Genomic DNA, 57671 nt, shown 5'->3' with positions numbered 1-57671 from the left:
TTTGTGATAAACTATCTTGATGTATGAATTCCTTTGAGAGGAGACCTTTTTAATGATCACAATGGATGATATTATTCGGGAAGGACACCCCACCTTACGCGAAGTTGCAAAAGAAGTTCCGATTCCGTTAGCGGAAGAAGACGTGAAGCTGGGAGAAGAAATGATGGAATTTCTTAAAAATAGCCAAGACCCAGTAAAAGCTGAAGAAATGCATTTACGTGGAGGCGTCGGTTTAGCCGCTCCCCAATTAGATATCTCAAAACGAATTATTGCCGTTCATGTGCCTAGTCTTGACCCTGAGAAACCAGATTCCGGTATCAGCACCGTGATGTATAATCCGAAAATTTTGAGCCACTCTGTACAACAAGCCTGCCTTGGAGAAGGCGAAGGCTGTCTATCTGTGGACAGAGAAGTTCCTGGCTACGTTGTACGTGCTGCTCGAATCACTGTTTCTTACTACGATGCAGAAGGCACCAAGCAAAAAGTTCGCTTGAAAAATTACAACGCAATTGTCGTGCAACATGAAATTGACCATATTAATGGCATAATGTTCTACGACCACATTGATGAAAGCACACCGTTCACTTTGGATGACGGCGTGTTAGTGATTGAATAAGAATTTCTAACTAAAAAAGGATTTCTCAAGGTTTTAAACACTTTGAGAGATCCTTTTTTGTAACTCCTTTATTATCTTGGTACTTGCAGCTGCACATTGTAGCGATAGCGATCGCCACGATAATAAATTTCGGCATACTCGATCAAGCGGTCTCGCTGATCGCGGGTTACTCGCTGAACGTACAGCAGCGGTTTATTTTCCTCTACCTTTAGATCTTTTGCTAACTGCTTATCTGCAACAATCGATTCAATTGTTTCTTTAGCATTCGTCACCACAAACCCTTTTTCACGCAACAGCTTGTACAGCGAAGCATCTGGATCGTCCAGTTCCTCTGCCGCAAGTGTGATAAAGGATGGACAGTACACACGCTGAAAGCCTATTGGTGTATCGCCAATCCAACGCAGCCTTTCGTGACAGCTGACGGTTGCCCCCTTTGGCAGCTCCAATTGAGAGCAGACCATAGGATCAGCTGCAACTGTCTCCTTAAAAGAATGCAAGGTGGAATGTACGCCACGATCCCCATTTTCTTCAGAGAAGCTAAGCAGCGTCTGTAATTGCAGCGATTCTTTTCTGCTTAAAACAATCGTCCCTACTCCATGAATACGTTGGACATAGCCTTCATCTACTAAAAGTTTCACTGCATTTCTAACTGTAATCCGGCTTACATTAAAACGCTTTTGCAAGTCAGGTTCAGCTGGAAATGGATCACCTACCGGATAGTTGCCATGGATGATCTCCTGCTTTAATTCCTCATAAATTGCTAAATATTTAACACTGTTTCCTTTCATGAAACCTCACCACATCTGCTAATGAATTTGATAATTCTACAATATTAAAATCATTGGCCTTTTGAACAGTTTCAAATAAGGAAAGGAATTCTGGATCAGATAAATCAATAAATGCCCCCACCATTGAACCAACAATAGTTGCGATTGTATCTGTATCGTATCCAATATTTACAGCATCAATGACTGCCTGTAAAGCATTCCCTTTATTTAAGGACACGATTCCAAAAGCACTAGGTACGGCTTCTGAAATATGCAGTCCGCTACCAACGATTTGTGAAAGTCGACGTAGTTTTTCTTCCTTCGTACCTACACCGTCTACAATATTATACGCTAGTTGTATGCGCTCTACAACACTAGGTCCGGCCACTTCTCGAGAAACTTCCTTCGCTAGTGCTTCTCCACGAACCGCACCATAATAACCAGCAGCTAATACAGCTTCAACAGTCGCATGCTCAGCTAACGAAGCACTTGTTGCAGCTGCAACAGCACAGGCTCCTGAAATTGCCAAGGAATTATCATGAGTCACCTGAGTAATGGTGATGGCTGTATCAATTGCACCAGCTAAATCATCTGGATTTAAAATGCCCGCTGGAGCAATTTTCATCGCTGCACCATTCGTTGCTTTGGACGCATAGTCTACAGTAGCTGCTCCTGGTAAAGGCTTCATCTTTAATGAAGGATCTTTGTACATTGCCACTGCACTTCTAGTAGTCGGTCCAGCGAATCGATCAAAGTACCATGAAACATCTGACCATTTTAAGATGGCTTTAATCACCGTTTCTTTGTCCAGCGTTCCGCCGTTTTCTAAAACTGCTTGGCACAGAAAATAGATTTGAGAAAAGTCGTCGGTAACCTGTCCCGCTTCATTTCCTAAAGCAAAAGCCGTTTCACCAGGTTTTTGCAAATCAGTTACAGGTCCTCCGAAGTGTTGACGAATCTGATCAAAGGATAAGTTCTCTGTTGCCGCCCCCATAGCATCACCAATTGCTGCTAAACCTAAAATTCCTTGAATCTTTGTCTGTACTGTCATAATTATTTTCCTCCCTTATTATCAATAGCTGACATTTCTGCTTCTGGATCCTTAACGCCTAAAACGAATGTTAGAAGTAGTCCACCCAGAAATGAAATGGTTAAACCTACGATATATGCCCATAGTGTTGGTCCCGCAAAGGCCGGAATAGTGGTTAGCCCTCCAAACACAAAGGCATTACCAATTACATTAAAAGCACCCATAAATGCTCCACCTAAAGCAGCCCCTACACAACCAGCAATCAACGGCGTTTTAAATTTCACACCTAAGCCATAAATAGCTGGTTCAACAATTCCTGACAGAAATACTGAGGTAATTGCTGTTAAAGAAAAGTTTCTCAGCTTTTGGTTACGTGACCGCAGGAAAATAGCAAAAGCGGCACCTGCCATGCCAAAGTTCGCATTAGCTCCATAGGCGATAAATGGCGAAGAGCCTGTTCGAGCGATTTCTGGGATGATTACCATTGTATTCGGGGCCCAATGAACGCCAAACATAATGAGAATGTTCCAAATCCCTCCAATTACTGCTCCAGTAACAATCTGATTAATACTTGCTAACCAGCCCACAACATTGGCAATCCCAATACTCAAATAGTTACCAACCGGCCCAAAAATGCCCGCAGCAACTGGTACTAAAACCAACAATAAAACGGTTGGAATGATGATCATGTGTAAACTATTAGGCAATTTCGCCTTCATAAAATGCTCCATTTTGGACTGAAGCCAAATCGTTAAAATAGCTGGAATAACTTGACTCGTATAGTTAAATACTGGAATAGAAATACCTAAAAATGACACCATGTTTCCTCCATCGCCTTGGATCAACTCTATAAAACCGGGCATAATTAAAGCGCCCATAACAGCCATTGCAATGAAGGGACTTGTTTTAAATCGATTGGCAGAGGTTACTGCAACCAGCAAAGGTAAAAAATAAAATACAGAAGTAGCAGCTAAGGTGAGAACTAAATTAGTCGTACTTTCCGTCGATAACCAACCTAATTCATTTGCCAAAATAGTAAAGCCGCGAAGTAATCCTGAGCCAGCAAGCAACGGCAGCAAAGGTGAAAATATACTAACTACCAAGGCAACAAAATCATTTAATAAATGACGTTCGTTTTTAGTCTCTTCAACAGAATAATCCTCTGCCTCTTTTTCAGTTCCCATCTCCTTCAAAAACGAATCATACACATCCCCTACCGTAGTTCCGATGACAATTTGAATTCCTGACTCTTTATCTACAACACCTGTGACACCTTCTAATGTTTCAATCTGCTTTACATCGACCAAGGCCCGATTCCTAAGTTGTGGGCGTAACCTTGTAGCACAATGAGTAACCGAAACAATATTGTCAGCACCTCCCATAAAATCAAGCAATTGTTTAGACAAAGCCTCTGTCTTCCCCATCTTCATTGACTCCCTTCCATTTATAAAACAGAAACACGACGCACCACTCGATAAGACGTTATAACGTCTTATCCTCAATACGAGTATACCTCAGTTATTTTAGAATGTAAACGCAAACATAGAAATTTTTCACAAAAAAAAATGCTCTCATTGAGAAAGCATTTTTCCTAAAATCTCTATTTGATTAATTTGTTGTGCTGCTACGACCCTTATTCTTTATACAAAATTCCTTTATCTGCCAAAGCTTCAGTAATCCGTTCAAAGTCTTCTTGGGTGTCATAAGCAATGGTATGCAGATGAATACCATCCGTTAATTCTGATAAGAAGCTAGCATTGGATGTCTGATAGTTTTCCAGAAAGTCATTCACATCTTCTTGAGTCGTAATATGCAATCCACCAACCAATTCTCCATATAATGGATGTTCGACAATTACATCGACAACCTCTCCACCTGCTTCTACAATCGTGCGCAATTCTTCTTCCGCTTGACTTTTATCATGCTGAACTGCAATTTTACTGAAGAGTTGGCTAGACCTGCGCTCTAATAAATAGCCACGGGAGGTTGCGATAATATTTTCACCAGCAGCTCTTAACAAGGCGACATCGCCTACTATAATTTGGCGGCTTACCTCATATTTTTTGGCGAAGCTGCTGGCACTTAGTGGGTTTTCTGTTTCTCCCAGTTCTTTTAGAATTGCTTTTCTACGTTTGATTCCATCTTTCATCTCATTCACCTAACTCTTTAGATTGAAAATTTCTAGATTGCTTCATAATATCTTGAAAAGTTGCTACCATTGTTTCTTCAAACAGAGGATTTTCTACTCGTTTGGCAACTTTTTCTAGGACTGCATCTTCTCTACCTTGGTCTAGAATATCTTTTTGTGTTTCCTTTTTATACGCCGTGACTTCGGTAACTGCCTGTAGTCGTTTTTCCAGCAATGCTACCAACTGTTCATCAATGGCATCAATTTTTCTACGAGCGGCTTCTAGCTTATTGCCGTTAGCACCTTCATCAATGGTGCGGATTATACGCGCTGGATTCCCACCAAGCACCACATTATTCGGAAATGATTTGGTTACTACTGAACCAGCTGCGACTACAACGTTGTTCCCAAGGGCAACTCCCGGTGCAATGACAACTGAACCACCTAGCCAGACATTATCACCAATTGTAATTGGTTTTCCAAATTCCATCCCACTATTTCGTTTGCCAGCCTCAATTGGATGAGTTGCTGCATACAGCTGACAATTAGGGCCAAACATACAATTATCTCCGATCGTAATTGGACAAATATCTAAAAAGATATTGTTGAAATTACAATAGAAGTTCTCACCGACTAAAATATTGTATCCATAGTCAAAAGAAACGGATGGCTCCACATGAACTTGTTCCCCAGTTTTACCGAATGTATTTTTAACTAACAGCGCTCTTTTCGCTGAGTCAGTTTCCGCATTAATTGCTCGTAACTTTACTCGGGCATCTTTACGATCAGCTGATAACTCAGGATCCCCAGCAAAATATAAGTCTCCCGCAATCATTTTCTCTTTTTCTGTACGTTCCATCAAAATCCTCCTATAGCTGTTCGAAAACAGTGCTGCCATCGACTTCTACAAACTCATGCAACGTCGGAATGTGGATCGGGGTCCGATTAATTGCCAGCACTGCTGTTTTTTCGTTCTTTTCATAAATTAAATCACAAAACGGATGGACTTGAAAGCTTGTTCCAACGATTACTAACAAATCTGAAACATTTACCGCTTGAATAGCTTGACGAATGGTGTCATCGGTAAAACCCTCACCATACAAAACAATACCTGGTCGAATCTGCCCACCGCAATTTTCGTGCCGATCACTCTTCAAATACTCTTGCCAAGGTACCGTTTGCTCACACTTTCGGCAATGGCAGTTATACAGTGAACCATGGAAATTCACCAAGTGTTGGCTGCCTGCTGCTTGATGCAGACCATCAATATTTTGCGAAACAATCCAGACCGGTTTACGCCTCTCCAAGGCTGCCATTTTTTGATGAATTACATTTGGTTCAGCAGTCGGATGGTACAACGTTTTAACAAAGGTATAGAATTTCTCCGGTTCTTGGTTTAAGCAATCAATACTCAATAAATACTCCGGTGCTTCTATGCCATGATAAATACCTTTCAAGGATCGATAATCTGGCACTCCCGATGGCGTTGAAACACCTGCTCCAGTTAAAAAAGTAATGCTTTTCGCTTCTTGTATTTTCTGTACTGCTGCTTGAATTGTTATCTCCACCTTTATCACCTCATATCCATTATACTGCAATGCAAAACAAAAATACCTCCCTTAATGAGGAGGCATAGATACATTCACCAATAAAGAGGCCCTTCGAATTTTCTTACAGAAGAATTTGCAGCAGGTTCTATTAGACACCTAAACTCTCCTGTACGAGGGTGCAAATACTAGTCAACTCGCTCTTATGTAGGCAATCCTACTTTAGCAGCTTCTGATGCTTTAGCATATACGATATTTCTGTTTCCTTATTCTAATTGTCGTTCCAGTTCTTTTACTTGTTCAATAGATAAGTCGGTTCCCTGAGCTACTTGTTCTGGGGATAGACCCATTTTCAAAAAATTAATGGCCGTTTCAACTTTATTTTCGGACTTGCCTTCTTGTTTACCTTCTTTTCTACCTTCCTCCAAGCCTTCTCTTCTAGCAGTAGAAAGTTCAGCATTCCGGATTGCTCGACCTTTGTCGACTCGCATAATCATTTGCTTCTCCTCCTCGTTTAATGAGTAATAATTAACCTTATTCTGGGCGTCCTTCAAATACTGAGGGGCTTGCTCTGCCACTTGGCCGGTTTTGAAAAATTGTTGCCAGTGGTAAGCAGGGCTGTCTTGTTCAATGTTTTTATTTTTCAGACTAAGAAAACAGATGCGATGGATTTTTTGACCTTGGCTGCCTAAAAAAGGTTTACGGGTTTTGTCATTGTGGTAGCTAATATTTTGCAAAGCATCTTCATCTTTAGGAAACATGTGGAAATCAATGATATTTATCCCATACGCAGCGTGTAGAGTAGAAAATTGGTTGTCATCTTCGTAGGCTTCAGCATCTTCGTCACCATAGGGAGAAGCATAGGCAGCGGACAAATAAAAGACCGCCCGTTCCCTGAAGAAATCATGGCTGCGGACCTGCATCTCGATGGTTACCTGAGTGCCATCATTGCTAGCAGCCAGCACATCCACTTCCGTATATTTCAGCTTGTTCTCATCTTCCAAAGATTGTTTGTAGCTGTCAATGTGATACGTGTCTCTGGGCGTCAGGGTCTCAAATTCTTCACCAAGGACATCTCTGACAAAGGCTTTTAGAATGTGATTGGTGTCTTTTGAAGTAAATAATTTTCGAAAAAGTAGATCGTTAGTTGGTAAATAATTAGGCATTTTTTTACGTCCTCTCTGGCTAGAGAAGGATTCACCTTAAGTATAGCACGGGTTTCCTTGCTCTAACAAAAAATGGTTATTCATTCTATAAAGTACGCAAAAAAGAGCCCTTTTGATTGAATTTCAAACAAATAGTACTGTTTTTAGATATTCGCATCAATCCAACATAGGATTCGTTCATTGGTTTCGTTAGAACCTATTTCACGAGATTCATTTAAAAACTTCCGCACAAAAACACCTCCCAATTCGAGAGGTGCTCCACTATTGATTTGCTGCTTTCAAGTCTTGATTTTCCAAAAAGGCGATAACCACGCTGAAAGAATCAAAAAGTCCATCAGCCTGTTCTTGTGAGAAGGGGAATCGTTCTTCCCGTTTGGCTAAGGTGTACATCCCTGCTCGAGTTGCGGATTCAATGCCATAATTCGAATCCTCAATTACCAAACACTCCTCTGGCGCAAGACGCATTTTTTGTGCAACTGTTTGATAAATCTCTGGATGTGGCTTAGATGCTTTAAACATGTCGCCACTCAAGATCAGTTCAAAATAGTCTTTAATCTTGCATTGTGTCAGCGCAGCTTCAATCTTCTCAGGTGCGCCTGAAGATGCCAAGGCTAAACGATAGCCTTGAGCCTTCAACCACTCTAAGGTTTCGATGACCCCTTCATTCAGAATCTCAGTAAAGTCAATTGGACGATCAGCATAGTAAGCGGCAAATCGTTTATAGTACTCTTTGAATGAGATTTCTTCCTTATAATAGTTAGAAATAATCTGAAAGGTCATTTTCTTGTTTCCACCAACCATCTCCATCAGTGTCTCTTCAGGAATAGCTACACCCAAATGCTGCAAATATTCTTTTTGTCTAGCAAACTGCAAGGGTTCAGTATCAACAATGACCCCATCCATATCAAAAATTATGGCCTTAAAAGTCATTTAGTTTTTTCCTCTTGCAGCTTTTGATACGCATCAACGATCTTATCAACAACTTCATCATCAGAAGCTCGGTCAACATATTTCGCAACAGTAGCTCTTACGCCATCTTTAGCAATATCCTTTTGAATGGTTCCTGCACTTTCATCCGCTGGTTCATTATAAGCAAAAGCACAAGCTAATGCTTTAGCGATACCGTCATAATTAATACCATACTTTTGACACAGACGAATGACGCCCATGAATCGATCTTGTGGACCTACTTTTCTGATTGGATCATAGGCTACGCGATAAATCGCATCGGGCATTTCATTTTTAGCCTTTGGTAAGTATTCCAGTTCACGAATTTCTTCACGGGTAACGGGATATTCAAATAGAACTGCATGGACCGTTGCATCGTGTACCGCTTTGATTAAGGCAGCTACCGCTGGATCTGCTTGAGCGGTAACAATATCGTCATATCCTTTCAGATAACCATAGTAGGCTGTAGCAGCATGCGGACCGTTAATCGTAAAGACCTTAATATCCTTCAGCATCTCTACATTTTCCCGTACATCAAGCCACTTAACATCGCTGAAATCTGAATAAACGGGTCCTTGAATAATCAACGCTGCCACTGCTGTTGTTACTAGATCAGTAGAATACGTAGTTTCAGCATCCGTCGAGCGGCGAACGATCGAATCACGGACAACCACATTTTTGTCAAACCAGTTTTTAGCTTCTTCAGATCCTAAGTTATCTCTGAAATATGCTGTAATTTGATCAATAATATGATTTTTATTGGTTAAGCAAATCAAGGTTTTTTGGCCTTCAGGATCTACTTCGTACTGCTTGTCAAAACACTTAGCCAAATATTTAGCCGACTCTTCAAAATCTTCTGGATACAATGGAAGCATCAGTAAATCAGCCGCAAGAAAACTGTCCATTACTGAGTAGTCCGCATCGGTTACAAAAGCTTTGTACCCATCAATCTTATTCATAAATACATCATCGGTTGTATGAACCCGTACGTCAAAATGACCCTCTTTATTTAATTCATCAATCACTTGAGGATCATTATCTAAAAAGGTGATGTTCCAGCCTGCATTAAAAAATGTTTCCCCTACAAATCCTTTACCCAATCTTCCAGCACCAACAATAAGTACATTCTTCATCCTGCATTCTCCCATCCTACTGTCTATTTTGCAAAAACATCCATAATTTCCTTGGCGGTTGTTGCCCTACGAATACGCTGTACATTTTCTTCATCAATCAGCGAGCTAGTAATCACACTTAAAATCTCTAAATGACTATTATTTTTACCAGCAATTCCGATAAAGACATAGGCAATTTCACCATCTGGAAAAGCCACGCCTTCAGGCACTTGTACCACAGAAACCCCAGATTCCTTAATGGCCCCTCGCGATTCTTCTAAACCATGGGGAATAGCCACATGATTGCCTACATAAACTGGTAAGCGCTGATTCCGCTCAATCATTTGATCGATATAATCCTTTGTCACATAGCCCTTATCGACTAAAATCTGACCAGATACTACAATTGCTTCTTCAACATTGGCGAAGCTCTGATTAAGCAAGATATTCTCTTCATTCAAAATCTTTCCATCAATAATTGCAGCAGCTTCTGGAGCCTCACTTATTTTCTCCACCTGAGCATGCTGGTTTCGCTCTTTGACAAAAGCAATAGCCTCATCATAGTCACTTTCTTTTAAGAAATTATTGATTGGAATGTACGCTATTTGATCATTCGCTCCACTGATTTTGGCTCGTTCAATCAATGAATCCAACGTGATGACTAAGTCCGCATCCGAATCAATCTTGTTGGCTGAAGAATTCAAAACAGTAATACCTGCAAGGTTTTCCTTTTTCAGTAAATTCTTTAAGACAGAAGCCCCCATCGCACTGGAGCCCATGCCAGAATCACATGCAACAACAATCTTTTGTACTGCTGCATCCATTTCCTTCAACAAAGATGTTTGTTTAGCTGACCGCTTAGCAAAATCCGCCACACTTTTCACCTTGCGATTGCCAACTGAATACTCTTTTGCCTCTTCACCAGAACCGAAAGTCTTTAATAGGAACATTCCAATCAGAGTCGACACAATGAATCCAGCCAGAATCGAGACAAAGTTGGCAAATATTGCGTCCTTTGGTGTCATTAACGCTATATTTATCAAGCTCCCCGGAGAAGCAACACCAATCAATCCACCCCCTAGCAATACCTGGAGGTACAAGGAGACTGACAGACCGCCCATTGTAGCGAAAACCATGATTGGATTTCCTAATACAAATGGGAAGTATACTTCGCCAATACCGGCAATTCCTGCAATAAACATCGCCATCGGCGCAGTGTTTTTGGATTTTCCCTTGCCGAACAAAGCAATTGAAAACAACGTTCCTAATAGAGGACCATTATTCGTATCCACTAAGAACATAATGGATTTGCCTAACTCAGCTGCTTGCGCATAGCCAATAGGAGCCAAAATTCCATGATTTACTACATTGTTCAAAAATAATACCTGAGCTGGTGCCATGAAAATAGACAAGGCAGGAATCATCCGATTATCGGTCGCCCACTGAACTCCAGCTGTTAAAATAGCCACAAGACCGCGGATCGTTGGCCCTACTGTTAAAAAGGCAATGATCGTAAAAATTGCCCCAATAATTCCTAAACTAAAATTATTCACAAACATTTCAAAACCAGGTTTGATCTTACCATCAATAGCCTGATCAAACTTTTTCAAAACCCATGCTGCTAACGGCCCCATAATCATGGCACCACTAATCATTGTAATATCCGAACCGACAACCACGCCCATACTGGCAAACAAACCAATGACTCCACCCCGTTGACCATGGATATTGTAGCCAGCAGTATAGCCAATCAACAACGGAAAAACATAATTAAGGATTGGTCCTACAAGTTCATTTAATTGTTCATTTGGCAGCCAGCCATTCGGGATAAACAAGGCTGCCATGATTCCCCACCCAACAAAAGCCCCTAAGTTAGGCATTACCATCCCACTCATGAATCCGCCAAAACGTCGAATTTTTGCTAAAACACCTGAGCTGCTTGAGCCTTCACCGATATTCATCTCCATCACTTTAATCCCCCTTAACGAGTTGATTTTGCCCCAGTAATATTAATTGTTGTTCCTGAAATATAGGAAGCATGATCTGAAGACAAATACGAAATCAAATCAGCAATCTCTGTCATTTTCCCAGGTCTTCCTAGTGGAATCGTTGCTGCATAATTTCCGGTATAATCATCATTTGCAGCTTCTGGATCGACTCCTCTGGTGTAATTCAAAGCCTTAAAGTTCTCTTCACTGTTCATAGGTGTCCGTTCATTTATCCCAGGAGCTACCCCGATCACTCGAATGTTAAACGCTCCCAACTCTTTTGCCCACGCTTTGGTAAAGGCATGCACTGCTGCTTTGTTGCCTGAGTAGCAGCTTTGTCCTTTCGAACCTTCTAGCCCTGCTTCAGAAGACATATTAATGATCACACCTGATTTTTGTTTAACCATTACACGTGCAACGGCTTGCGAGCAAAGAAAGACACCTTTTTGATTCACATTTGTCATAAAGTCAAAATCCTCTTCACTTAGTTCGTATTCAGGCTTTTTCCCGTAATAATCGACTAACATACGAGGACGACTTACCCCAGCATTATTGACCAGTACATCGACATGTCCATATTTTGCAACCACTTGCTGAACCATTGCTTCAACCGACTTTTTATTCGCTACATCACATACCATTGAGTCGACATTGGCTTTTCCGTCATGATTGCTTGTTTCAGTGACATCTGCTGAAATAACTTGTGCACCATTCCCTGCTAACCCATCCACCATCTTTTCGCCTAATCCCATACTTCCGCCTGTGACAATCGCAACCTTGCCCGTCAAATCTAACCATTTTTCTGACACTTTCGACACCTCACCATTTTTATTTGATAACTCAGGAGCTCTACTAAGCTATCTCGACATCCTGAAAACGTTCCCCATGTCTTTGACATCATTGTAAACGGTTGATGTGCAAAAATCAACATATTTTTTGCACATTCGTTCATATTTTTTGCACGAATTGCATATAGCGATGTATTGACCATCGATTTTGTGGTAGAATAGACAGGAAAATTAGTAGTTGGAGGGGCTTATGTTAAAAAGAGAAAGACAACGCCTAATATTGGAAGAATTGAATGTTAAAAAGAAAGTTCTTGCTTCAGATTTAAGCGAACAGTTCCATTGTTCCGAGGACACCATTCGAAGAGACTTTAGAGAATTGGATCAGCAAGGATTACTGAGAAGAATTCATAGTGGAGCCATCAGTCTAGGTCCAGCAGTAACAACCTTTGAACAACGTTTGGGAGTGAACACAGACCAAAAGCAAGCCTTAGTTCAGCGGACACTGCCTTTATTAACCGAGGATAGTATCTTAATGATTGATGGGGGGACTACCAATTTAGAATTGGTTAAAGCTCTGCCAGAAGATTTTTCGGCTACGATTATCACCAATTCACCGTATATCACCATTGAAGCAATTAAAAGAAAAAATATCGAAACCATTGTTCTAGGTGGAATTATGGCCAAGCGTGCGGCAGTTAGTCTTGGAGTAGAAGCGTTGGAGGTCTTGGATACACTTAGAATAGATACTTACGTGATGGGCATTTATAACCTCGATCCAGAAAAAGGAATGACTGTTCACAGCCAGCAGGAAGCACAGGTGAAAAGAAAGATGACTGAGGTGTCTGATGAAGTGATCGGGATGGCCTCTGCTGATAAGCTAGGTGTGTACAGCAACTATATCTGCTGCAAACCAGAAGCAGTCAATATCCTAGTTACCGATTCAAAGGATGAAGTGCTGTTGAAAAACCTAGAAAAGAAACATCTATCCATAGAAAGAGTGCAAAGATAAGAAAAAAATAAAACCAAGTGTATTCTTTCAAAAAAGAATACGCTTGGTTTTATATGTACGTTCATTCTAGTTGCTAGAACAAAACTCTTTATTATTTAGCTTTATCTACCGTACATTCGTTTCTGGGTCCTCTTTTTAGCCAATTGTTTCACCGGCCGAGTATCGTGAATCAGTTTTCCTTTTTCCAGATGGACCACCCGATGAGGAAAACGCCGAATCAACCCATGATTATGAGTAGTCATTACCACCGTAACACCCTTGCGATTAATTCGCTCCAACAACTGGACAATTTGCATCGCGTTGGCTGCATCCAAGTTCCCAGTGGGTTCATCTGCCAATAAAATTCGCGGCTGGTTGACAATCGCTCGTGCAATAGCTGCCCGCTGTGCTTCCCCTCCCGAAAGCTTCATCGCATGTCGCTTATGCGTTAAGCCTACTAAACGAAGGATTTGATTCACCTTCTTAGGAATCTGTTCTGGAGGCGTATTAACAATATCCAGTGCATAGACTAAATTTTCCTCTACCGTCATTTGCGGCAGCAATCGAAAATCTTGGAAGACTACGCCAATGTCCCGTCTTAAATAAGGGACCTCTTTGCGTTTTAATGTACTCAGCTTATGGTGATTAACAAAAACTTCTCCTCGCTCAGGGACCAAATCTTTGTATAAAAGCCTTAGCAAGGTCGATTTACCTGCTCCAGAGGCTCCAGTAATATAAACAAATTCACCAGAAGGGATCATCAGGTTCACTCGTCTTAAAATGGGGATCTGCTGCTTCTTTATTTTGACCGCTCCATCGATTTTTACTCGACGCGGCTCAGTGATGAATTTGCTCACATTTCGCATTTCAATCATGTTTTCACCTCATTACTTGGGATGTTTTAAACTCTTTTCAGCTAGGTGAAGAGACACTCCCCATTTGCTGATCGTCGAAAACTACTAATAAAAGTATAACATATCCCGTTAGTTGGTTAAACGTCATCCTAGAAAAGCAGCACTACTCCATCTTCTAAATCAAAAAAGTTATACCGTTTTAATGCTTTCTAAACAGTCTGTTCACAATTCCATCATATCTTTCATTTACTATATATGTATACCAACAAACAACCCTAACACTTTTTCATTTTTAACTCCTTTGCTAGTCGGCCACCCACCGACTAGCTTATTTTGTCTTCTCTCGATTATTGTGGAATACGTTCTGATTTAACATCCTTCTGTACTTTTAAAAGAAGTACTTCATAGTGAAATATTTTTTTTGATGAGACTCATTTTTTTGTTTAAAAAAAATACCCAATCATAATTGATTGAGCATCTTGTTTGGCTAGTTTATCGCTGAATAGTACTTTAATTCTTCCAGCTGCTGTGAACCTTCCAACCAATATTCATAAAAAGCACTACTTAACTTGTATCCTCTCCCCCATAGTGTCGTGATGGTTTCACCAGTGATGCCATGAGTCTCAAATTTATGCTTCAATTTATTTATCAAACAAGATAATTGGCTCATATTCGAAGATGTGCTGCCGTCTTGCCATAAATAGTTGCACAATTCCTGGCGGGATAATACGCCGCTCGTGGAATAGGATTGAATCAAACATTCAAAGACACGTTTTTCCGTTTTGGAAAGACTTTTGATTAATAATTTCAGACTATTTGGAGTTGTATCTTCTCCTTGTGTAGTAGGAAAAGTCAGAATTTGATTACCAGTTACCACGTCTTGCTTCACCTGTTGCTGAAGCTCGTTCATTTTTTCCCGCAGAAGTTCATAGCTCGTTTCTTTCGCTACCCAGTCTACTAGACCTCGTTCTTGCCAGTAGCTTTGTTCTTCCTCATTAGGAATGTTTTCCACCACTCGCAAAACTAATAGAGGATGATTTTTTAACATTTGCAAGATCTGTTCCACTTCGGAGTTACACAAACTTTCACTTAGTACAATCCATTGAAAGTAGGAAAGAAAAGGACTAACAGTGCCTGTTTTCAGACGTTTGAACAAATCTGTCGAACATAAAATTTCACAATTCATCCGCTGTAATTTGCGAACTAGCGGCTCTTCGGCCAAGGAGTTTTTCGTTAAAATAAGTACATGTTGCATGGGGACTCACCTTCTCTTCAAATTTTTGGTGTTTTTTTCTCTTTTATAAGTGGCTTAGTCTCGGTTTCTTCCGTATCGATTAATACGTTCCACAGGATAACCAGTGTTACAATTACACAAATGGCGACTTGAATCCACAATTGATCAAAATATGATTCAGCTAGTTTGATACTAAAAATTGCCAACAGGAAACAAATCACTAAAATGATTGCTAGTTGAACCTGCTTTAGTTCTTGTTGCACACGATAGGCTGTTTCAATTGGTACTCGCTTGTGTTGGGCGACTTGGCGAACGGAATTCTTTTCTACCAAGAGCCAGATCATTTCGCGATAGAGTTTTCGTGCCTCCGGCTCTTTACTAAATAAAGAATAAGCATCTTTACTGCGGTCTCTTTCTTTCCCTGCTTTAACCAACACTGGATGAAGCAGGCGATCATTACGTAGCGACCAGCGAAAAACTTGGCGCCATTCTTCGATGGTTAGTTGAGGCAAATTCAATACATCTAAGGTTAATTCATGTATTTCTAATTGATCTAAACAAGCTAACAGCTGGCGATAATCACGGGATACGATTTCCCAAGAAGCAATCACCAAATGGTCCCCAGGTTGGGCAAAATTCATTAAAGCCTGAAATTCACTTGTTGGTGAATGCAAGGCTTCAACCTCCTGAGCACCATCAGAAAAGAGTTCATCCACTGGGTAATCTTCCAGCATATCCAATTGTTGGGTCAGTTGATAACCGCGTGCATAGCCAAGATTCATCGTGTCCTTCCTCTTTCTGTTGGAGTTTTTCGTCTGGCAGTGCCCGATTGTTTCTTATTTCGTAACAACCGGGTAATCTGTGTCTGCAAGTCCTGTTGTCTTTGCATCAGTGAGAACAGTAAATAGCTTTGGACTAGTACAATCAGGCCTAGTATCAGTAATAATAAATAGACCATATTCTGCCTCGCCTCTTTCGTTTATTTGGTTTTTATTTTTCCTAGATCATTCTTTTTGTAATCCCAACTGTATGGTTGGGGCCCGTTTTGTGAAAGCTTCGGTTTCAAATAAATAGTAATGAAATATTCTTCATCGTCATCCAAATCTGCTCGATTTAGTACCAGTTCATTAGGAGTAATATCAGCCTCTGTTTTTCCTTGATGACCAGTTCCATTATTATCAGATTGAGCAAGAGTCAAATAGTACCCAAGTTGTTCATAATACTCTGGTAAAATCAGTGCCAAGTTTAATTCATCCAAGTCATTTACCATAAGTTTAGTATCTACAACAAACGTTTCGAAGGGTGGATTATCCGTGTTTGTTCCTGACGGAATAGTTACTTGACGCAATTGATCGGTGTTTTCTGTTGTTGTTCCTGTTAACTGATCGAAATCATTTGTCTTAATTCTCAAATACCCTTCTGTTGGTACAACAAGTTCCTCTGATTCACTTAATATTACTTGCCGTATATGGAAAAGTACTGAACAGATTTCGGTTTCAACCTCATTACTAGTCAAAGTCTGTTCGGTGTTGTTAACATCCTCACGCCATTGATAACTTAAATCTGCAGAATTAGTGATAATATCGCTGATACATGTAGCTTTTACTTTAAACGACAATGTCATAGTTTCGGTAGCATTCAGTCTGGCAATTTCAAATCGGACTGAATTACTCAGGGCTATAAAACTAGCTCCATCAGCATCTTGTCCATCTGTTTTTACACTACCGTCTATCATCAATGATCCAGGAACATATTCCGTACCAACTGGGATAACATCCTCAATTACAATATCTTCGGCCTCTCCAGTATGTTCATTTTTATTCTCTAGTGTCATTGAGTAAGTAAGTTCTTCACCGTATATGCCTACCTGCTTATCTACATTTTTTTCTAAATCAAGTTCGTCAACAATTCGGATTCCATCGTTGCTAGAGTCGACTGGACTGACACCTCGGTTACCATAACTTGCATTTTCATAGTCTAAAACATTAATTTCAGCTACAGCATTATCATCAGATTGAACATTGGCATTATCGGCGCTAACAGCTTCAACTTTTACTGAAAAGTCAATGCATTCCAAACTTCTTACCTCATCAACATCAAATGTTAGTGTATGAGTAGCAGAATTATAGGAAATATTACTAACCGTACAATTATTCGCTATCGAAGTGCCATTTTCATTGTAGCTGCCCAGTATGCTTACGCCCTCATTCGAATAGTCCATTGACAGGGGCAATTGCACTTCCATTTGAACATTGTTGGCTGACATTCCTCCAGAGTTAGCAACTACTATTCGATGGCTGGTTTTTTTACCTACTACTGTCACATCATTCTCATATTTATTGAATAGTCTTACTTTAGCTCCTGAAGCAAATTGAATATCATCCAAAAAATTTCCCGCAGCAGGAGCATATTCCACAACGCTTAAAAATTGGAATCTTGTATTCGTTTGTCCAGCAGGTATCACATAGGTTCCTTCATATCGATACCAATCTGAAGGGAATTTATTACCTTCGTTTGCTATACCATCACCTAAATACCGATGAGGTGAGTTATCTATAATGACATCTTGTCGATATAAATTTTCATTCAAGATATTGTCACTATTGATTCCTGTTGTTGGCACAGGACCAAAAAGAACACTTGCTCGTTCGTCTGTTCCCACTCTTTTAGCATAATATAATGACCAGTAAACTGTAACGCCTGGTACAGTGGCAACGTCTTGAGATAAACCAATAGCTAAATCAGGATTTAACTCTGCATACCACGCTCCATGCTGTGGGGTTCTCATTGAGTTTTGAACTTCCATCTGATGGGCTGCTCCAGTATCTACCCTGTACCCTTCCCAAAAAAATTTCCCATTGCTATCTTCCTGGCCATTTTGCAGGTATTTCCACGATTGCCCTGGTTTTACATTGCTGTGCCCATCTTCAAAACTTCCATTCTGTAATTGTATAAACGAACCATTTGCCACGTCTTGTCGCATTTGACTCGCAGCAAGTTGAACCAAATTCTCATTTGCTGCCAGGGCTTCAACTTTTTTAGGATCATCAGATTTATCCCATTCAAAAACACAACTAAGAACTATAATTAGCAACACAAACATACTACTTAATAGTGCTTTTTTATTTATAAGCTTAGACATTTTCGTAAGTCTCCTTTCTCAAAACTCATGAAATCAATGCTTTTCTTTAGTAAAACACTCATCTCATGAGTGTTGCTTATTACTTAATAAAGGGATGCAGGTTATAAAACTGCATCCTTATTTTGTAGTTTTTACAGTAAGCCTAATAAAGTGTTATCAATCGTCTTAAGAGGCTCTTCTAAGGGTATTTCTCCCTGCCACCAAGCATTACGAAAAGCCGATTCCTCACAATTGATTGTTTCAACCTTTAAGTAAATAGAAAAATCTGATTCATGATACTGCTCTGATAAACTACTAGAAAGTTTTATTGACTCAAACAGTCGATTAGTAGATTCATCAGGAGCAACCTCTGAGCCAATGTAGTAGTAGTACCCATCTGCTCCATCTAACCAATTGGCATCCATATTTTCTAATTCCAGGTCTTTACCTATTATCAGAGGTAATATTTGCACATAGCTATCATCCTCATTAATAAAGGATCGAACCTCAGGGAGAACCATCACTCGTACAAATTGATTTATTGTTCCAGTGTTTTTAATGGAGACATCCTTCTCAATGCTGTTATCCAAATTAACTTCTTGAATATTCTCGTTAAAAACTTCTTCAATCTTCGTTTCCACCTGTCCAACCTGAAAATCATTGGCTTTTTGATCCTGCGCTGTCATTGCCGCATAGACAAAATACCCGCCGCCAATCATAAGGAGGACAAGAGCCATGATGAATCCTACATAAATGAATCGCAACTTCTTTTTCCGATTTCTCATCTCTTCCCTCCTCGATTAGTGCAGCTTATTTTGATACATGTTGTAGGCAAAGTCGGTAGAACTAATTCCCCAATCAGAAATCAAACTTCTTGTAATATCGTGAGCATCCATCAAAGGAACCAGCTTATACAAAGCGCCTTTATACTGGTTGGCATAAGATGGATTCAGTGTAACGCTTTCCAACAAATTCTCGGTACTTTCGCTTGGTTGAAGAATTTCTGAATAATAGAAATACCCTTTTTCGTAATACCAATAACCTGTGTCTCCCACAGTTGGTTGTTTTACTTGGTCAAACAGCTTAGTTGTTTGAAAATTTAACTCCATCGCTTTTAAAGGCCTGGTTCGACCAGCGTCGTTATACACATAGGCCAAGGAATGATCATCCAGCGAATTACAGATTGCTTGATTGGCTTTGTAGTACTTGTTTGCATACACACTGTAATAGTTGTTGGTTTTCCACGTATCTGTGTCTTTGATCTTGATTGTGTTGTTTGGCAAAACACTGGTAGCTGGATAGACGACTAAATTACCATTTCCTTCTTCAATAGCTGGATTTTCCCGATGATTGTCAGCTACACTGATTTCAAAGCTGACAAAAAATTCATGCAACGAAAGTCGAACAATAGCTGGCACTTCACCATTATTGGTCACCCTAATTTCTTTTTTCTTCGTTGTTCCAGGCGACCAGTGAAAGACTTGGTTAAAATCTTCTTCCACAATTGCCGACAATCTTCGTTGATTGGCATCCGTTCGATTGACTCGTTCATCTGCGGATGTAATCCAAGCATACGTACTGCCTACAATCAAAAGTAGACTCAAAGCAAGCGAGAAGCAGGCAAAAAGCAGCTTGCTTTTGAGAAATACACGAAAAAGATGTTGCCGTTTTTCTTTTTGGTTCATTCCTGCTCCTCCTCTTGCCGTTTTTTCCATAAGAACAACGCGATCATTACCAGTAATAACCCACTCAAGAACATATAAACTATTTGCTCACCGGTTTGCGGCAACAGCTTCCGATTAGAAGGTCTTCCTTGACCAGTGGATGGTAACTTGCCTGATCCGCTGGGCGAACTTGGGATTGTCGGTTCAGACGGTTGCGTTGGTGTTGTGGGTTCTGTTGGCTTCGTTGGTTCTTTCGGTTGATCCTTAGTTCCAACAAAGGTCCAATAAAACTCCAGCTTGCTTTGTTCTCGCAAGTCTTCATTGGTTAAATGTGCATCCATCGTGAAGCGTGCCAACAATAGTTTATCTGTTCCGTACTTGCATACGCCCAGCTCCAACGGCGTCTTTGACCAATCAAAACTGCCATCGCCCAAAATAGGGCCTTGATAGATTTCTTTTTCATCCAAAATGAGGGTTAAGGTGATATGCTCTTTCCAAAAAATAGATCCGTTAGAGCCCACTTCCTCCACTAACAGGCCTAGAGAAAAGGGGTCTTCCAGGTCTAAGCCGCGGATGGTAATTTCCTTTTCATACACCTCTCCTGGGAGAATACCCATTAAATCAATGTAATAGTCTCCCTCAGAAGTAGCATACATGCCTTCAGAATCACCAATCACCAAGCCAGGAGGAAGTGTTTTGGCTGCCTCAGCAGCTAGAGAACCGCTGAACAGAATGAAGAGACTGAGTATTCCAATAAGTATTCTGCGCATGTTCATTCACTCCCTCCTTGCTTAAAAGCTCATCAAGTTAAATACCAGCAACTAGTTTAGTCACGATTGCTGCGGTGTCACCTGTTGGTGCAGCACCATTACCTAAGTTCCAGCCGGCACTGTCTGTTAAGGCATCTTTAGTTGCCTGTACAGCTTCCATTTTCACAACTAAATCGAAGGAAGCATTCGTGTATTCAACACCTAATGCACTTTCGAAGACCAATTTCTTCAATAGGTCTGGAGTTGTTTCACCAGATTTCAACGGAACAGTGTAGTAGAACCAGCCATCTTCTTCGTTGTATACCCATTTGCTGTTTGCTAAAGTCCCAACATCCGTGATGTCTGCACCATAGCCTACACGGATATGGTTTTTACCTAAACCAGTCGTATCTGCTTGTAAGCCGTAATTAGTAGTTGAAGCAATTGGTTTTTGGTCGGCAACGGTTGCTGGAGTTGGTCCAGGAATCGTAAATCCAGCACCCAAACCAGCTGCTGTATTCGTGTAGTTGTAGTCTACGCTGTAACGTACACCGTTAGTTCCTAGCAAAGCATTCCCAGAAGCAGCTCCTGCTTCATCTGGTAAAGTAGATTTTGCCCAGTTCGCTACGGTATGTTTGTAGCCATTTTCGTAGTAGCCGTATTTCACGTTTGATACTGTGAAATCCCAATCCATTCCATCATTACTGCCGTTTTCATTGGTTACATTAATATCGCAAGTCATTGCTTGGTATTTATTTTTTGTTGCATCAAATCCTACATCTCCAGGATTCAAACCAGCGTTGGAAGGATCGGAGTAGTACTCATGAACTATTTTTGTTTCTAAGTTATTGCTGATAGATCCCGTCAATGGATCCGTTACTTTTCCACCTTTAGCTAAGAATTTCACATTAGTGTCTTGTGCAGTCAAACCAGTCACTTGTGCGGTTGGAACAATTTCATACCCATCATTAAACATTGATGCTGCGTTGGCGTTCACTGGCATGTGTTTGCCTAAACCAGGATCATTAGTCACATGGGTATATTTTGCATTAGCTACAGTTACTGCATCATACTTAACATCCCCTTTTTCAGTTAAATGCTTCAGTACTTCTTCATAAGAAATCCGTACAAATACACTGGCATTCCCAGTATTAGAAACGGATACTTCTTTCTTCGCTTCCGTCCCTGCAACTAATGGCATTGGTTCCCATTGTTCCTTCAATACCACGCTGTCATCATTGACCGCTGCTGATTCTGCTCGGTTGATCCGTTGGTCCTGTGCAGTAATCCAGGCAAACGTCCCTGAGATGGCTGCGATTAACGCCAAAGCTGCCGCTGCAGCCATCAGCTTTTTCTTTTTGCTGTTCTTCTTCATTCCTTTTTCCTCCTATACATCCTTTTATTCTTTTTTATATAAACACTCAAACTTACGAGCGGTTATACCCAGTTGGATACCCATTTCTTTTCATTGGTCGTTTAGCTGGTTCTGGTTGCAGAAAATAAGCTTTCAGCACTAGAAAGAAGCCAAAGGTCGACAACACACACACAATACATAGCCAGAGATTCTCTTGAATGAAGTTCAAGAAACTACCCATTTTAGGGACAACGAACATCACTTTTCCTCGCACACGTTCAGCAAGAATCGGCGGATCATTGCTTTTATTGGCATCTCCTTTGGTGACAATATAATCCCCTGCTTGTCCATTCAATTGATCCAACCGTTCCACCATTCTATGGGTAAGGTAACGATCGCCTTCACCAACTTGGAAAGTAACGATATCCCCAGGTTTTGCCTGTGAGCCATCGATCATTTTTACCAATACAATGTCCCCCGCATAAAATCCGCCCGAAGGAGAATCCGGCTGCGGTGCCATGGAATCGGTTAAAACCTGATAAAAACGATGCCCCATTATCGCGGCATCAGATTTCTCACTGAAAGCAAACATCAAGGAGCTAAGCAAGATCCCAATCGTTAACGTGTAGAAAAACAAGTTATAGACAAATAGAAAGATTTTTCGATTGGTCGACTGCTTCGCTTGCTGTAATGGTTGTGTTCCATAACCGGACACTGGCCGAGGGGGACGTTGTCGTGGTGGTGGCATCCACTCCCGATTCTCACCACCATATGATGCTTCCGGCCTTGCCATTCTTTGATTATTAGGTAATGGCCTCTGATAGTGCCCCTCTCTTGAATCACGCGAACGCTGTGGCGGGTGATCGTAGTGCGGATCGTACCCTCGTTGTTGTGGTGGACGATTAGATTCTCGGTACCGAACAGATCGTTCCTCCTCCCAATCGTCGTATCTCTGCGGTGGTCGCCGGTTTGAGGGGGCACGCCCACGATAAGGTGGTTGCTGATCGAAATCATCATTTCGTTGCCGATATTCCCGCGATCTCGTCATGATTCCCCTCCTTTCATTGTGTGGTTCGATTGCCAGCTAACTGCTTGGCAGGTCGTTGTGCTGCTTCAGGAATTTTTTGCACACTTTGCTTTGTTTTATTTATCTTCACTTGTTTTTCGAGTGCTTCAGAATTGAAAGTAGTTGATTGCCTATCTTCACCGAAATCGGTAGTTGAATCGACAGTAGCGGCTTGACCTTCAACAGAGGGTTCAATAGTTTCCTTCTTCGGTTCTTGATCCCAAGCATCCAAGCCATAAGTTTCGATCAATGCATTCAGCTTTTTGTCATAGGAAGTGTCTGTGGCATATTTTCCTGTTAATGCTTTAGCTGCTGCTTGATAGGTTGGGGCATTTTCTTTCCAAGTTGCTTGATAAAAACCAGCATGACTCGAAATACCTTTCTTCAACAAAGCTGCATAATCTTCTAAGGATTCTCTGTAGCCAGGATACTGCCGGAAAGCGGATTGGATCATATACAACTGACCGTTTCCTTTGTCTTCTTGGGTATTGAATGACACATTTTTTCCTTGATAGCTCCCTTTAATACCAAACAAATTATGATGCGGTGGTTGTGCTAACTGACTGTTGCCCGACCCCGTTTCCAGAATTGCTTGAGCGATCATTACCGAGGCATAGAGTCCTTCACTCCAGGCAATCGTCTGAGCATCGGCTCCGATTGTTTGTATGAATGCTTCGGTGGTTTGATTTTTTACTACCGAAAACTGATAATTTTCTTCTACTTTCGCAGCCGGCACAGGGGTTTGGACCTGAGAAACTACTTCCGGCACGGTTGCTTCAGAAACAATGGCTTTTTCTGCGGAACCTTCTGTTGATTCGTCTGTTGCTTTTATCGGTTCAACGAATTCAGTCACCGACGAAGCCGAGTGTCCTGTTTCATTACTCGTGATTTCTTCTAGGAAAGAAGATTCTGAAGGTATAGTTGACTCTTCACTTGCCATACTGCTACCAGTAGAACTAGCTGCTATATTTGAAGTCATTTCCTGTTGAGAAACTATTGACTCCTTCGTTTCAGCTAAAACAGATGGTTTCACTTGTACTTGATAACTAGTAATTAGACCTCCACCTAGAACCAGACAGCCCAGCAAGAATTTACTTAACATCTTGCTTCCGCCTTTCCTGAGGGCGTCCTCTTGGCCTTTTTGATCGAGCTGCCGCTTGCTTCAACTTCATAAGAACATTGTGATAGTGCAAAGCAGTCATTTTCAGATATATCGCTAATACCATCAGCAACATCAAAAGAAACAATTGGCTCACTGTCACAACCTCTTGAAAATCAGTAAAATAGAAAAAAATGCCCAGTATCAGTACTCCCAGTAGTACGACCAAAGAGAAGAGCCAATAAACCCAATACCAAAAGGTGTACCATTCGATTTTTTCTTGCAGTGTCTTCATTTCTTTGTGTTCCCCTCTTTGACGATGCCTAAAATTTGTTTTTCTGAGACTAATCCGAAGATTCGGCTGTCTTTAGAGATGGAGCGATTGTCACCCAAAACAAAATAGTAACCTTCTGGAATTACTTGTTTATATGAATCATTCCAGCTAAAGTCCTCTGTTTGCTCCGCAAATTTATCGAAAATGACCGCACCGTTTACTAATAATTGGCCATTCTGATAATCAATCTGCTCACTTGGCAAACCAATCACTCGTTTCAAATATAATTCTGTGGGTGCATCAGGAGGATGCAATACGACTACATCAAAACGCTCCGGCTTATGATGAGCTTTCACCTGGACAATCTCGTGTTCCCAATAGGTTGGAATCATGGATTCCCCACTAACAAAGTATTTCGGATACAACCAGTAGTAGACTCGGAAAGTACCAAGAAAAATGAAATAACAAATCATAAATGCTACTGCCAGTTTCGGAGCAAAAGACCATCGAGGAAATCCTAAATGTCTCCGACCTCAACCAACCTCCTGAGCTTCTTTGACTGGTGCATCTTGTTGCTCGCGAACCATCCGTTCCATCAATGAATTTTCTCCTTGTAAAAGGTCAAAGTAGGCAGCCTTGCTTAACAAATTGTCGTAATCCATTTTCATTAGCTTCACGAAAGGTTTTCTAAACCAAGGTCGCGCATGAACTTTTGCACGTGATTCGATTACTTGACATTCGTACAGAACGAAATGAATATCTCGTGCCGAAAGGTTGGCTTTGATCTGCTTCACCTGATCTCGTTCATAGACCAATTTATTGCCGGTCACTGTCATTTTTTCGGATTTATTTACCAGCTCTCCATTTAAATGCCACATTTGTTCTAAAAAGCGAGCTTTTTGCAATAAGTAGGTATACTCGCGCAAACTGATTTTGATTCGCCTGTCCCAATCACTTTCTTCCGTACTCTTTTGATCAAAGTATTGAATACCACTGTAGAGCATCGATAACTCTAACTTTTCAATCACTAGTTCTAACTTTTGATTGACTGCCCGAAGACGAGCCTTGCTTTGACTTTCCTGGCGTACTTCTTCTTTTTGGATTCTTACCGCTGATTCTTGAGGTTGCTTAGTTATTTCTTTATTTGGAACGGGCTCTTCAGGCTGGGAATTTGGGACAATCCCTTCAGAAAAGTGCTGCTCTGCCAACTCCAATAGCAGCTGTTCTGCTCGTTCTAAAGTATTTTCAGTCGCTGTTGGAAACTGCTGATTTAGGCTATCCTCTAAATGAATCGCAAAGGGAAAGCCTTCTTCCCTGAAAACCAATGGAATAAAATCAAAGCGATAAACTTGTCGACCATATTTTGGTTCTTCCGTTTGAGCCTTCAGCCAAGCAAACTGTGGAAAGAACTGGTGCAGGGCTTGCCAAAAAGCTTGCCAATTCAAAGTACCGGGCACCAGCAATAACTCAAGATGGTAGCTGCTATTCATTAATCGAAATAATTGCTCAAAATGTTGGTAAATCTTTTCTCTTTGCTCGTCATCCAACGTGCCATGCGGAGCATACAAATATTCACAGGCTCGTTCGATTTCTTCTAATAATGATTGTTCGATCAGCTCCTCCTGCATGACCGGAGCAGGTGTTGGATAAAAGGTGAGTTGATTCTGCGATTGCTTCATCGAAAAGCCTCCCCTCTTCTATTCGTCTTCCAATAATGCATCGCTATTGGCTAACAGACGCACAAAGAATTGAGTGGTTTCTTCTTGCACTGAGCGAAGACGTTTACGATAATTTTTGATTTCCTGCTTCATGACTCTCAACTCCAACGAAGCATCATGGATGACTTGATGCGCTTCCTGCTCCGCTTGGCTGCGGATTCCTTTGGCTTCATACTCTGCCCGTTCCAAAATTGCTCGTTCTTGTTTCTTGGTTTCAATCAGGATTGTGGCCAGTTCAGCCTTCATTTCTTCATTTTCTTTTTGAGTCTGTCTAAGCTCTTCGACTTGCCGTCTTGCTTGGATCAGAACTTCTGTTTGATTAGTCTGGCTGTCTTTTAAATCAACTCTCAGTTGTTCGACTTGATTTGACAGCTCTTGCATCTCACGATCTTTTTCAGCTTGTAGCTTTTCAAGCGCTTGTTGTTTTTCTTCTTGTAACTGTGCTGACTGTTCTTTTTGCTGGTGAAGAGCTTGATCCTTCTCCGACAAGGTCGTTGCCATAGAGCTCATTTCGGATTGTTTGACCTCCAGTTGGTGCTTCAACTGAGCCACCGTTTCTTCTAATCTCTCAATCTCTTGATATAGCGATGACTCCTGTCGTTGGGGCGGCTCTTCCTCATGAGCTGGTGCTCGCATTGACTCCGATTCTCCACCCTGACGGCCGGTATAACGCTCATCATCTATCGGCGATTCTGTTCTCCTTCGTGAGCGACGTTCTCCACGGTCATACTCGCGATAATTTTCTGCTGGACGTTCATATTCTTCCTCGGGATACGATTCATACCCATAATCGTCCTCGTATCCTTCATCATATTCATCGTAAAAATAATCATCTTGTGTTGATTCTTCATAGGCATCCTTCTTTTGTTTGCCGAAACCAAACATACCGTTCCCTCCTCTATCCACTAGTCCCTAAACACTGATTTTTGATAATTTTCTTTGTTTCATCTATACTTTTGGAGAGCATAAAAAAGGCGCTCTTCTTTCGTAGTCTTAGTTAGACGAAGAAATCCTCCATCTCTCCTATCGCAACAACGAAAAAAAGCCGCCAATTGACGGCAGCTGACGGTATATAAAAAGATAGTCGTGAATTTACTCATCTAAATAAGAAAATTCCATCGTGAATTAAGTAGAATTAGAAATGAAAGCTTTAATTATTTCTGTTTCGTTGAACGCCCCTGGAGAAAGCGCTTACTAAGAAAAATATAAAAAAAACCTCCCGAAAAAGAGTTATCCTTTTTTTGAAAACGTTTTATTTGATAGCCATTTCCATTTGGTTGACTACCTGGAACCGTTGCTCCATTAGGGCTCCGGCATATGTATCTAGTGTCATTTGTGTTGAGCTATGTCCCATTAGGGCACTGACACTCATGATGTCTCCTCGGCTCTCTAGACAACGAGTCGCAAAGGTATGTCTCAACTGATGGAAATGGATAGATGTCAATTTAGCTTTCTCACGGATCCGATGAAAATGATAGGTCAAAAGTCGCGGTTCGACTGGCCTTTCATTATTAGTGAGAACAAATTTCCTATTTGACCGTTGCTTCTGTTGCAACAAAACTTTCTTCAATGTTTGGCTCATGGGAATCAACCGAGTAGAGGAAGCCGTCTTGGAACTGGTATAAATAAGACCTGTTTTCCTGCCATCAAACACCCCAACAATCCGTTGTACCGTTGAATGGACATGAATTAAATTGTTCTCAAAATCAACATCTTGCCAAGTTAATGCCGAAATCTCCCCAATTCTCAAACCAGCATGAAGAGCCAGTAAGGTTGGGAGTCCTTGCCCATTTTTGGACGATGAAGCCGCCGTTTCTAATCGTTTTTGTTCTTGCTTCGTAAGGGCCTGATTCCTATTCTTCACTAATTTTGGTAATTGTACCAAAGCAAATGGATTCTCTTTAATCATCTTTTTTCGAATAGCTAAATTGATACATTGCTTGGTAATGCGGAAAACAGCATGGATTGTGGAAGTCTTAAGCTTCCGTTTCTCCAAACCTTTTAATAAGGTCTCCGCCGCAATTTCGTCTAATTCGTTTAAGCCATATTCACCTAGTTCATTTAGCACATAATGAACCAACTTATGCTCATAATTTGCATAAGTAGACTGCTTTACATTGGACTGAATTTCTTGTAACCACAGGTACCCCCATTCATTGAAACTAATCGCTGCATCTCCCTGTTTATTTTGAATAAATTGATAGTGCAGCTTTAGGGGATATAGCTTTTCACGAACCTCTTTTAATGTTTTGCCGTACACCGATCCATACTTAGTCTTACCATTCGCTTTTTTACCTTTGGGATAACGGCCTTCCCAACGTTTGTCTTTACGACGATAAATGTTTTCACCTCTGCGCATTTCTTCATTTCCTTTCTACTTAATGACGGCGATTTTGACGGTAAATAGAATGACCATCTTTGTTCGCTTTTTGTACAATTCCCGACTTCATCCACAGCTTCAAAGAGAGTCAAAGAAATAATTATAATTATTTTTATAAAACATATTGCGTATTTCTACCTCCTAATCTATAATTAGAATAGTTAATAATCCATAAATATAAATAAACATAATTACTTAACAAAACATCTCATAGTCTAACTAAGACTATGAAATAAAATTTATTTCATAACCATTCATCATTATTGAACGACTCTTTTTATTTTTCAGGGATCCATAACTTCTTATCCATTATATAGATTAAACAGATAAAAAAACGATAAATTTTATTAGATGTAGCAAAAAAAATGATGAAAGTTAGCTCTGTCACGTTTGCAGCTTTCATCGTTTGATATCAACTTTATTCAATAAAAAAAGGATTTACGAATTAAATTTCTTTCGTAAATCCTTTTTCTCTTTGTCCATATTGAAAATAGATTCCCAACAAAATAGTAGCTGACGTGTCTCCTTTCCTGATAAGGTTCATTTATTCGCTATTTCTAACATTTCCTTCTTTTAGCTCAATCGGAGCTGACCCGTTTATCCCAAAAAAACGCTCAGTCGCAGCGATTGAGCGTTTCGTTTACTAATTTGTAGCAGAATAATACTTTAGTTCTTCTAGCTGTTGTGAACCTTCTAACCAGTATTCATAAAAGGCACTGCTTAACTTGTAGCCTCTTCCCCATAGTGTCGTGATGGTTTCTCCAGTAATGCCATGGGTCTCAAATTTATGCTTCAACTTGTTTATCAAGCAAGATAACTGACTCATGTTCGAAGAGGTGCTGCCATCCTGCCATAAACAGTCGCATAATTCTTGGCGGGATAGAACGCCACTAGTTGAATAAGACTGGATCAAACATTCAAAGACACGTTTTTCGGTTTTGGATAGACTCTTGATTAATAGTTTTAAACTATTCGGAGTAGTATCCTCTCCTTGCGTAGTAGGAAAAGTCAGAATTTGATTGCCGGTTACAACGTCTTGCTTCATTTGATGTTGAAGCTCGTTCATTTTCTCTCGCAGAAGTTCATAGCTGGTTTCTTTCGCTACCCAGTCTACTAACCCTCGTTCCTGCCAATAGCTTTGTTCCTCTTCATTTGGGATATTTTCGACCACTCGCAAAACCAGCAGTGGATGATTTTTCAACATTTGCAAAATCTGTTCCACTTCTGAGTTGCACAAACTTTCGCTCAACACAATCCATTGAAAGTAGGAAAGAAATGGACTAACCGTGCCCGTTTTCAGGCGCTTGAATAAATCTGTCGAACATAAAATTTCACAATTCATCCGCTGTAATTTCTGGACTAATGATTCTTCTGCTAAGGAGTTTTTCGTTAAAATAAGTACATGATGCATGGGGATTCACCTTCTCTTCAAATTTTTGGTGTTTTCTTCTCTTTTATAGGCGGCTTTGCCTCGGTTTCTTCCGTATCGATCAATACATTCCACAGGATGACTAACGTCACAACCACACAAATAGCTACTTGAATCCATAGTTGATCGAAATAAGATTCGGCCAATTTGATACTGAAAATTGCCAACAGGAAACAAATCACTAAAATGATTGCTAGTTGAACCTGCTTTAGTTCTTGCTGTACACGATAAGCCGTTTCTATCGGGACTCGTTTTTGTTGGGCGACCTGTCGAACGGAATTCTTTTCTGCTAACAGCCAGATCATTTCACGATAGAGCTTACGTGCTTCTGGTTCTTTACTGAACAAAGAGTACGCATCTTTGCTGCGGTCTCGTTCCTTTCCTGCTTTGACCAATACTGGATGAAGCAGCCGATCGTTGCGTAAGGACCAACGGAAAACTTGCCGCCATTCTTCAATAGTGAGTTGTGGAAGATTGAGCACATCTAATGTTAGTTCCTGTGTTTCTAACTGATCTAGACAAGCTAGTAGCTGACGATAATCCCGAGAAACGATTTCCCAAGAAGCAATCACCAGATGGTCACCTGGTTGGGCAAAATTCATTAGCGCCTGGAATTCACTCGTCGGTGAATGTAGTGCTTCCACCTCCTGCGCGCCATCAGAAAAGAGTTCGTCCACAGGATAGTCCTCCAGCATATCCAATTGTTGGGTAAGTTGATACCCGCGTGCATAGCCAAGATTCATCGTGTCCTTCCTCTTTCTGTTGGAGTTTTTCGTCTGGCATTATTCGGTTGTTGCTTATTTCGCAGCAACCGAGTAAGTTTTTTTTGTAAGTCCTGTTGGCTTTGCATCAGCGAGAACAGCAGATAGCTTTGAACTAATACAATCAGGCCTAACACTAGTAATAAGAGATAGACCATATTCTGTCTCGCCTCTTTCATCTATTTTGTTTTTATTTTTCCCAAATCATTTTTCTTGTAATCCCAGCTATAGGGATGAGGTACCTTAGTAATACCTTTATCATCCTTATTTGGCTTGATATACATGGTTATCCAAAACTCGCCATCATTATTTAACGTACTTTTTGCTAGCTTAAGATCCCCAGCAGTATAGGAAGTATTTACTTGATGGCTCACTCCCAATGGATCATTTTGTTCCGTCGTAAAATAGTAGCCTAGATAATGATAAAACTCTGGATTTATAAGTGACAACTGTACTTGATCATTTATACTCGCCAAATGATCCGTTGGAATTGATACTTCATTGAATACAGGATTATCCGTTATTTTTCCAGATTCAGCAGTAAAATTTGCCTGGTAATTTAGATCAATTGCTGGACTTCCGTTGTTGTCTAAAATATTCTGAATAGCAAAATAGCTTTTAGTTGGTACAACAATTTCTGCTGAGGAACCTAACACTACCTGACGCACATGCCAAAGGGTGTGACCCGTTAATGTGACATCCAAATAACCTACTGTTGCAGTTCCCGTCGTGTGATTTCCATCGGTGACTCCATCCCAATTATAGGTAACAGTTGGCTTGACTACCCCAGGTACCAAAGCATTCTGAATGGTCGGAAAATCAACTACCAGCTTGTTTGCATTCTTTCCAGCATCTGCTAATGTTGGCAATTCTGCAACTGTTTCATGGGCAGAATCAAAATAGTCATAGACTTTCACCTTGCCCCTAGTCAGGACTTCATCACGATCCTGTGTTCCCCTTAATCTGAAGGGGATGGAATAATCATCCGCATAATAAACAACCCCATTAGTATCCTTTGGTGTAACAGCTGGATTTACTTCACTATTTGGAAGCGTGTTTTTTGTCGTTACAAATACCCATACACGATTCTTGATTTCTACGCCTGTTTTTGGTTTGTATACCACATCCACAGGGTACGGTTTTGCAACCGTTGCTTCTCGTAAAGTTTTTAGTTGATTCGCATCGACTATTACTTTACTAGATAACTTGTTAATATCTGTCCCGTCCTCGTCTAATCCATTCCCATGATCTCCAGCACCACTACCATGCTCAGTTCGATTCCAAGCCATTGTTTTGGCAAACTTCTTAAATGTATCCGCATCTGGAATACTACTATTCACACTACTTAGTGGAACATGAAAGTTTTGTGCATCGAAACAATGATCATCTTTTTCGATTGTTTGATCCGTTTTTTTATTAATCCATCGCGAAGTCGAGGATGTTTGTCCTTGGGAATCAGTTACAAAATAAGTGACTAACTGAGCACCCGATTTCGTTTTATCAAATCCTAAGGCTAACCAATCAATTCCTGTGTTAGCATCTAAAGGATTTCGATTAATTCTTTTTTGAAGCCAAATTTCTCGTTCTTTTAGCGTTGCACCGATCATGGGATCATCTATATCAAAATGGTCATAAACTTTGATAGCAGCAGGGTCGCTGATTTTTCCATTTTCTGAACCAGTAATCAACCACCTATCTAAAGAATTCCAGCCACGATATGTCTCAATATCACCTGGATTTTCGAAAGTATCGCTTGGACTATTTACAGCATTAGATGTGATATCCACATCAATAGTTTCAGTTCCTGAGGAGATAGCAGGTGAATAATCATCTAGTACCTTTATCAATCCCAAGAAAGCTCCACTATATTTAGGAATTCCCTTAGTCATACTTCCATCATCGTTCACGACATAAGATTGATCCGGAAATTTTTGGTAATCACTTGTTTCTCCGCCAATCAGAAACTCATTTTTCACTGTATCAACAATATGGCTAGGAGCTAACCAACTGTTAAGTTCCATTGCACGAAGACTTTTTACTTTGGCTGGTGCAGCTGTTGATAACCCCTCCATTACACCTTGAACATAATAATACGAACTATTCAACTTAGCTGAATAGTATGAAGAATAAAATTCCCCTTCTAAACCAGAGGTACTTCCGTAGTATGAAAGACTGCCATCATCATTGGTTGTAATTAGTAACCTAGTATTTGAAGGGAAAGTACGAATCACAGTTTCCTTATACGTACTCAAACTCACTTCAATCAGTTGTGTATTTGTATCGTTCATTGAAAGAAAATAAATTTTATCTTTATTAGAGATTTCATTTAGTATATACACATCATTTGCCTGATGATAGTACTCTCTTTTTTTCAAATTATTGCCATTGACTACAACATTTTTTTGAGAAAAAATTTGTACGGTATTAATGACCTTCGATTTGTGATAGGCAAGTTTCCCATATATAATTCCTTCATTGTTCATATATAATTTTGGAATTATAGCTATTGCATCATCAAAAATTTCACTAAACAAAGCATTTTCTAAAGAATAAAGATAGTCAACTCCTGCTGTCATACTACCATTTGTCCAATTAACATTATCTAAAGCCCCTACTGGTATACGATTTTTTATAATTCCTGATTCAGTTGAGTAATCTGGATAAACTGATCCAGTCACTATTGGTTTATTAGCACTTCTTACTTCCGTATCAACTTTTAAAACTTCATGCACTTTCAGCAATACTTTCCCACTTTGACTAGTATTTACTTCTGTTAAATCGATTATCGCACTGCTACTAGTTTCATTTCTAATGGTACAATTAAAAAATCTATCTGAAGTCGTTCGAAATAGATAACTATTTGCTTCTGTTTCGTAAAATCCTGAAGGAACCCTAAAATTTGCATTACGCAAATCTCCCAAGATTCTTGTGTTAAGTTCTTTCCCGCTGGCATCTATTACAGAAATTTTTATAATTCCACCTCTACTACCTCCTGAAGCTCCAAAAAGTACAACATAATTCCCACCGGGTGTCTTTTTAATATCATTTATGAACCAGATCACCGGATTGCCGTTACTATCATTACTTCCATAACTAACTACATTACTTTTCGTTGTATTTGGAACTATAGCTCCTCCTTGAACGTAGTCATCAAACTTAGGGGAGTTATCAATAAGTTCTTGCTCTTTCAATTGTATTGCATCGATTGGTACTTCGTATTCATCAGATTCACCCGCATTTATTTTAATCTTGTTTATGGGATGAGCAGATATATTTGTCTTTTCGGACAATTGATTTATTCCGATGATAATTCCTATTACTATAAAAAAAAGCAAAATTCCTAATCCCAAAAAATTCTTTCGTTGTTTTTTATTAATCATCAAAAAATTACTATTATTTTTCTTCTTCATTATTTTTACCCCCACTCTTCTTCAACCCTTATCAAATCAATGTTCCACTCTGTAAAACACTCATCTCATAAGTGTTGCTATCTATAGGGATACAGATTTCTGCATCCCTAATTGTCCGCCTTATTCTTCAAAGCATCATCAACCGTTGCTAATGGCTGATCAGTTGGGATACTTCCCTGCCACCAAGCCTGCCGGTATGATTCCACTTGACAATTAATTGTTTCTACTTTCAGTGACAATGACAATTCAGCATCATGATACTGTTTGCTCAAATTATTCGATAATTTAATAGATGCAAACAATTTGCTAGTAGTTTTTTTAGGTTCCAGAGCTTCTTTAACATAGTAGTAATAACCATCACCACCATCCTTCCAATCAGTAGTTGCCATGTTTTCCAAAAGAAGGTCTTTACCAATCACTAATGCCAATACTTGCTTATTAGTATCTCCAGCAATCGATGCTCGAACTTCTGGCAATACCATCACACGAATGAACTGCTTGATGGTCCCTGTATTCTCAATCAATACTTCCTTCTTGACCGGTTGACCTACCTCTATTTCAGTGATGCCAGTAAAATCTTCCAATAACTTCGTCTCTACCTGCCCTACTTGAAAGTCGTTAGCCTTTTGATCCTGCGCTGTCATTGCTGCGTAAACAAAATAACCGCCGCCAATCAATAGAAGGACAAGAGCTAGGGTAACTCCCACATAAATAAATCGTAATTTCTTTTTTCGATTTCTCATCTCTTCCCTCCTTGATTAGTGCAGCTGATTTTGGTATATGCTGTAAGCAAAGTCTGTAGATACAATTCCCCAATCGGAAATTAGACTTTTCGTGATATCATGGGCATCCATCAAAGGAACTAATTTATACAAAGCACCTTTATACTGATTGGCATAAGATGGATTCAGTGTAACGCTTTCCAACAAATTCTCGGTACTTTCATTCGGTTGAAGAATTTCTGAATAGTAGAAATACCCCTTTTCGTAATACCAATAGCTTGTATCCCCAGCAGTTGGTTTCATTGTTTGATCAAACAGCTTAGTTGTTTGGAAATTCAATTCCATAGCTTTTAGCGGCATCGTCCGACCAGCATCGTTGTATACATAGGCTAATGAATGATCATCCAACGAATTGCAGATCACTTGGTTTGCCTTATAATACTTGTTTGCATAAACACTATAGTAATTGTTCACTTTCCATGTGATAGTGTCTTTGATCTTGATTGTATTATTCGGTAAAACACTGGTGGCCGGATAGACGACTAAATTGCCATTTTCCACTTCAACAGTTGGATTTTCCCGATGATTATCTGCCACATTCGTTTCAAAACTTACAAAAAATTCATGCAACGAAAGTCGAACAACAGCCGGTATTTCACCATCATTGGTTACCCGTATTTCTTTCTTTTTCGTGGTTCCAGGGGACCAATGAAAGACTTGTTCAAAATCTTCATCAATCTTTGCTGATATTTTTTTGTCGTTTCTTGCTGCTCGATTGACTCGTTCATCGGCAGAAGTAATCCAAGCATACGTACTGCCAAGAACTAACAAAAAACTTAACAAAAGAGAGAAGCAGGCGAACAGTCCTTTACTTCGGAGAAACGTTCGAAATAAATGTTTTCGTTTTTCCTTTTGGTTCATTCCTGCTCCTCCTCTCGACGTTTTTTCCATAAGAATAGTACAATCAACACCAATAACAGCCCGGTTAAAAATAGAAAGACCAATTCTTCACCGGTTTGCGGCAACAACTTACGTGTAGTAGGTGTTTCTTGACCTGTTGCTGGTAGGTTGCCTGAACTGCTAGGGGAAGTACTCGGTACCGGTGACTCGGTTGAACTTGAAGGCTCGGTTGGTTTCGGCGGTTCAGTTGGGTGTGTGGGATCAGTTGGGTGATCCTTCGTACCTACAAAATTCCAGATAAAATCCAACGTACTTTTTGTTTTCAAATTCTCATTGGTCAAGTCGGCATCCACGGTAAAAGTTGCCTGCATGATTTTGTCCGTTCCATAAGTACAAACACCCAATTCCAGAGGTGTTTTACTCCAGTCTCGACTGGCATCTCCTAACAAAGGTCCTTGGTAAATTTCTTTCCCATCCAGGATCAATGTCAAGGTAATATGGTTCTTCCAGTCCACCGAACCGCTAGATTCAATTTCTTCTACCAACATACCCAAAGAAAACGGTTCTTCTAAGTCTAAACTGCGGATCGTGATCTCTTTTTCATACACCTCTCCCGGGAGAATCCCAATCAGATCGATATAGTATTCTCCCTCAGAGGTGGCATACATCCCATCAGAGTCGCCAATCACCATGCCGGGAGGAAGGGCTTTGGCGGCTTCTACGGTACCTTGCTCTCCAAAACCAATGAAGAGGCAGATCAGAATACCAAGTATTGTCATGAGCTTACGCACTAGTTTCCACTCCTCCCTTTATCATGGTCGTGCTTCTCTGGACACTTATGGAGCTAATTTGTCACAAATTGCTTTAGTGGTTACATTGGTTGCTGTGGTTGTATCCAGTTTCCAACCTGCTGCATCCGTCAACGCTTCTTTAGTTGCTTGGATGGTTTCTAATTTTACAACTAGATCGTACGTAGCGTTCTTGTACTCTTCACCTAAATCACTTTCGAAAACAAGACTTTCCATCAAGTTCGCAGTGGTTGTTCCACTAGTTAGTGGCTGAGTATAGTAGAACCAGCCATCTTCTGGATTGTAAATCCAGTTATTTGTTGCTGCAGCTAAGCCAGCTGAGTCAACAACAGCAGCCGTATATTTCACTTTAATCGCACTCTTACCTAAACCACCAATGTCTGCTTGAACTGAATTCTTTCCAGCACCTGTAGGAACTGGATTTAGCAGTGGATTGGCATTTGTTGCTGCGGGTGTTTCACCAGGAATAGCGGTTAATCCTAAACTAGCAATTCGGTAATCGTAGTCCACGCCATAACGTAACCCGTTGGTACCAAGCAAAGAGTTTCCAGTTACGTTGCCTGCTTCATCTTCTAATGACGATTTCGCCCAGTTGACTACTTTATTTGTATAACCTTTTTCATAGTAGCCATACTTCAAATCTGAGACAGTAAAGGTCCAGTCTTTTGCTGCTAAACTAGTTTCAGCTTGCCAGTTATCATCAATCTTAAATTTCATGGATTGATATTTACCAGCATCATACTCGTGAACAATTAATTGATCATAACTCTTGGTCTGAGTACCTGTTACAGCATCCTTTGTTTTTCCGCCTTTAACATATAGCTTGGTGCCCGTCTCTAAACCTGTCACCTGTCCAGCTGGCACTTCTTCAAATCCATCCGCAATCATTTTTGTCAGGTTATAATTGATTGGCATATGTTTATCTAATCCTGAATCATTGGCAACATAGGTGTATTTGGCACCTGCAACTGTACTTAAATCGTATTTTTCAGCACCTTTATTGGTCAAATGCTTCAATACTTCTTCGTAAGACATACGAACGAACACGCTGGCAGATCCGGTATTACTTACCGCGACTTCCTTCGTCGCTTCGGTACCTGGTACTAGTGGCTTCGGTTCCCATTTTTCGATGATGGTCGTACTGCCATCGACAACTGCCGCTGATTCCACTCTATTGACCCGTTGATCCTGTGACGTAATCCAGGCAAACGTCCCGGAGATGGCTGCGATTAACGCTAAAGCCGCTGCAGCAGCCATCAGCTTTTTCTTCTTGTTATTCTTTTTCATTCCTTTTTTCCTCCTATTTTTTTCCTTTTTTTGTTTTATATAAATACCTGCACAAACAAGTAGTTATACCCCTCTTGGATAGTTCGGTTGTTTCCTTGGTTTTCTGACCGGTTCCGGTTGTAAGAAATACGCTTTCAGCACTAGAAAGAAGCCGAAAGTGGATAAGATACATACGAGACACAGCCAAAGGTTTTCCTGTACAAAGCTCAACAAGCTTCCCATTTTAGGAATGACGAATGTCACTTTGCCATGAACCCTTGATGCTTCGATTGGCGGGTCTTTACTTTCATTGGCATCCCCTTTGGTGACGATATAATCGCCTTTTTCTCCATTCAGTTCATCTAATCGCTCAACCATTCGGTGAGTCAGGTAACGATCCCCATCGCCGACCTGGAAGGTGACAATATCCCCTTCTTTGACTTGGCTGCCATCGGTCATTTTCACTAGTACGATGTCGCCAGTGTAGAAACCTTTTGACGAAGAGTCAGGTTGTGGTGCCATGGAGTTAGTTAAAACTCGGTAGAAGCGATGTCCAAAAATCGCCGCATCTGACTTCTCGCTAAAGGCAAACATCAGCGAGCTCAACAAAATTCCAATCGTTAACGTGTAGAAAAACAAATTGTAGATAAACAAAAAGATTTTTCGATTAGTCGATTTCTTTGCCTCCTGCAACGGCTGCGCTGATTGCGGCGGAGCCATTTGCCGTTGCGGCCGCGCCCCTCTAGGTGGCGGCATTCGCTCACGATCATATGTGTCATAAGCTGGCCGAGGGTTTCTTGGTGGTCTCCGATTTGGCGAATAGTCTTCGGGAGATCTCACTCTTGGATTTCCTCGTTGGCCATTTATTCTTCTATCCGATTCACCATAATAGCGTTCCTCTGATCGTCTCGGATAATATTTTTCACGATCCGAGTATTCTTCTTCATAGTCAACTCTTCGAGGGGGGCGAAGATTAGCAGGCGATCGTTCACCACGATAAGGCGGTTCATCATATTCGTAATCCCGCTCACGATACTCTCGTTGTCTCGACATATCTCCCCTTCTTTCATTGTGCCCTTCGATTGCCTGCCACCTCTTTTGCTGGTCGCTGAGTAATTGGCGGAAGGAATACCACTGACTGCTTAGTCTCGCTTGTCAGAATCTTTGGTTTCTCCGTGGTACTTGATTCAGCTGGTTCGTTTTCTTTTTCTGTTTGGGTTGCAGTTACTTCTGTACTCTCGCTAGACCTTTCCACTGGTGCACTTGGTTCTTCTGCACTTAGTTCTGCATCATACGAAGTTAAATGATAGGTTTCAATCAGTTCATTTAACTTTTTGTTATAAGAGGTATCGGTCGCATATTTCCCAGTGAGTGCCTTAGTTGCCACTTGGTGATTTTCTGCGTTTTCTTTCCAGGTTGCTCGGTAGAATTCTGTATTGCCTGAAATCCCTTTTTTGAGTAAAGTCGCATAATCTTCTAATGATTCTTTGTAGCTGGGATACTGTCGAAAAGAGGACTGAATGGTGTATAGCTGTCCATTCCCTTTATCTTCTTGGGTGTTAAATGACACGTTTTTCCCTTGATAACTCCCTTTGATACCAAATAAATTATGATGTGGTGGTCTTGATAATTGGCTGTTGCCTGAACCTGTTTCTAAAATTGCCTGAGCAATCATCACGGACGCATAGAGTCCTTTATTCCAAGCAATCTTCTGAGCATCTTTCCCTATAGAAAGGATAAATTCTTCTGTCGTTTGATTTTTCACTACTGAAATCTGATAATTTTCTTCCACCTTTACGGCTGGCAACGTTGTTTGAACCTTGGAAACTGCTTCTGGAATTTTTGATCCAGATACAGTTGATTCTGTTGTAGACTTTTTTTCCTGTTCTTCTAATCCACTCCACTTAGTATTTGAGAAAGTGGAAGCAACAGTTTCACTACTTTTGCTTTCTCCAGTAGAAGAAAAAGTTTCTTTAGCCACTATTGTCTCTGCAGGTGCCTCACTTGCTTTACTAGCAGCAGTCGAGCTGCTTTCGATCTTTGGTATTGCTTCTGATTGATCCGAAATGGATTCTTGCGTTTCAGCCGATACCGTTTGTCGTACTTGGATCTGATTATTTGTGACTAGACAGAGGCCAAGGATAAAACACCCCAACAAAATTTTACCCTTCACCTTGTTTCCGCCTTTCCTGCGGTCGTAGTTGTGGATGTTCTCTTGGTCTTCTTGGTCGGGTTGCTGCCTGCTTCAGCTTCAGTAAAATTGAGTGATAGTGTAGTGCCGTCATTCTCAAATAAACAGCTAGTAACATCAATAACAGTAGAAGGAAAAGCTGGCTGACCGTCACCACGTCTTGGAAATCCGTAAAGTAGAAAAAGATACCTAGTACCAACACACCCAGCAAAACGACTAGTGAAAAGAGCCAATAAATCCAATACCAGAAGGTGTACCATTCAATTTTTTCCTGCAGTGTCTTCATTCAATTCGTACTCCTTCTTTGACGACGCCTAAAATTTGTTTTTCAGTAATCAAGCCAAAATGGCGGCTGTCTTTAGAAATGGCGCGATTATCGCCTAAAATAAAGTAATAGCCTTCCGGAATCTTGTCTCTGGAGAACTCATTCCAGTTAAAGTCTTCGGTTTCTTTAGCAAATTCATCCGAAACACGTTTTTTATTCACGTATAGTTGCCCATCCAGATAGGTAATTCGCTCATTCGGCAGTCCAATGATTCGTTTCAAATAAAGACCTTCAGGATTCTCCGGCGGATGCAACACCACAACATCGAAGCGTTTTGGTTTACGATGTGAAATGATCTGAACCACCTCCTGCTCCTTAAATGTTGGATTCATCGATTCGCCGCTGACTGAATACTTTGGATACATCCAGTGGTACATACGAAACGAACTGAAAAAAATCAGATAGCATAGAACAAAAACAGTTCCCATTTTTGCTGGAAGAGACCAGCGAGTCGAAAATCTTCGACCTCAGCCAACCTCCTGAGCTTCTTTGACTGGTGCATCTCGTTGTTCTCGCACCATTCGTTCCAATAGCGCACTTTCTCCTTGCAAAAGATCAAAGTAAGCAGCTTTGCTCAGTAAATTGTCGTAATCCATCTTCATTAGCTTCACGTAAGGCTTTCTAAACCATGGACGAGCATGTACTTTCGCCCGCGATTCAATTACTTGGCATTCATACAAAACAAAGTGAATGTCTCTCGTCGAAAGATTGGCTTTGATTTGTTTGACTTGGTCTCGTTCATAGACCAACTTGTTGCCGGTCACCGTCATCTTTTCAGATTTATTTACCAGCTCACCGTTCAAACTCCACATCTGTTCCAAAAACCTTGCCTTTTGAAGCAAATACGTATATTCCCGCAAACTGATTTTGATCCGTTTATCCCAATCGTTCTCTTCTTTATTTTCTCGTTCAAAATATTGAATCCCGCTGTAGAGCATGGATAATTCCAGCTTTTCAATCACCATTTCTAGTTTTTGGTTTACAGCTCGCAGGCGGGCTTTGCTTTGGCTTTCCTGCTTTACTTCTTCCTGTTGGACTCGGGCAACAGATACTTCCGCTTCCTTGACCTGTTCCTCTGCCTGATTGTTTGGAACAGCTGTGTTTTTTTCTGGTGCGTCCTTTGATTTAGGCGGCACATCTGACAGGTGTTGTCCAGTTAATTCCAGTAATAACTGTTCTGCTCGTTCCAAAGCTTCTTCACCCGACAACGGAAATTGCTGGGTTAAACTTTCTTCCAAGTGAATAGCGAAAGGAAACCCTGCTTCCCGAAAGGTCAACGGAATAAAATCAAAACGATAAACCTGTCGCCCATATTTCGGTTCTTCTGTTTGCGCCTTAATCCAAGCAAACTGCGGAAAGAATTGATGCAGTGATTGCCAGAAACCGGACCAGTCAAAATAGCCAGTCGGCAACAACAGCTCCACATGATAGCTGCTGTTCATGAAACGAAATAATTGTTCAAAGTGTTGATAAATTTTCGTTCGCTGGTCTTCATTTAAGGTGCCGTGTGGTGCATATAGATACTCACAAGCACGTTCGATTTCTTCCAATACTGGCTGCTTGAGCAGTTCCTCCTGCATAAGCGGAGCTGGAGTGGGATATAGGGCAAGTTGATTCTGTGCTTGCTTCACCAAAAACCACCCCTCTTCTATTCGTCATCCAATAAGTTGTCGCTTGTCGCTAACAAACGTACAAAAAACTGGGTCGTTTCTTCTTGTACTGAACGTAGACGCTTACGGTAATTTCTAATTTCCTGCTTCATTACGCGTAACTCTAATGACGCATCGTGAATCACCTGATGGGCCTCTTGCTCAGCTTGACTGCGAATTCCTTTGGCTTCGTATTCTGCTCGTTCCAACGTCGCCCGTTCCTGTTTTTTCGTTTCGATCAGGATCGTTGCCAATTCTGCCTTCATTTCTTCGTTTTCTTTTTGTGTTTGTTTCAGTGACTCAATTTGTCGTTGCGCTTGCACTAAGGCTTCGGTTTGATTGGTTCGATCGTCTTGCAGCTCCTTGTTCAGCTGGGCCACTTGATCTGTCAATTCTTGAATCTGACGATCTTTTTCTGCCTGCAGCTTTTTCTGCTCCTCTTCTTTTTCTTCACGAAAAGCTTCTAATTGTTGTTCAGATTTCGCTTGTTGTTCGTGTACTTCTTGCTCCTTTTCAGTCAGGGTAGTGGCCATATTAGTCATTTCTGCTTGTTTAACTTCCAGTTGATGTTTCAACTGAGCGACAGTTTCTTCCAAGCGCTCCACTTCCTGTTGCAGCTGAGCATCTGGTTCTCTCCGAGATTCTTTTTCAGCTTTTTGTGCTGGAAAGGACTCCATACCCTCTTCGTATCGGGTAACGTATCGTTCATCTACAGGTGCAGCTGTCCGTCTTCTGGAGCGATGTTCCCCGCGATCATACCCACTAGGGCTGTCAACAGGACGTTCATAGCCTTCCTCTTGATACGAGTCATACCCGTAATCTTCTTCATATCCTTCATTGTCATATTCATCGTAATAGTAATCATCTTGCGTTGATTCCTGATAAGCATCCTTCTTTTGCTTGCCAAAACCGAACATATGGCTTTCCTCCTCTATGCGATTTCTCTATCTATCCCTCTATCTATTCATCTATACTTTGATAAATATTGTTTATTCCTCTATACTTTCTTAAAAGCACTACGCTCGTTTTGCTTTTTTACTTGGTATTAGAAATACTAAGAAACCTCTCTGAAACCCTTTTACAGCAAGGAAGAACGCCCTCCTTTGACGGAGAATGACGGCAAAAAAGTTTGTGAAGTGGTCAATGAAGAAATTTTATTAAATAACAATGACTACAAAAATATGATAGATAATTAAATAACGTGTGTTATGTAACGAAAAGAGCGTTTATCTAGTTAAAATCCCATTAGTAACCGCTTACTTCGTTAAAGCAAACTGTTTTCCTCCGAAAATAAGTATTATTTTTTTAAAAACGTTTTAAAAAAATAACTTACTTCATCGACTGTTCCATTTGAGCAATCACTTGAATTTGTTGCTCCATCAGTGAGCCGGCATACGTGTCTAACGTCATTTGAGTAGAGCTGTGTCCCATTAAAGCACTGACACTCATAATGTCTCCCTTGCTTTCCAAGCAACGTGTCGCAAAAGTATGGCGCAATTGATGGAAATGCGTGGTTTCCAGTCCTGCTTTCAGACGAAGCTTATGAAAATGATAGGTAAGCAATCTTGGTTCTAAGGGTTCACTATTATTCGTCAGAACAAATTTCCCCGTTGCTTGTTTCTTTTGCTTCAACAAAACCCGTTTTAACAAGGCACTCATTGGAATGGATCGTAGGGAAGAAGCCGTCTTTGAGATCGTGTAGATCAACGCGGTCTTCTTTCCTGAATACAGACCAATAATCCGTTGAAAGGTGGACCGTACATGGATAAGATTATTTTCAAAATCAATATCTTGCCAAGCTAAAGCTGCAGTTTCGCCAATTCTAAGTCCCGCATGCAGCGCCAATAAGGCTGGCAGTCCTCTGCCTTTTTTTTCTGATAAAGCGAAGGTTTCTAACTTTTTTTGTTCTTGTCTTGTGATTGCTTGATTTTTCGTCTTTTCCACTTTGGGCAACTTAACCTGTGTGAATGGATTTACTTTGATACGTTTCTTTCGCATCGCAATGGTCAAGCACTGATTGGTAATACGAAAGATCACTTGAATGGTAGAAGGCTTTAACTTGCGTTGCTGCAAGACTGCTAATAGTTCTTCTCCTACTGATTCATCCAGTTCGTTCAAGCTATAATCACCAATAGCGGATAAAACATAATGGATCAGTTTGTGTTCATAGTTGGCATATGTCGATTGTTTGACTGTTGGTTGCACTTCATGCAGCCATAGATAGCCCCATTCTCGAAGGGAAATAGTTGAATCCCCCTGGATTTTTTGAATCAATTGATACTTTACCTTCAATGGATACAGCTTTTCTCGTACCTGGGTTAAGGTTTTTCCGTACACTGAACCATATTGCGTCGTACCATCCGCTTTTTTTCCCTTTGGATACCTCCCTTCCCATCGTTTGTCCTTCCGCCGATAGATGTTTTCTCCTCTGCGCATCCTGATACTTCCTTTCTATAAAGTACGGTTTTTTTGACGGTAAATAGGATAGCCCTATTTTTTCGTATTTCCAGACAAATATAGCCGGTTAAATAATTACAAAAACGAAATAAAAAATTCACTTTAATTATTTTGTTAAAAGATATTGCGTATTTTTTTATCGTATTCTATAATTAGACTAGTAAATAGCCAATGAAAAATAAAAAACATAACGATCTTATCGACAGTCCTTTGAAGTTTCTTAGTATTTCTAATACCAAGAAACTTTTTTTACTCTTTAAATAACAATAGTCATCTAATCGTTTCGCCTCCTCGGTAAAAAAGCTCCCACAATTACTACTATCGCGGTTTCTAATTATATAGCAAAAATTACGCAATAGATTAAATTAGATTAAGATGATTGTGAAATAAACCTTAAATCTAAAGTTTATACCCTCACCCATCAGCGTTCTTTTAACATTTCTCTTTTAAATTAGTTTATACTTAGGGTGTTATAACGGAAATGTAATGATTCTCTTATAGCACTCAATTGTATTTAGATGTCATCGTCAAATGATTGAAAATGGATAGAACCGTGCAGCGTTTCAGCAACAGGCATTTATGGGGCCCGATTAGATAGCCAATTGTTCATGAACAGGTATTTTTTATTCGCGATAAAAAGAATCCTTGATGGATCCACTTCTTACTCATTTCACTGGCATCCCACTAAAAACCGAAAAAACTCGTAGGGGTGACAAACAACATGTATAAATTAATTTCCTCTTTTGAATTACCAAATGAAAACGATTTAGCTTTAAAAACTGACCACGTTTCAGAAAATCGCGTACTTTCTTTAGTCTTTCCTGTCCCAGGTCGGAATGAAAGTATGCTCTTTTACCAAAACAAACAATACCATCAGCCCAATCAAACCCTGACCACGTTACAAAAATACGCTAAACAAAATAATTTTTTAGATTATTCTTCACTTACCCATTCACTCAAGCGATTCAATCGCTTCAGCAAACGAAATAGTCCAATCGCTAGTTTGTCTGCCGTTCTTTTTCCATTAGGGCATCCGCAGCATAGTCCTTGGATTAATCCTGCAGAAATTTATGAACTGAAAGAATCCGGAGTATTCACTATGATTCACTTGTTGAATGGCTTAACCATTCAGACGACCTTAACGGTTCGTACGATACGGAACCGATCGGAGGAAGCTTTATCGATTTTATCGATGCTTAAACGTGACTATTTGCAGTCTGTTTTCACTTGTTCCACTGTTCCCTTAAACCTATTGCAGTTACCGGATACCCCTTTTCTGCGCTCTATTAGTAAACGAGCCATGTTGCAGGATTTTCCACTTCCGATTTATGCATTGAAGGAAGCCTATGAACAGGACCATGCGCTGCAAACATTCCTGCGTCTTGGTCGCTCAATGGATCCAGCAGAATGGAATTATGAGACCTTTTCTGATTTACTGACTAAACTGATCAACTAATTTTATTACTTTATACAGGTTGTCTTCGTTATCTTATTCCCATTTTGGGAAGCGAAGGCAACTTTTTTTATCTGCCATTTCTAGTCATTTCACATTTTAAAATCCTTTTGTACGAACCTAAACGACACCTCATTTCACAATCACCCCTCTTTTTTCCTTGGAAACAATACTTTTCTTTGACCCCACAAATACGACACTATTTCTTTGACTAAAACAAGAAAAATCCTATTAAATCAAGATTCTTCGAAATTTTCATGGTCGTATTTGTAGGGTCAGGTGCTTATTTGTATAGTTTTCAAACTTTTGTTATTCAAGTATGGTTTAATCACCGGCCGGGAAACACAACAAGCACTACCAAATACAAACAAAAACAGAAAACGGAGGAATGAACAGTGATACAAAAGTTAGGCACAAAATTACAGGTACAAATCGAACAAGCAGGGGAAGACAAACAAAAGAAAGTGAACTTTTCAAACGTGATTGATAATCCACCAGAAGCAGATGTGGTGAAATTAGGAGAAATCATGGCAGAGCTGTCCCAGCAGGGCAGCTCACTGGATAGTGTAATTATGACTGTCCAATCTCGTATTACGAAGGAGGTTGAATAAGGATGAATCGAGTCGTGAAGTTAGTTTCTATTTTTAGAAACGGTGCAGGAAAATCACAGACGTGGAGCTTGAGCAATCCAGATACGACGAAAACACCCTCACAGATCAAAGGTCTATTAGGAGAATTGGCTCAATTGAATTTGTTTCAGAAGGACGGGATTCGTTTATTTGAAACAGTCGTTAGTGCAAAATATGTCGAAACGATTGAAACAACGATCTTTGAAGAAGAACCTGTTATACGTTAATTGAATATTTGAGAAGTGTTGGCAGACGTGCCACGCTTCTCTTACTTATTTATTTAGCCAAGCTGGACTTCTGGCTTGAGTGCATATAAAAAATTTAGGAGATGAATACAATGGCAGAGCAACCCTTTACGCACCAACAATTATTTAACCTCAAACTCGAAACTATCGAGCAAAAACTCATGGAATATTATCAGGAAACTCAAAATGGCACCATGACCATTAAACTATTGCTTGCTTTACGTGTACGTTATCAGCTCGGTGCAAAGGAGTTCGCTCTGGTATTGCAGGATTTAGTACGTTACCTATTTATGAATACTAAAGCTACGAAAACCATGAAGCAGTTTTTCTGGTATTTCGTAGATTATTTTGAAACCAGTGAGTTGCGGATATTGGGCTTGAAACTGAATCCTGTTCGCAAGTTTATTGAAAAAACCAAGTCTCTTATAAAATCAGCAGCTAAGATTTTCCAAAATGATACTGACTCTGAAGCCACCTGAAACTAATACTTATTGTCTGTCCCACCTACGCGAATAAAAAACGAAAGGAGTCACAAAATGATCAGACTAGTTTCCACCTTCCTAAATAGCGAAGGTAAGAAGCATAATTTTACTTTTAAAGATCCGGACACTACAAAGAGTCCGGAAGAAATCAAAGAATCATTGGAATTGTTAAGCAGCTTGAATCTATTTGAAAAAGATGGCGTTGGCCTATTCCAAGAAGTAGTGAAGGCTAAATACGTAGAAACCATCGAACGTCCTATTTTTGAAGGCGATGAATTATTTGGGGTACCTGTTCCAGAAGAAAAACCGGAGCAGCTGACAGCACTTCGTTGCACTTGGCAGGAAGCGCCAAAAGTTCCTGAAGTATCCTTAGCTTCACCCATCAGAAGTGAGGTGCACGACGCACTACGTTCAGCTTCTGAGAAAGGTTCAGTGGCTGAAGATACTACAACTACTTGTCCATCTATTGAAGGAACAACAACTTTAGAGGAAGAAAAGACTTTCTCTCCACCTGCTGGCAGTCCTTACGATGTCGTTAAAGAATTGGTGCGACGCCGAAAGCGGAGGAAAGCCAAAGAAAAAGAGCGTCAGAAGCGAAAAGATCCGCCTGACGCCCCTTCTTGATACTAATCTGATCATTTACCAGCGTAGGTAGACAATCCTCGTCTGAATCATGATCCTGTACTGAGAGGAGGTGATAAAATGCACTCTCTTGTACAGTATATCTTAGCCCCGATTTTTGTCGGATTGGTTATCGCATTAGTGAACCATTGGCTGGACGATCATGATCCATGACGATACAGCAGATACCTGTGAACCGGGCCCGTTCACAGGAGCTTCTGTGGATTTATTCTTTGCTGCGAAAGTGATATGCGTAGTGGAATCTCGCTCTTTGACAACAGAATGTTTTTACTGGAAAAACACTTCCATCATTAGCCGAGCTCTCTTCCTTCAGGCTGCATGTCACTCCATTTGTCTTCTTCATAGAATTCACCAATTGTTGCGGCAGCAAATGGATCGGCAATTTTAGGAATCAACAGAATCGTGCCATCTTTGGAGTATTCAACAAGGTACTCTTTATTTGGCTCTGGCTTTTTCCCATCTTTAGGCGGTAGAGTTACTACAACGGCGTTTCCTTGCAGTCGTGACTTTGCAATTAACATATCAAATCACCTCTTTATGTGTATTATAGTACAATTCGACTACTGGATTGTCTCAAATTAATCATACATATACCACAGCATCCAATGTTGTTGATGCATTTATAACTTGATTTTTTTAAACAAAGAACTTAGCGAACGCTTATGCGTGACACTAACGCAAATAAAAAAGACAGAAACCTATATCCCGCCGGAAATTTTGGCTTCTGTCTTCTCTCATCGATCATTTTCGGATCGTATATTTACCTTTTCCACTTCAAAAATTTGGCTAACTGCTCCAGCATTTTATCCCTCGTTAACCCAAACTCTTCTTGCAAGAATTCTGGTGTACCTACCTGACCGAAGCGATTATCCACACCGATTCGTTTCAACGGAACTGCCAGCCCGTTATCAGCAATAACTTCAGCTACTGCACTGCCTAAGCCGCCAGTAATAGAATGATTTTCGATAGTGATGACGCCTTTTTTACCAATTAAACGTTCCAATAAGAGCTCTTCATCTAACGGTTTAATAGTAAACATATCTACTACATCGCAGGTCACGCCTTTGGCTGCTAATTGTTCAGCAACTTCTAACGCTTCGGAAACTAATTGTCCCGTTACTACTATTAAGTAGTCTGATCCTTCTTGTAGTAAGTTGCCTTTACCAATTTCAAAGGTGGAGCCTGGTGCATAGACATTACGTACACCCTTACGATTACCGCGGACATAATGCACACCAGCCATTTTACTGAATTTTTTGATAATCCAGTCCATCTGTACTTCATCGGCTGCATCGCAGATGACGATATCAGGGATCGAGCGCAGTAACGCAACATCTTCCCAAGTAGTATGGGTACCGCCATTATGCCCTGCGGCAAAACCAGGATCTGAACCAAAAATATTGATGGTGTTTTTCGAATATGCCCCTGACAGAAAGATTTGATCCAGCACTCGTCGGGTCGCGAAAGGCCCGAAGGTATGGATAAATGGGGTATAGCCAGTTAAATTTAAGCCCGCCGCCACACCTACCATGTTGGCTTCAGCAATCCCGACATTAATGAAGCGATCCGGATTGGTTTTAGCAATATCGGTCCATTTGCTGGCACCACCTAAATCGGCATCTAAAGCGACGACTTTATCATTTTCTTCCATAACCGCCTTCAAGGCATCAACAACGGTCGCGCGCAGCTCTTTGCCAACTTCTTTATTCTCTGCAAGTGTAAACATCTAGACACGCTCCTTTGCTTTTAGTTCCTGCAAGGCTTGGTCAGTAGCGATTTGGACCGCTTCACTGTCGAATTTTACGGAGTGATTGGCATCCATCTCTTCAAAGAACTTGACCCCTTGCCCTTTGATCGTGTCTAATACGATACAAACAGCTTGGTTAGTGACCGCTTTGCATTGATCAATGGCTTCATCAATTGCTACTAAGTCGTCACCCTTCACCTTAGTTGTATGGAAGCCGAATGCACGCATTTTCTCTGCGATATCAAAAGGATTCAAAATATCCACTGTCGTGCCATCTAGTTGCTTTTTATTTTCATCAATAATGACAATGCAATTATTTAAGTTGAAATGTGCTAAATATTGAAATGCTTCCCAGCATTGGCCTTCGTTCAATTCACCATCGCCGACGATCAAATAAACGTAGCTATCTTTTTTTTGCATCTTCAAACCGGTAGCGATTCCGGCTGCAACTGATGTCCCTTGACCAAGCGAACCAGTAGTAGCATCAACTCCAGGTGTTTTCGTCCGATCCGGGTGAGAGGGCAGCCGAGTGCCGCCTTCGTTCAAGGTAGCCAGCCATTCTTTATCAAAGAAACCAACTGCCGCAAGTGCACTGTACCAAGCTGGTCCAGCATGTCCCTTCGATAGGACGAGGCGGTCCCGCTCTTCCCACTCTGGATTTTTCGGATCGTAGTTCATTTGTTTTCCATATAAAACAGCCAACAAATCAGCAATCGATAGGGAGCCGCCGATGTGGCCGGCTCCTACCCTGCGGATGGCTTCAATACTGTCGATGCGAATTTCAGCAGCAAGTGCTTCTAGCTTAACAAGCGTATCTTTTTCCATCTTGTGTTTTTCCTCCATTATTCAGAAACTGCTTTTGATTTTTTCCCTTTTGAAGCGACAGTCAAACCAATAAGAACAGCTAAGACTGCGAGAATTCCAGCAATAGCCGCAATTTGTCCCCCGAAGTTCGCTAGATTTCCTAGGAACAGGCCGGTTACACCATAGTCGGTATCTGAGAAGGTTGAGCCTTGGAAGCCCAGATCTCCCATAACGGGCATTAACAAAATTGGCATGAAGCTGATGATGACACCGTGGACAAAGGAACCTACTACTGCGCCGCGCAAGCCACCCGTCGCATTCCCGTAAACACCGGCTGTTGCACCACAAAAGAAATGAGGTACGACACCAGGGATAATTACGGTTGTTCCAGTGACAACCATGATAACCAAACTAACAATTCCACCGACAAAACTGGTTAAGAAGCCAATCAATACAGCATTTGGCGCATATGGAAACACGATTGGGCAGTCCAAAGCTGGGATAGAATTTGGTACCAATTTTTCTGAGATTCCTTTGAAGGCAGGGACAATTTCAGCTAAGATCAAACGAACACCTGCTAGGATAACGAAAACGCCGGCCGCAAATGATCCTGCTTGCTGCAATGAATAGATAATATAGTTCGTACCGTTGCTTAAGTTTTCAGTTACAAAGGCATTTCCAGCAAATAAAGCCACGATTACGTAAACGACAGCCATTGTGATCGTGATACTTACAGTAGAATCACGTAGGAAAGACAACCCTTTTGGAAAGTTGATGTCTTCCGTTGATTTTTCTTTGTCGCCGACGTATTTTCCGATTAAACCGCTCAAGGCATAGCCAAAGTTACCAGTATGTCCGAGGGCAACCGTATCATTTTTAGTAATTTGACGAGTGAATGGCTGAGCAATTGCCGGGAAAATGGTATTAGCTAACCCTAAGGCCAGGCCACCGAACAATACTAACAATACAGGGCTCATGTCAGTAACACTTAAAATTACAGCGATCATACAAGCCATATACAAGGTAGCATGACCTGTTAAATAGATATATTTGAAGCGTGTGATGCGGGCGATCAAAATGTTGAAGGCCATACCAACCAGCATAATAAGTGCGGTATACGTTCCAAAGGTGGTTAAGGCCAAGGCAACGATCGCCTCATTATTCGGGACAACTCCTTGCATGTTGAAGGCAGCTTGGAACATTTCGCCAAAGGGTGCCAAGGAGTTCTCAACTACACCGGCCCCCGCCGTTACAACTAAGAAGCCGACAAAGGTTTTGATTCCACCTTTTACTGTGGAAGCTAAATCTTTTTTCTGCAGGACATTTCCTAAAATGGCGATTAAGGCAACCAACAATGCCGGGGTACTAGCGATATCGACTAGTAAATCTAAAATTCCATTCATTTTGTTTTTTCCTCCTATTTGTTAACCGTCTTGCCCTCTCCTAGGAAAGGGCGTTGAGTCTATAACAAGCCTTTTTCTACACAAACGGCTTGTACTTTTTCTTTCAATTCATCCATATCAATGATGCTGTCTAGGACTATTACTTCACCCAAATGTGTCGCGCTGTCCGCCAAGTCGATGCCGACAAAGAAGACATCTGCCAGATCTGCAGAGGCACTTCCCATATCATAGTGTGATACCTCAACATCGTTGACTCCCAAGTCCTTCAATACTGTGTTGATGTTCATTTCTACCATAAAGCTTGATCCTAAGCCGGACCCGCACACTGCTGCAAATTTCATTATTCATTCTCTCCTTTAGATAAAATTGATAAGATTTCTTCTTTAGTTGTTGCATTTAACAAATTTTCTAGATTTTCTTTATTGGATAATAGTTTGGTTAAGCTGGATAATGCCCGCAAATGTGCTTCGTTGTCGACAGCAGCTAAACAAACAAATAGTCGAATGGCATGCTTCTCATCATCTACCAGCAACACTGGTTCTTGGACTTTCAAAAGCGACATTCCTAATTCATTCACGCCATCTTCCGGGCGGGCATGAGGCAATGCAATTCCTTTTCCGATATGAATAAATGGTCCGTATTGCTTTACCTTATTGATCATCGCGTCGATATATTGGTCCTCAATTTTCCCTTGAGTCACTAACGGCTGGGCAGTTAAGCGAATGGCCTCTTCCCATTCTAGCGGCTGATCGCTCAGTTGAATCATCTCTGGGGTTATAAGTTCTGTTAACATTGGGCGGCGGTCCTCCTTTTTTTCAATCAATCGATTCATTTTTTTATTTAAGGTTTTGTACAGCTTTTCCTTAGTCACGCCTTTTTTGACAGTAATATAAGGCAAAAGCGCATCTACGATTTCTTCGGCACTAGGCAATGAGAAGCCTGGAATCAATAGCTCCTGTTGAACGCGATTGATCAATTGGTTCTTTTCTAGCTGTGACATGAGTGGTTTCACTAGGTAGGCCCGTTTCGCAGTTTCTACTTGAATCGTAGAAAATATAACGTCGTAGCTTTCTTCTGAGATACTTTGCAGCTGATCGACTGAACTCGCTTCCTCAAAGTGAATGGTGGGAAATATTTTCTTCAGCTCGGTCTGTAAAATCAAAGAGGAGCTAATACCGTTCGGACAAACAATCAGGGCTCGAACTTCTTCCTGTGCAGCCTCTTCCTTCTGACGGGCTATTTCGCCACCAAACAGAATGGAAAAGAAGCCTACTTCTTCTTCTGGAATTGTTTCACCAGTTAATTTCTCCAACGGCAACAAGGCATCCTTGGTAAAACGATAAATTTCCGCGTATTCCATTTGGATATTGCCTATTAGAACATTTGGCAGATAAAAACCGTATTTGATCCGAAAATAGGCTGGTACTAGATGATAAAACAGGTTCATCAGCAGCTCTCGGAAGTTAGAAAATTCAATCGCTGATAGGTTTTCCATCCGATGAATAATTTCGGCAGAGCAGCTCAGCAGCTGATCCAATTGGATATCCTGAATTTCTCCTTGTACTATGGTCATCAAAATGATGGTTAAATAGGCTGCTTCGTTTTGATTGTCATCAGCAAAGAATTGCTGGTAAATCAGCTGGCCTGCTTGATAAGCTGTTAAGGAACACATCAAGTCAACATCTTCTAGCTTTTGCAGCGGACGAGTAATCATTCGATCTGCCGAGAAAGCCAAGAACAGAGCAACCTCATCAATTCGGCTAGGTACAATTTCTAGTCCGGCTTTCTTGGTTTGCTCCTGGATGGTATCCCGCCAGGTAGCATACCTGTCTAGATTTTGCTGATTGATCCAATGCAGCAGGCCAAATTTTCCAGTATTGCTTTGCAGCAGCTCAGCGACAAAGTTTTTGGCCAAGCGTCGCGCACTTGCCTCTTCTCCTTCAACTAGAAAACCTGTTTTCCGTGTATACTCCAAGCGAATATCAAAGTCAGACAATTCATTACGCAGTTTTTTGATATCGGCAATTGCGGTGCCCTTTGAGATTTCTAGAAAATCCTGAAAATGAAACAAGGAGAGCACTTCAAATTGCGAGTAGCTTAACAGATAAATTAAGGCGCGCCGTTCTTCCTCAGAATAAATAACTTCATTCTCATGGGTTAACCAGCTAGCCCATTGCTTCGCCGAAATCTTCGGCACGTAAAAGGCTCCTGCAGAAGTCCTTTTCGTTTTTTGCTTGCTTGTCTGCAATTCCCCTAATTGCTGCTGAACTTCTTTGGCAGACAGGCCTGTCTGAGTTTGCGCTTGGTCCAGTGTAATCAAGCAATCGGGTTTTTGGGATAGGAGATAACTCAATTTGTAATTCATCTCCGCCACCTCCTGACTTTAGTATAGGATGAAAACGATTCATTTTCGATTGTCGTTCAGTACAAAATACGTTTCAAAAATTGATTTCATTGTACCGAAGCCTGCGGTGCATCTCTTTTCAAGCCATAAAAAAAGAACAAACGCGTGCGCTTGCTCTTATCTGTTAAAAAATAAAATGATCATTAAATCAGCTGCTAACAGGTTCTTTAATCAGCCACACCTTTGAATAAGATAACTAAAAAAATAGCTATTTTATCCAATACATTACTGCAAGTAAATGCTAATCAGCGGCTCCAAAAGTTTATCGATGCTACCTTTTTTATTAATCAGATCGTTTTTTTGAAGAAGACGTTATCGACGTCCATTATGTGGTAGTCTTTGGGCATGTCAGCCTTCGAACATTCAACAAACCCATTCTTTTTATAGAATTTTTGAGCGGCAATTAGAACATTCACGGTACCTAAATACAGCTCTTTATACCCTTGATCTTTGCAGTAAGAAATCAGTGTATCCAGCAGTTTTTTTCCTAATTGCTTTTCGCCACGGAAAGCCGGTGCCGCAAACATCTTTTTGATTGCTCCATTACCATTTCCTAGCTTAACTAAAGCAACCGTCCCCACCACATGATTCTCAGATAATGCAACCCAAAAATTGCCACCAGTATGGATATATTCTTCCTCGATTTGCAACAAATCGGGTTGGTCTTCTAATGTAACGTCAACGCCAAAATCATTCTGGATCGAAATAATCAGGTCGACAACTTCGCTTTCATACTGCTTTTTAAATGGGGTGATTGTAATTTCAGACAAAAATTATTCCTCCTTTAACAATTGTTTTTAGTATAACATGGACAGCTTCAGAAGAAGGAAAAAGCAAACAGATAGACCTGCTCTTTATCCATCGTAAAAGCCCAAAATAATAATCCCTATCATAACGATCGCAATCACTACATATTGCTTCCAATTCAGCTTTTCCTTTAAGAAAATCCGGCCCAGCAGCACAGATATAATTGCATATGATGAAATCAAGGGTGCCGCAATCACGGCCTGCTTGCCAGCAATCGCTCCAACATAAAAGAATTGCCCAACTGTTTCAAAGAGAGCAGCCAATCCACGATTCTGCTCCTGAAAAAAATGAATCTTTTCATTTTTTCGGAAGTACAGATACCCCATTAAAAAGATCGCCACAAATAAGAAGGTCAATTCATAACTCATATTGGCCTGATCCTCTGACATAAGCTGCTTATACTCCAAATAATAGCTGTCTAAAAAGGTTCCCATGCCATCAATAAGCATATAAATAATGGGAAAGATGATTGCTAACGCGCCAAACCGATACTTTTCTTCTGGCTGAACACCTGCTTGCTTCAGCTCTTCATCCTCCGCCTGTTTTTCCAAAACTGACAGCAGCAAAATCCCAATCAAAATAAGCACTACTGCAAACAGCTGGCCTCCATTGATCCGGTTGCCTAACAAGATAACTCCCAGCATCGCAGTGACCGCTCCAGAAGAATTGGAGATCGGTGAAGAAATAGATACTTCAATATACCGTAAGCCAAAATAGCCCACAGCCATCGAACCAATGTACATTGAAGAAACTGGCAGGTAGCGGATCAAATTCATCCAATCATAAGAAATTCTTTCAATAACCCCATAATAAACAATTGCGTGCAGCCCCATAACCAGTCCAACAATGATTGTCGTCTTCACAGCACTATACCGATCTTTCGGATCATTGCCCTTTTTATAGAATAAATCTGCACTCCCCCACGCTAGCACCGTCAGCATGGCATGAACAAACCACATGTGGATAACCCCTTTTTCATTTTTATTGACTGTATTTTCATATAGTTAGCGTTTTTTCCTTTTTTTGCTCCCGATTCAATTTCTTCAATTTATTCGTGACTTCAGCGTTTGCATAAGGTTGGTTGGCGGGTGTCTTTACCACTGAATCCCTCTTCTTTTCCTTCAAGAAAAAAGCTCTAATCTTCGTTCGCAGCTTTTTCACCCTCAATCCCTCTTTTCTGGATAGTGCAACTAGCTATTCTATTCACCTCGAGAACAAAAAAAGGCCGCCTACTTGTTGAGGCTGGCCTTACTTAATTATAACATGTGCGTTTTAAGGAGAGAATAGAAGATTAGGTGTGAATGAAGCCCAAATGTAATTGAAATCTTTCAACGTCCACTATTGTAAGCAAGACAAGATCACAGTCAGCAAAAGCAATAAAATTCTTCTCGCATTTGCCCCTGCTAGTAGTCAAGCTGCTTTAACCGCAGCATGGCCTCAGAAGAATTCAGGAACTTGATGGTATACAGTGTCATAATATCGTCCTTTAAATTTTCTTCTTCTTTCTTGCCGCCAAAGGAATTAATCATTCTGTTGATTGCCCAAACTACATATGAACCACTCCCACCCATGCCTAGCTGAAACCCTAGTTCTGCCGATTCGGACAATGAACTCTGCTTTATCTCTTTCGCCAAGGCACTGAATTCACCTCGAATAATAAAGACATCTTCTTTTTCCTTAACTTTCTGTCGTATTTCTTTTAAAGTTGAAGCAATATAGACAGCCTCACTATCTCTTATAGCCAATAATTTATCTAACACCTCACCAGGAGAATAACCGGTTCCTGAGGCAATAGCAACCAGTGTCTTTACTGAATAGGTTTTTGGATCACGTTTGGCAGCCTTCGACAGTGTTTGCTCTGAAATACCAACCTTCTTAGACAGATCATACCTGGTCATCTGATTCTGTTTTAAAAAAATGTCTAACACATTCTTCACAAAAATTCCTTCTTTCACTACTAAAACGTTTTTTACTAAACTCTATTTTAGTATACAGTGAAAAATGAAATTCTTCCGGTTAACATGCGAAATTTCACAAAAAAAGTCGGTTTGACTGATGCTTAGATAAATTCTTTGATGAAAAGACATCTGAAATGTTTTACCTATTCCCATTTCCGTAAAGCATTGAAGTTCACATGTAACATGAACTTCAGCTTTCACACCCAAGGCTTGCTTAAAAGGCCAGTGAAATGAATAGTTATCATTTCACTGGCCTCTTTTTTATTAGAAAGGATTGAATTGGCTTCACTCACCTGAATTTTTTAAACGAGCTGTTGCTGTCTCATTTCTAAATACATTAATTGTCTTGCTTTGTCCTTTGCATCGTAAAGACGAACTTTTCGAGGGACAAACTGATGAATATCTTCCTCATTGTATCCTACTTGTAGTCGCTTGCCATCAGTCATAATTGGCCGTCTCAATAAGCCAGGATTTTTTTCAATGAGTGCCACAAGTTCATTAAAGCTTAGGTCATCGAAATCGATAGCCAGCTTTTCATAAACCTTTGATCGAGTGGAAATAATTTCTTCTGTTCCCGTTTCTGTCAA

At 40.6% G+C, this 57671-nt stretch carries 59 protein-coding genes (1 of these 59 running past the window's edge); 8 read left to right on the top strand and 51 right to left on the bottom strand.

What is annotated here, in order from left to right; translation table 11 throughout:
• Positions 1–52: 52 nt before the first annotated feature.
• Positions 53–616 carry a peptide deformylase gene (def, locus tag IGI46_RS05505; RefSeq protein WP_429973102.1) on the top strand — a complete coding sequence of 188 codons (564 nt, stop codon included), beginning with the start codon at positions 53–55 and terminating at the stop codon, positions 614–616.
• 71 nt (positions 617–687) lie between these two features.
• Here the strand turns inward: def and IGI46_RS05500 are convergent, their stop codons facing one another.
• From IGI46_RS05500 to IGI46_RS05450, 11 genes are all read right to left on the bottom strand, one after another.
• Positions 688–1404 carry a GntR family transcriptional regulator gene (locus IGI46_RS05500; protein ID WP_207702421.1) on the bottom strand — a complete coding sequence of 239 codons (717 nt, stop codon included), beginning with the start codon at positions 1402–1404 and terminating at the stop codon, positions 688–690.
• Complete coding sequence (locus IGI46_RS05495) at positions 1385–2434, bottom strand: ADP-ribosylglycohydrolase family protein (protein ID WP_429973101.1); 1050 nt, start codon at positions 2432–2434, stop codon at positions 1385–1387. The genes IGI46_RS05500 and IGI46_RS05495 overlap by 20 nt, the downstream gene beginning before the upstream one ends.
• A 2-nt stretch (positions 2435–2436) precedes the next feature.
• On the bottom strand, positions 2437–3837 hold the full coding sequence (locus tag IGI46_RS05490; protein ID WP_429973100.1) for a PTS transporter subunit EIIC: 1401 nt from the start codon (positions 3835–3837) through the stop codon (positions 2437–2439).
• Between the two features lie 209 nt (positions 3838–4046).
• Complete coding sequence (locus IGI46_RS05485) at positions 4047–4562, bottom strand: transcription repressor NadR (RefSeq protein ID WP_429973099.1); 516 nt, start codon at positions 4560–4562, stop codon at positions 4047–4049.
• A gap of 1 nt (position 4563) precedes the next feature.
• Positions 4564–5400: a chorismate mutase gene (locus IGI46_RS05480; protein ID WP_429973098.1), complete on the bottom strand. Its 837-nt coding sequence runs from the start codon at positions 5398–5400 to the stop codon at positions 4564–4566.
• Between the two features lie 10 nt (positions 5401–5410).
• Positions 5411–6109 carry an NAD-dependent protein deacylase gene (locus IGI46_RS05475; RefSeq protein ID WP_429973097.1) on the bottom strand — a complete coding sequence of 233 codons (699 nt, stop codon included), beginning with the start codon at positions 6107–6109 and terminating at the stop codon, positions 5411–5413.
• Positions 6110–6354: 245 nt separating this feature from the next.
• The gene (locus tag IGI46_RS05470) at positions 6355–7254 is read right to left on the bottom strand and encodes an Rpn family recombination-promoting nuclease/putative transposase (RefSeq protein WP_429973096.1); all 900 of its coding nucleotides are present in this window, start codon (positions 7252–7254) and stop codon (positions 6355–6357) included.
• A gap of 261 nt (positions 7255–7515) precedes the next feature.
• Positions 7516–8184: an HAD family hydrolase gene (locus IGI46_RS05465; protein WP_429973095.1), complete on the bottom strand. Its 669-nt coding sequence runs from the start codon at positions 8182–8184 to the stop codon at positions 7516–7518.
• Complete coding sequence (locus tag IGI46_RS05460; RefSeq protein ID WP_429973094.1) at positions 8181–9335, bottom strand: mannitol dehydrogenase; 1155 nt, start codon at positions 9333–9335, stop codon at positions 8181–8183. The genes IGI46_RS05465 and IGI46_RS05460 overlap by 4 nt, the downstream gene beginning before the upstream one ends.
• A gap of 23 nt (positions 9336–9358) precedes the next feature.
• Positions 9359–11281 carry a PTS mannitol transporter subunit IICBA gene (locus tag IGI46_RS05455; protein ID WP_429973093.1) on the bottom strand — a complete coding sequence of 641 codons (1923 nt, stop codon included), beginning with the start codon at positions 11279–11281 and terminating at the stop codon, positions 9359–9361.
• A gap of 14 nt (positions 11282–11295) precedes the next feature.
• The gene (locus tag IGI46_RS05450; protein WP_429973092.1) at positions 11296–12111 is read right to left on the bottom strand and encodes a sorbitol-6-phosphate dehydrogenase subunit; all 816 of its coding nucleotides are present in this window, start codon (positions 12109–12111) and stop codon (positions 11296–11298) included.
• Positions 12112–12340: 229 nt separating this feature from the next.
• On the opposite strand from IGI46_RS05450, the gene IGI46_RS05445 reads away from it, so the two are divergent.
• Positions 12341–13099, top strand: a complete 759-nt coding sequence (locus IGI46_RS05445; protein WP_429973091.1) for a DeoR/GlpR family DNA-binding transcription regulator — start codon at positions 12341–12343, stop codon at positions 13097–13099.
• A 101-nt stretch (positions 13100–13200) separates the two neighbouring features.
• Here the strand turns inward: IGI46_RS05445 and IGI46_RS05440 are convergent, their stop codons facing one another.
• The 29 genes from IGI46_RS05440 to IGI46_RS05300 all read right to left on the bottom strand — a co-directional run bounded on the left by IGI46_RS05440 (position 13201) and on the right by IGI46_RS05300 (position 44489).
• Positions 13201–13953, bottom strand: coding sequence for a cell division ATP-binding protein FtsE (locus IGI46_RS05440; RefSeq protein ID WP_429973090.1), 753 nt, complete (start codon positions 13951–13953; stop codon positions 13201–13203).
• 466 nt (positions 13954–14419) lie between these two features.
• Positions 14420–15187, bottom strand: a complete 768-nt coding sequence (locus IGI46_RS05435) for a helix-turn-helix domain-containing protein (RefSeq protein ID WP_429973089.1) — start codon at positions 15185–15187, stop codon at positions 14420–14422.
• Between the two features lie 17 nt (positions 15188–15204).
• Positions 15205–15948 carry a recombinase family protein gene (locus tag IGI46_RS05430; protein ID WP_429973088.1) on the bottom strand — a complete coding sequence of 248 codons (744 nt, stop codon included), beginning with the start codon at positions 15946–15948 and terminating at the stop codon, positions 15205–15207.
• Between the two features lie 197 nt (positions 15949–16145).
• Positions 16146–18263: a DUF11 domain-containing protein gene (locus IGI46_RS05425; protein WP_429973087.1), complete on the bottom strand. Its 2118-nt coding sequence runs from the start codon at positions 18261–18263 to the stop codon at positions 16146–16148.
• A gap of 176 nt (positions 18264–18439) precedes the next feature.
• Entirely contained in the window at positions 18440–19072 is a 633-nt protein-coding gene (locus tag IGI46_RS05420) for a TasA family protein (RefSeq protein ID WP_429973086.1), read from the bottom strand.
• Positions 19073–19087: 15 nt separating this feature from the next.
• Positions 19088–19972, bottom strand: a complete 885-nt coding sequence (locus tag IGI46_RS05415) for a hypothetical protein (RefSeq protein ID WP_429973085.1) — start codon at positions 19970–19972, stop codon at positions 19088–19090.
• Positions 19969–20727: an LPXTG cell wall anchor domain-containing protein gene (locus tag IGI46_RS05410; RefSeq protein ID WP_429973084.1), complete on the bottom strand. Its 759-nt coding sequence runs from the start codon at positions 20725–20727 to the stop codon at positions 19969–19971. Before IGI46_RS05410 ends, IGI46_RS05415 begins: the two co-directional genes overlap by 4 nt.
• A 31-nt stretch (positions 20728–20758) precedes the next feature.
• The gene (locus tag IGI46_RS05405; protein WP_429972780.1) at positions 20759–22075 is read right to left on the bottom strand and encodes a hypothetical protein; all 1317 of its coding nucleotides are present in this window, start codon (positions 22073–22075) and stop codon (positions 20759–20761) included.
• A gap of 52 nt (positions 22076–22127) precedes the next feature.
• Positions 22128–23102, bottom strand: coding sequence for a signal peptidase I (locus tag IGI46_RS05400; protein WP_429972781.1), 975 nt, complete (start codon positions 23100–23102; stop codon positions 22128–22130).
• A 13-nt stretch (positions 23103–23115) separates the two neighbouring features.
• Complete coding sequence (locus IGI46_RS05395; RefSeq protein ID WP_429973083.1) at positions 23116–24222, bottom strand: glucosaminidase domain-containing protein; 1107 nt, start codon at positions 24220–24222, stop codon at positions 23116–23118.
• The gene (locus IGI46_RS05390) at positions 24212–24514 is read right to left on the bottom strand and encodes a hypothetical protein (protein WP_207701441.1); all 303 of its coding nucleotides are present in this window, start codon (positions 24512–24514) and stop codon (positions 24212–24214) included. The genes IGI46_RS05395 and IGI46_RS05390 overlap by 11 nt, the downstream gene beginning before the upstream one ends.
• Positions 24511–24966: a signal peptidase I gene (gene lepB / locus IGI46_RS05385; protein ID WP_429973082.1), complete on the bottom strand. Its 456-nt coding sequence runs from the start codon at positions 24964–24966 to the stop codon at positions 24511–24513. The genes IGI46_RS05390 and lepB (IGI46_RS05385) overlap by 4 nt, the downstream gene beginning before the upstream one ends.
• A gap of 60 nt (positions 24967–25026) precedes the next feature.
• On the bottom strand, positions 25027–26172 hold the full coding sequence (locus IGI46_RS05380) for a hypothetical protein (protein WP_429973081.1): 1146 nt from the start codon (positions 26170–26172) through the stop codon (positions 25027–25029).
• A gap of 18 nt (positions 26173–26190) precedes the next feature.
• The gene (locus IGI46_RS05375; protein WP_429973080.1) at positions 26191–27096 is read right to left on the bottom strand and encodes a hypothetical protein; all 906 of its coding nucleotides are present in this window, start codon (positions 27094–27096) and stop codon (positions 26191–26193) included.
• A gap of 367 nt (positions 27097–27463) precedes the next feature.
• A complete protein-coding gene (locus IGI46_RS05370) occupies positions 27464–28570 on the bottom strand; it encodes a tyrosine-type recombinase/integrase (RefSeq protein ID WP_429973079.1) in 1107 nt (368 codons plus the stop codon).
• 664 nt (positions 28571–29234) lie between these two features.
• A complete protein-coding gene (locus IGI46_RS05365) occupies positions 29235–30002 on the bottom strand; it encodes a helix-turn-helix domain-containing protein (protein WP_429973078.1) in 768 nt (255 codons plus the stop codon).
• 17 nt (positions 30003–30019) lie between these two features.
• Positions 30020–30763: a recombinase family protein gene (locus IGI46_RS05360; RefSeq protein WP_429973077.1), complete on the bottom strand. Its 744-nt coding sequence runs from the start codon at positions 30761–30763 to the stop codon at positions 30020–30022.
• 197 nt (positions 30764–30960) lie between these two features.
• Complete coding sequence (locus IGI46_RS05355; protein ID WP_429973076.1) at positions 30961–34191, bottom strand: hypothetical protein; 3231 nt, start codon at positions 34189–34191, stop codon at positions 30961–30963.
• 107 nt (positions 34192–34298) lie between these two features.
• Positions 34299–34934 carry a hypothetical protein gene (locus tag IGI46_RS05350; protein ID WP_429973075.1) on the bottom strand — a complete coding sequence of 212 codons (636 nt, stop codon included), beginning with the start codon at positions 34932–34934 and terminating at the stop codon, positions 34299–34301.
• A 15-nt stretch (positions 34935–34949) separates the two neighbouring features.
• Complete coding sequence (locus IGI46_RS05345; protein WP_429973074.1) at positions 34950–35834, bottom strand: BsaA family SipW-dependent biofilm matrix protein; 885 nt, start codon at positions 35832–35834, stop codon at positions 34950–34952.
• Complete coding sequence (locus IGI46_RS05340; protein ID WP_429973945.1) at positions 35831–36592, bottom strand: LPXTG cell wall anchor domain-containing protein; 762 nt, start codon at positions 36590–36592, stop codon at positions 35831–35833. Before IGI46_RS05340 ends, IGI46_RS05345 begins: the two co-directional genes overlap by 4 nt.
• A 57-nt stretch (positions 36593–36649) precedes the next feature.
• Positions 36650–37909 (bottom strand): hypothetical protein, encoded by a 1260-nt coding sequence (locus IGI46_RS05335; RefSeq protein ID WP_429973073.1) that lies wholly within the window; start codon positions 37907–37909, stop codon positions 36650–36652.
• 63 nt (positions 37910–37972) lie between these two features.
• A complete protein-coding gene (locus IGI46_RS05330; protein ID WP_429973072.1) occupies positions 37973–38941 on the bottom strand; it encodes a signal peptidase I in 969 nt (322 codons plus the stop codon).
• A 13-nt stretch (positions 38942–38954) separates the two neighbouring features.
• Positions 38955–40061, bottom strand: a complete 1107-nt coding sequence (locus tag IGI46_RS05325) for a glucosaminidase domain-containing protein (RefSeq protein ID WP_429973071.1) — start codon at positions 40059–40061, stop codon at positions 38955–38957.
• The gene (locus IGI46_RS05320) at positions 40051–40365 is read right to left on the bottom strand and encodes a hypothetical protein (protein ID WP_429973070.1); all 315 of its coding nucleotides are present in this window, start codon (positions 40363–40365) and stop codon (positions 40051–40053) included. The genes IGI46_RS05325 and IGI46_RS05320 overlap by 11 nt, the downstream gene beginning before the upstream one ends.
• Positions 40362–40832, bottom strand: a complete 471-nt coding sequence (gene lepB, locus IGI46_RS05315) for a signal peptidase I (RefSeq protein WP_429973069.1) — start codon at positions 40830–40832, stop codon at positions 40362–40364. Before lepB (IGI46_RS05315) ends, IGI46_RS05320 begins: the two co-directional genes overlap by 4 nt.
• A gap of 39 nt (positions 40833–40871) precedes the next feature.
• A complete protein-coding gene (locus tag IGI46_RS05310) occupies positions 40872–42038 on the bottom strand; it encodes a hypothetical protein (protein ID WP_429973068.1) in 1167 nt (388 codons plus the stop codon).
• Between the two features lie 14 nt (positions 42039–42052).
• Positions 42053–42970, bottom strand: a complete 918-nt coding sequence (locus IGI46_RS05305) for a hypothetical protein (protein WP_429973067.1) — start codon at positions 42968–42970, stop codon at positions 42053–42055.
• Between the two features lie 412 nt (positions 42971–43382).
• Positions 43383–44489: a tyrosine-type recombinase/integrase gene (locus IGI46_RS05300; protein WP_429973066.1), complete on the bottom strand. Its 1107-nt coding sequence runs from the start codon at positions 44487–44489 to the stop codon at positions 43383–43385.
• Positions 44490–45231: 742 nt separating this feature from the next.
• Between IGI46_RS05300 and IGI46_RS05295 the strand changes: the two genes are divergently transcribed.
• The 6 genes from IGI46_RS05295 to IGI46_RS05270 all read left to right on the top strand — a co-directional run bounded on the left by IGI46_RS05295 (position 45232) and on the right by IGI46_RS05270 (position 48114).
• Positions 45232–45966 (top strand): hypothetical protein, encoded by a 735-nt coding sequence (locus IGI46_RS05295; RefSeq protein ID WP_429973065.1) that lies wholly within the window; start codon positions 45232–45234, stop codon positions 45964–45966.
• Between the two features lie 392 nt (positions 45967–46358).
• Positions 46359–46574, top strand: a complete 216-nt coding sequence (locus IGI46_RS05290; RefSeq protein ID WP_429964784.1) for a hypothetical protein — start codon at positions 46359–46361, stop codon at positions 46572–46574.
• Positions 46575–46576: 2 nt separating this feature from the next.
• The gene (locus IGI46_RS05285) at positions 46577–46819 is read left to right on the top strand and encodes a DUF2922 domain-containing protein (RefSeq protein WP_429973064.1); all 243 of its coding nucleotides are present in this window, start codon (positions 46577–46579) and stop codon (positions 46817–46819) included.
• A gap of 110 nt (positions 46820–46929) precedes the next feature.
• On the top strand, positions 46930–47316 hold the full coding sequence (locus tag IGI46_RS05280) for a hypothetical protein (protein ID WP_429973063.1): 387 nt from the start codon (positions 46930–46932) through the stop codon (positions 47314–47316).
• A 57-nt stretch (positions 47317–47373) separates the two neighbouring features.
• Positions 47374–47943 carry a DUF2922 family protein gene (locus tag IGI46_RS05275; RefSeq protein WP_429973062.1) on the top strand — a complete coding sequence of 190 codons (570 nt, stop codon included), beginning with the start codon at positions 47374–47376 and terminating at the stop codon, positions 47941–47943.
• 78 nt (positions 47944–48021) lie between these two features.
• Positions 48022–48114 carry a type I toxin-antitoxin system Fst family toxin gene (locus IGI46_RS05270; RefSeq protein WP_207700551.1) on the top strand — a complete coding sequence of 31 codons (93 nt, stop codon included), beginning with the start codon at positions 48022–48024 and terminating at the stop codon, positions 48112–48114.
• A gap of 137 nt (positions 48115–48251) precedes the next feature.
• On the opposite strand, the gene mazE is transcribed toward IGI46_RS05270, so the two are convergent.
• From mazE to spx, 11 genes are all read right to left on the bottom strand, one after another.
• Positions 48252–48482, bottom strand: a complete 231-nt coding sequence (mazE, locus tag IGI46_RS05265) for a type II toxin-antitoxin system PemI/MazE family antitoxin (protein WP_429973061.1) — start codon at positions 48480–48482, stop codon at positions 48252–48254.
• 239 nt (positions 48483–48721) lie between these two features.
• Positions 48722–49687: a transketolase family protein gene (locus IGI46_RS05260; protein WP_429973060.1), complete on the bottom strand. Its 966-nt coding sequence runs from the start codon at positions 49685–49687 to the stop codon at positions 48722–48724.
• Positions 49688–50533, bottom strand: a complete 846-nt coding sequence (locus IGI46_RS05255) for a transketolase (protein ID WP_429973059.1) — start codon at positions 50531–50533, stop codon at positions 49688–49690. It lies immediately after the preceding gene.
• A gap of 17 nt (positions 50534–50550) precedes the next feature.
• A complete protein-coding gene (locus IGI46_RS05250; protein ID WP_207700547.1) occupies positions 50551–51915 on the bottom strand; it encodes a PTS ascorbate transporter subunit IIC in 1365 nt (454 codons plus the stop codon).
• Between the two features lie 59 nt (positions 51916–51974).
• A complete protein-coding gene (locus IGI46_RS05245; protein ID WP_429973058.1) occupies positions 51975–52256 on the bottom strand; it encodes a PTS sugar transporter subunit IIB in 282 nt (93 codons plus the stop codon).
• A complete protein-coding gene (locus IGI46_RS05240; protein WP_429973057.1) occupies positions 52256–54280 on the bottom strand; it encodes a BglG family transcription antiterminator in 2025 nt (674 codons plus the stop codon). Before IGI46_RS05240 ends, IGI46_RS05245 begins: the two co-directional genes overlap by 1 nt.
• 326 nt (positions 54281–54606) lie before the next feature.
• Positions 54607–55089, bottom strand: coding sequence for a GNAT family N-acetyltransferase (locus IGI46_RS05235; RefSeq protein WP_429973056.1), 483 nt, complete (start codon positions 55087–55089; stop codon positions 54607–54609).
• 84 nt (positions 55090–55173) lie between these two features.
• Positions 55174–56085 (bottom strand): EamA family transporter, encoded by a 912-nt coding sequence (locus tag IGI46_RS05230; RefSeq protein ID WP_207700543.1) that lies wholly within the window; start codon positions 56083–56085, stop codon positions 55174–55176.
• 37 nt (positions 56086–56122) lie between these two features.
• Entirely contained in the window at positions 56123–56287 is a 165-nt protein-coding gene (locus tag IGI46_RS05225) for a hypothetical protein (RefSeq protein ID WP_429973055.1), read from the bottom strand.
• Positions 56288–56529: 242 nt separating this feature from the next.
• Entirely contained in the window at positions 56530–57063 is a 534-nt protein-coding gene (locus tag IGI46_RS05220) for a helix-turn-helix domain-containing protein (protein WP_429973054.1), read from the bottom strand.
• A 323-nt stretch (positions 57064–57386) separates the two neighbouring features.
• Positions 57387–57671, bottom strand: the 3' portion of a protein-coding gene (gene spx, locus IGI46_RS05215) for a transcriptional regulator Spx (RefSeq protein WP_429973053.1). Its footprint extends 141 nt past the window's final position; 285 of the gene's 426 nt are visible here — the last part of the coding sequence; the start codon falls outside the window, past its right edge — the gene reads right to left on this strand; its stop codon occupies positions 57387–57389.

The sequence above is a fragment of the Enterococcus sp. AZ163 genome, assembly GCF_050498925.1.
GTDB classification, from domain to species: Bacteria; Bacillota; Bacilli; order Lactobacillales; family Enterococcaceae; genus Enterococcus_A; species Enterococcus_A ferrettii.
Note: the sequence above shows the minus strand (reverse complement) of the source record. Positions and strands in the feature narration are given on the sequence as shown.

Excerpts from the sequence above, each read along its gene's own strand:
- def (WP_429973102.1), top strand. The coding sequence starts at position 53 with ATGATCACAATGGATGATATTATTCGGGAAGGACACCCCACCTTACGC.
- IGI46_RS05500 (WP_207702421.1), bottom strand. The coding sequence starts at position 1,404 with ATGAAAGGAAACAGTGTTAAATATTTAGCAATTTATGAGGAATTAAAG.
- IGI46_RS05495 (WP_429973101.1), bottom strand. The coding sequence starts at position 2,434 with ATGACAGTACAGACAAAGATTCAAGGAATTTTAGGTTTAGCAGCAATT.
- IGI46_RS05490 (WP_429973100.1), bottom strand. The coding sequence starts at position 3,837 with ATGGGGAAGACAGAGGCTTTGTCTAAACAATTGCTTGATTTTATGGGA.
- IGI46_RS05485 (WP_429973099.1), bottom strand. The coding sequence starts at position 4,562 with ATGAAAGATGGAATCAAACGTAGAAAAGCAATTCTAAAAGAACTGGGA.
- IGI46_RS05480 (WP_429973098.1), bottom strand. The coding sequence starts at position 5,400 with ATGGAACGTACAGAAAAAGAGAAAATGATTGCGGGAGACTTATATTTT.
- IGI46_RS05470 (WP_429973096.1), bottom strand. The coding sequence starts at position 7,254 with ATGCCTAATTATTTACCAACTAACGATCTACTTTTTCGAAAATTATTT.
- IGI46_RS05465 (WP_429973095.1), bottom strand. The coding sequence starts at position 8,184 with ATGACTTTTAAGGCCATAATTTTTGATATGGATGGGGTCATTGTTGAT.
- IGI46_RS05460 (WP_429973094.1), bottom strand. The coding sequence starts at position 9,335 with ATGAAGAATGTACTTATTGTTGGTGCTGGAAGATTGGGTAAAGGATTT.
- IGI46_RS05455 (WP_429973093.1), bottom strand. The coding sequence starts at position 11,281 with ATGGAGATGAATATCGGTGAAGGCTCAAGCAGCTCAGGTGTTTTAGCA.
- IGI46_RS05445 (WP_429973091.1), top strand. The coding sequence starts at position 12,341 with ATGTTAAAAAGAGAAAGACAACGCCTAATATTGGAAGAATTGAATGTT.
- IGI46_RS05440 (WP_429973090.1), bottom strand. The coding sequence starts at position 13,953 with ATGATTGAAATGCGAAATGTGAGCAAATTCATCACTGAGCCGCGTCGA.
- IGI46_RS05435 (WP_429973089.1), bottom strand. The coding sequence starts at position 15,187 with ATGCAACATGTACTTATTTTAACGAAAAACTCCTTGGCCGAAGAGCCG.
- IGI46_RS05430 (WP_429973088.1), bottom strand. The coding sequence starts at position 15,948 with ATGAATCTTGGCTATGCACGCGGTTATCAACTGACCCAACAATTGGAT.
- IGI46_RS05420 (WP_429973086.1), bottom strand. The coding sequence starts at position 19,072 with ATGAGAAATCGGAAAAAGAAGTTGCGATTCATTTATGTAGGATTCATC.
- IGI46_RS05415 (WP_429973085.1), bottom strand. The coding sequence starts at position 19,972 with ATGAACCAAAAAGAAAAACGGCAACATCTTTTTCGTGTATTTCTCAAA.
- IGI46_RS05410 (WP_429973084.1), bottom strand. The coding sequence starts at position 20,727 with ATGAACATGCGCAGAATACTTATTGGAATACTCAGTCTCTTCATTCTG.
- IGI46_RS05405 (WP_429972780.1), bottom strand. The coding sequence starts at position 22,075 with ATGAAGAAGAACAGCAAAAAGAAAAAGCTGATGGCTGCAGCGGCAGCT.
- IGI46_RS05400 (WP_429972781.1), bottom strand. The coding sequence starts at position 23,102 with ATGACGAGATCGCGGGAATATCGGCAACGAAATGATGATTTCGATCAG.
- IGI46_RS05395 (WP_429973083.1), bottom strand. The coding sequence starts at position 24,222 with ATGTTAAGTAAATTCTTGCTGGGCTGTCTGGTTCTAGGTGGAGGTCTA.
- IGI46_RS05390 (WP_207701441.1), bottom strand. The coding sequence starts at position 24,514 with ATGAAGACACTGCAAGAAAAAATCGAATGGTACACCTTTTGGTATTGG.
- lepB (WP_429973082.1), bottom strand. The coding sequence starts at position 24,966 with ATGATTTGTTATTTCATTTTTCTTGGTACTTTCCGAGTCTACTACTGG.
- IGI46_RS05380 (WP_429973081.1), bottom strand. The coding sequence starts at position 26,172 with ATGAAGCAATCGCAGAATCAACTCACCTTTTATCCAACACCTGCTCCG.
- IGI46_RS05375 (WP_429973080.1), bottom strand. The coding sequence starts at position 27,096 with ATGTTTGGTTTCGGCAAACAAAAGAAGGATGCCTATGAAGAATCAACA.
- IGI46_RS05370 (WP_429973079.1), bottom strand. The coding sequence starts at position 28,570 with ATGCGCAGAGGTGAAAACATTTATCGTCGTAAAGACAAACGTTGGGAA.
- IGI46_RS05365 (WP_429973078.1), bottom strand. The coding sequence starts at position 30,002 with ATGCATCATGTACTTATTTTAACGAAAAACTCCTTAGCAGAAGAATCA.
- IGI46_RS05360 (WP_429973077.1), bottom strand. The coding sequence starts at position 30,763 with ATGAATCTTGGCTATGCACGCGGGTATCAACTTACCCAACAATTGGAT.
- IGI46_RS05355 (WP_429973076.1), bottom strand. The coding sequence starts at position 34,191 with ATGAAGAAGAAAAATAATAGTAATTTTTTGATGATTAATAAAAAACAA.
- IGI46_RS05350 (WP_429973075.1), bottom strand. The coding sequence starts at position 34,934 with ATGAGAAATCGAAAAAAGAAATTACGATTTATTTATGTGGGAGTTACC.
- IGI46_RS05345 (WP_429973074.1), bottom strand. The coding sequence starts at position 35,834 with ATGAACCAAAAGGAAAAACGAAAACATTTATTTCGAACGTTTCTCCGA.
- IGI46_RS05340 (WP_429973945.1), bottom strand. The coding sequence starts at position 36,592 with ATGACAATACTTGGTATTCTGATCTGCCTCTTCATTGGTTTTGGAGAG.
- IGI46_RS05335 (WP_429973073.1), bottom strand. The coding sequence starts at position 37,909 with ATGAAAAAGAATAACAAGAAGAAAAAGCTGATGGCTGCTGCAGCGGCT.
- IGI46_RS05330 (WP_429973072.1), bottom strand. The coding sequence starts at position 38,941 with ATGTCGAGACAACGAGAGTATCGTGAGCGGGATTACGAATATGATGAA.
- IGI46_RS05320 (WP_429973070.1), bottom strand. The coding sequence starts at position 40,365 with ATGAAGACACTGCAGGAAAAAATTGAATGGTACACCTTCTGGTATTGG.
- lepB (WP_429973069.1), bottom strand. The coding sequence starts at position 40,832 with ATGGGAACTGTTTTTGTTCTATGCTATCTGATTTTTTTCAGTTCGTTT.
- IGI46_RS05305 (WP_429973067.1), bottom strand. The coding sequence starts at position 42,970 with ATGTTCGGTTTTGGCAAGCAAAAGAAGGATGCTTATCAGGAATCAACG.
- IGI46_RS05300 (WP_429973066.1), bottom strand. The coding sequence starts at position 44,489 with ATGCGCAGAGGAGAAAACATCTATCGGCGGAAGGACAAACGATGGGAA.
- IGI46_RS05295 (WP_429973065.1), top strand. The coding sequence starts at position 45,232 with ATGTATAAATTAATTTCCTCTTTTGAATTACCAAATGAAAACGATTTA.
- IGI46_RS05285 (WP_429973064.1), top strand. The coding sequence starts at position 46,577 with ATGAATCGAGTCGTGAAGTTAGTTTCTATTTTTAGAAACGGTGCAGGA.
- IGI46_RS05280 (WP_429973063.1), top strand. The coding sequence starts at position 46,930 with ATGGCAGAGCAACCCTTTACGCACCAACAATTATTTAACCTCAAACTC.
- IGI46_RS05275 (WP_429973062.1), top strand. The coding sequence starts at position 47,374 with ATGATCAGACTAGTTTCCACCTTCCTAAATAGCGAAGGTAAGAAGCAT.
- IGI46_RS05270 (WP_207700551.1), top strand. The coding sequence starts at position 48,022 with ATGCACTCTCTTGTACAGTATATCTTAGCCCCGATTTTTGTCGGATTG.
- mazE (WP_429973061.1), bottom strand. The coding sequence starts at position 48,482 with ATGTTAATTGCAAAGTCACGACTGCAAGGAAACGCCGTTGTAGTAACT.
- IGI46_RS05260 (WP_429973060.1), bottom strand. The coding sequence starts at position 49,687 with ATGTTTACACTTGCAGAGAATAAAGAAGTTGGCAAAGAGCTGCGCGCG.
- IGI46_RS05255 (WP_429973059.1), bottom strand. The coding sequence starts at position 50,533 with ATGGAAAAAGATACGCTTGTTAAGCTAGAAGCACTTGCTGCTGAAATT.
- IGI46_RS05250 (WP_207700547.1), bottom strand. The coding sequence starts at position 51,915 with ATGAATGGAATTTTAGATTTACTAGTCGATATCGCTAGTACCCCGGCA.
- IGI46_RS05245 (WP_429973058.1), bottom strand. The coding sequence starts at position 52,256 with ATGAAATTTGCAGCAGTGTGCGGGTCCGGCTTAGGATCAAGCTTTATG.
- IGI46_RS05240 (WP_429973057.1), bottom strand. The coding sequence starts at position 54,280 with ATGAATTACAAATTGAGTTATCTCCTATCCCAAAAACCCGATTGCTTG.
- IGI46_RS05230 (WP_207700543.1), bottom strand. The coding sequence starts at position 56,085 with ATGTGGTTTGTTCATGCCATGCTGACGGTGCTAGCGTGGGGGAGTGCA.